This window comes from Nocardioides asiaticus, from assembly GCF_040049175.1.
Lineage (GTDB): Bacteria > Actinomycetota > Actinomycetes > Propionibacteriales > Nocardioidaceae > Nocardioides > Nocardioides cheoyonin.
The window spans coordinates 112,343-167,709 of sequence record NZ_JBDZDM010000004.1 but is presented as its reverse complement, the minus strand read 5'-3'; the positions used below and the strand labels follow the sequence as shown (position 1 = coordinate 167,709).

General features: G+C 72.9%; 56 protein-coding genes and 1 tRNA gene (2 of these 57 running past the window's edge). 34 read left to right on the top strand and 23 right to left on the bottom strand.

Going from position 1 to position 55,367, the window contains the following annotated elements; translation table 11 throughout:
• A protein-coding gene (locus ABLE53_RS15820; protein ID WP_348859978.1) for a hypothetical protein crosses the window boundary here: on the top strand, positions 1-175 show its 3' end. It extends 863 nt beyond the left edge of the window; 175 of the gene's 1,038 nt are visible here — the last part of the coding sequence; its start codon lies beyond the left edge, outside the window; it ends in the stop codon at positions 173-175.
• Here the strand turns inward: ABLE53_RS15820 and ABLE53_RS15815 are convergent.
• Positions 141-1,556 carry an MFS transporter gene (locus ABLE53_RS15815; RefSeq protein WP_348859977.1) on the bottom strand — a complete coding sequence of 472 codons (1,416 nt, stop codon included), beginning with the start codon at positions 1,554-1,556 and terminating at the stop codon, positions 141-143. The genes ABLE53_RS15820 and ABLE53_RS15815 overlap by 35 nt on opposite strands.
• Positions 1,557-1,593: 37 nt before the next feature.
• Between ABLE53_RS15815 and nudC the strand changes: the two genes are divergently transcribed.
• Entirely contained in the window at positions 1,594-2,523 is a 930-nt protein-coding gene (gene nudC, locus ABLE53_RS15810) for an NAD(+) diphosphatase (RefSeq protein WP_348859976.1), read from the top strand.
• A 9-nt stretch (positions 2,524-2,532) separates the two neighbouring features.
• On the opposite strand, the gene ABLE53_RS15805 is transcribed toward nudC, so the two are convergent.
• Together ABLE53_RS15805 and ABLE53_RS15800 are read right to left on the bottom strand one after the other, a co-directional pair.
• A complete protein-coding gene (locus tag ABLE53_RS15805) occupies positions 2,533-3,291 on the bottom strand; it encodes a FadR/GntR family transcriptional regulator (protein ID WP_348859975.1) in 759 nt (252 codons plus the stop codon).
• The gene (locus ABLE53_RS15800) at positions 3,288-4,700 is read right to left on the bottom strand and encodes an amidase (RefSeq protein ID WP_348859974.1); all 1,413 of its coding nucleotides are present in this window, start codon (positions 4,698-4,700) and stop codon (positions 3,288-3,290) included. The genes ABLE53_RS15805 and ABLE53_RS15800 overlap by 4 nt, the downstream gene beginning before the upstream one ends.
• A 155-nt stretch (positions 4,701-4,855) precedes the next feature.
• Between ABLE53_RS15800 and ABLE53_RS15795 the strand changes: the two genes are divergently transcribed.
• The 6 genes from ABLE53_RS15795 to ABLE53_RS15770 are packed head-to-tail and all read left to right on the top strand — an operon-like array spanning position 4,856 to position 10,821.
• The gene (locus ABLE53_RS15795; protein WP_348859973.1) at positions 4,856-6,361 is read left to right on the top strand and encodes an ABC transporter substrate-binding protein; all 1,506 of its coding nucleotides are present in this window, start codon (positions 4,856-4,858) and stop codon (positions 6,359-6,361) included.
• A gap of 1 nt (position 6,362) precedes the next feature.
• Positions 6,363-7,313 carry an ABC transporter permease gene (locus ABLE53_RS15790; protein WP_348859971.1) on the top strand — a complete coding sequence of 317 codons (951 nt, stop codon included), beginning with the start codon at positions 6,363-6,365 and terminating at the stop codon, positions 7,311-7,313.
• A gap of 5 nt (positions 7,314-7,318) precedes the next feature.
• The gene (locus ABLE53_RS15785; RefSeq protein ID WP_348860383.1) at positions 7,319-8,164 is read left to right on the top strand and encodes an ABC transporter permease; all 846 of its coding nucleotides are present in this window, start codon (positions 7,319-7,321) and stop codon (positions 8,162-8,164) included.
• On the top strand, positions 8,161-9,162 hold the full coding sequence (locus ABLE53_RS15780) for an ABC transporter ATP-binding protein (protein ID WP_348859970.1): 1,002 nt from the start codon (positions 8,161-8,163) through the stop codon (positions 9,160-9,162). Before ABLE53_RS15785 ends, ABLE53_RS15780 begins: the two co-directional genes overlap by 4 nt.
• Positions 9,155-10,039 (top strand): ATP-binding cassette domain-containing protein, encoded by an 885-nt coding sequence (locus tag ABLE53_RS15775; protein ID WP_348859969.1) that lies wholly within the window; start codon positions 9,155-9,157, stop codon positions 10,037-10,039. The genes ABLE53_RS15780 and ABLE53_RS15775 overlap by 8 nt, the downstream gene beginning before the upstream one ends.
• On the top strand, positions 10,036-10,821 hold the full coding sequence (locus ABLE53_RS15770; protein WP_348859968.1) for an SDR family NAD(P)-dependent oxidoreductase: 786 nt from the start codon (positions 10,036-10,038) through the stop codon (positions 10,819-10,821). Before ABLE53_RS15775 ends, ABLE53_RS15770 begins: the two co-directional genes overlap by 4 nt.
• A gap of 3 nt (positions 10,822-10,824) precedes the next feature.
• Here the strand turns inward: ABLE53_RS15770 and ABLE53_RS15765 are convergent, their stop codons facing one another.
• The gene (locus ABLE53_RS15765; protein ID WP_348859967.1) at positions 10,825-11,076 is read right to left on the bottom strand and encodes a mycoredoxin; all 252 of its coding nucleotides are present in this window, start codon (positions 11,074-11,076) and stop codon (positions 10,825-10,827) included.
• A gap of 87 nt (positions 11,077-11,163) precedes the next feature.
• Positions 11,164-12,039: a glycoside hydrolase family 43 protein gene (locus ABLE53_RS15760; protein ID WP_348859965.1), complete on the bottom strand. Its 876-nt coding sequence runs from the start codon at positions 12,037-12,039 to the stop codon at positions 11,164-11,166.
• A gap of 87 nt (positions 12,040-12,126) precedes the next feature.
• Between ABLE53_RS15760 and ABLE53_RS15755 the strand changes: the two genes are divergently transcribed.
• The 5 genes from ABLE53_RS15755 to ABLE53_RS15735 all read left to right on the top strand — a co-directional run bounded on the left by ABLE53_RS15755 (position 12,127) and on the right by ABLE53_RS15735 (position 15,556).
• A complete protein-coding gene (locus ABLE53_RS15755) occupies positions 12,127-14,172 on the top strand; it encodes an ATP-dependent DNA helicase UvrD2 (RefSeq protein WP_348859964.1) in 2,046 nt (681 codons plus the stop codon).
• Between the two features lie 170 nt (positions 14,173-14,342).
• A complete protein-coding gene (locus ABLE53_RS15750; protein ID WP_348859963.1) occupies positions 14,343-14,588 on the top strand; it encodes a hypothetical protein in 246 nt (81 codons plus the stop codon).
• Between the two features lie 107 nt (positions 14,589-14,695).
• Complete coding sequence (locus ABLE53_RS15745) at positions 14,696-14,995, top strand: WhiB family transcriptional regulator (RefSeq protein ID WP_348859961.1); 300 nt, start codon at positions 14,696-14,698, stop codon at positions 14,993-14,995.
• Between the two features lie 97 nt (positions 14,996-15,092).
• On the top strand, positions 15,093-15,257 hold the full coding sequence (locus tag ABLE53_RS15740; RefSeq protein ID WP_348859960.1) for a hypothetical protein: 165 nt from the start codon (positions 15,093-15,095) through the stop codon (positions 15,255-15,257).
• 137 nt (positions 15,258-15,394) lie between these two features.
• Complete coding sequence (locus ABLE53_RS15735) at positions 15,395-15,556, top strand: hypothetical protein (protein ID WP_348859959.1); 162 nt, start codon at positions 15,395-15,397, stop codon at positions 15,554-15,556.
• A 25-nt stretch (positions 15,557-15,581) separates the two neighbouring features.
• On the opposite strand, the gene ABLE53_RS15730 is transcribed toward ABLE53_RS15735, so the two are convergent.
• Together ABLE53_RS15730 and ABLE53_RS15725 are read right to left on the bottom strand one after the other, a co-directional pair.
• Positions 15,582-16,343: a hypothetical protein gene (locus ABLE53_RS15730; RefSeq protein WP_348859958.1), complete on the bottom strand. Its 762-nt coding sequence runs from the start codon at positions 16,341-16,343 to the stop codon at positions 15,582-15,584.
• 155 nt (positions 16,344-16,498) lie between these two features.
• Positions 16,499-16,657: a DUF5679 domain-containing protein gene (locus ABLE53_RS15725; protein WP_348859957.1), complete on the bottom strand. Its 159-nt coding sequence runs from the start codon at positions 16,655-16,657 to the stop codon at positions 16,499-16,501.
• A 541-nt stretch (positions 16,658-17,198) separates the two neighbouring features.
• Here ABLE53_RS15725 and ABLE53_RS15720 point away from each other — a divergent pair.
• Together ABLE53_RS15720 and ABLE53_RS15715 are read left to right on the top strand one after the other, a co-directional pair.
• Complete coding sequence (locus ABLE53_RS15720; RefSeq protein WP_348859956.1) at positions 17,199-18,251, top strand: PHP domain-containing protein; 1,053 nt, start codon at positions 17,199-17,201, stop codon at positions 18,249-18,251.
• 9 nt (positions 18,252-18,260) lie between these two features.
• Entirely contained in the window at positions 18,261-18,803 is a 543-nt protein-coding gene (locus ABLE53_RS15715) for a YgjP-like metallopeptidase domain-containing protein (protein WP_348859955.1), read from the top strand.
• Positions 18,804-18,892: 89 nt separating this feature from the next.
• Here the strand turns inward: ABLE53_RS15715 and ABLE53_RS15710 are convergent, their stop codons facing one another.
• Both ABLE53_RS15710 and ABLE53_RS15705 read right to left on the bottom strand, forming a co-directional pair.
• Entirely contained in the window at positions 18,893-19,438 is a 546-nt protein-coding gene (locus tag ABLE53_RS15710; RefSeq protein ID WP_348859953.1) for an NUDIX hydrolase, read from the bottom strand.
• Entirely contained in the window at positions 19,435-20,814 is a 1,380-nt protein-coding gene (locus ABLE53_RS15705; RefSeq protein WP_348859952.1) for a zinc-dependent metalloprotease, read from the bottom strand. The genes ABLE53_RS15710 and ABLE53_RS15705 overlap by 4 nt, the downstream gene beginning before the upstream one ends.
• Before the next feature lie 60 nt (positions 20,815-20,874).
• Here ABLE53_RS15705 and ABLE53_RS15700 point away from each other — a divergent pair, with 60 nt between their 5' ends.
• From ABLE53_RS15700 to ABLE53_RS15675, 6 genes are all read left to right on the top strand, one after another.
• Positions 20,875-21,303, top strand: a complete 429-nt coding sequence (locus ABLE53_RS15700) for a molybdenum cofactor biosynthesis protein MoaE (RefSeq protein WP_348859951.1) — start codon at positions 20,875-20,877, stop codon at positions 21,301-21,303.
• Between the two features lie 109 nt (positions 21,304-21,412).
• A complete protein-coding gene (locus ABLE53_RS15695) occupies positions 21,413-21,697 on the top strand; it encodes a hypothetical protein (RefSeq protein WP_348859950.1) in 285 nt (94 codons plus the stop codon).
• A 52-nt stretch (positions 21,698-21,749) separates the two neighbouring features.
• The gene (locus ABLE53_RS15690; protein WP_348859949.1) at positions 21,750-22,799 is read left to right on the top strand and encodes a YlbL family protein; all 1,050 of its coding nucleotides are present in this window, start codon (positions 21,750-21,752) and stop codon (positions 22,797-22,799) included.
• Positions 22,800-22,842: 43 nt separating this feature from the next.
• The gene (locus tag ABLE53_RS15685; RefSeq protein WP_348859948.1) at positions 22,843-23,448 is read left to right on the top strand and encodes a PPA1309 family protein; all 606 of its coding nucleotides are present in this window, start codon (positions 22,843-22,845) and stop codon (positions 23,446-23,448) included.
• Positions 23,445-26,381, top strand: coding sequence for a UPF0182 family membrane protein (locus tag ABLE53_RS15680; protein ID WP_348859947.1), 2,937 nt, complete (start codon positions 23,445-23,447; stop codon positions 26,379-26,381). The genes ABLE53_RS15685 and ABLE53_RS15680 overlap by 4 nt, the downstream gene beginning before the upstream one ends.
• A gap of 68 nt (positions 26,382-26,449) precedes the next feature.
• Positions 26,450-26,526 (top strand) — tRNA-Met (locus ABLE53_RS15675).
• An 80-nt stretch (positions 26,527-26,606) separates the two neighbouring features.
• Here the strand turns inward: ABLE53_RS15675 and ABLE53_RS15670 are convergent.
• Positions 26,607-27,248, bottom strand: coding sequence for an NAD(P)-dependent oxidoreductase (locus ABLE53_RS15670; protein WP_348859946.1), 642 nt, complete (start codon positions 27,246-27,248; stop codon positions 26,607-26,609).
• Positions 27,249-27,388: 140 nt separating this feature from the next.
• On the opposite strand from ABLE53_RS15670, the gene ABLE53_RS15665 reads away from it, so the two are divergent.
• Complete coding sequence (locus tag ABLE53_RS15665; RefSeq protein WP_348859945.1) at positions 27,389-28,780, top strand: NAD-dependent succinate-semialdehyde dehydrogenase; 1,392 nt, start codon at positions 27,389-27,391, stop codon at positions 28,778-28,780.
• Positions 28,781-28,795: 15 nt separating this feature from the next.
• Here ABLE53_RS15665 and ABLE53_RS15660 read toward each other — a convergent pair whose 3' ends face one another.
• The 4 genes from ABLE53_RS15660 to ABLE53_RS15645 form a co-directional block, all read right to left on the bottom strand.
• Positions 28,796-29,389, bottom strand: coding sequence for a hypothetical protein (locus tag ABLE53_RS15660; protein WP_348859944.1), 594 nt, complete (start codon positions 29,387-29,389; stop codon positions 28,796-28,798).
• A gap of 150 nt (positions 29,390-29,539) precedes the next feature.
• Positions 29,540-29,872 (bottom strand): cupin domain-containing protein, encoded by a 333-nt coding sequence (locus ABLE53_RS15655; protein ID WP_348859943.1) that lies wholly within the window; start codon positions 29,870-29,872, stop codon positions 29,540-29,542.
• A 15-nt stretch (positions 29,873-29,887) separates the two neighbouring features.
• Entirely contained in the window at positions 29,888-30,748 is an 861-nt protein-coding gene (locus ABLE53_RS15650) for a glycosyltransferase family 2 protein (RefSeq protein ID WP_348859942.1), read from the bottom strand.
• Positions 30,745-31,698: a glycosyltransferase gene (locus tag ABLE53_RS15645; protein ID WP_348859941.1), complete on the bottom strand. Its 954-nt coding sequence runs from the start codon at positions 31,696-31,698 to the stop codon at positions 30,745-30,747. The genes ABLE53_RS15650 and ABLE53_RS15645 overlap by 4 nt, the downstream gene beginning before the upstream one ends.
• A 205-nt stretch (positions 31,699-31,903) precedes the next feature.
• On the opposite strand from ABLE53_RS15645, the gene ABLE53_RS15640 reads away from it, so the two are divergent.
• Genes ABLE53_RS15640 through ABLE53_RS15610 form a run of 7 tightly spaced genes read left to right on the top strand, consistent with a single transcriptional unit; the run spans position 31,904 to position 40,249 of the window.
• Positions 31,904-33,568: a carbamoyltransferase family protein gene (locus ABLE53_RS15640; RefSeq protein WP_348859940.1), complete on the top strand. Its 1,665-nt coding sequence runs from the start codon at positions 31,904-31,906 to the stop codon at positions 33,566-33,568.
• Positions 33,565-35,073, top strand: coding sequence for an HAD-IIIA family hydrolase (locus ABLE53_RS15635; RefSeq protein ID WP_348859939.1), 1,509 nt, complete (start codon positions 33,565-33,567; stop codon positions 35,071-35,073). Before ABLE53_RS15640 ends, ABLE53_RS15635 begins: the two co-directional genes overlap by 4 nt.
• The gene (locus ABLE53_RS15630) at positions 35,070-36,113 is read left to right on the top strand and encodes a glycosyltransferase family 9 protein (RefSeq protein WP_348859938.1); all 1,044 of its coding nucleotides are present in this window, start codon (positions 35,070-35,072) and stop codon (positions 36,111-36,113) included. Before ABLE53_RS15635 ends, ABLE53_RS15630 begins: the two co-directional genes overlap by 4 nt.
• Positions 36,110-37,330 carry a glycosyltransferase gene (locus tag ABLE53_RS15625; RefSeq protein ID WP_348859937.1) on the top strand — a complete coding sequence of 407 codons (1,221 nt, stop codon included), beginning with the start codon at positions 36,110-36,112 and terminating at the stop codon, positions 37,328-37,330. The genes ABLE53_RS15630 and ABLE53_RS15625 overlap by 4 nt, the downstream gene beginning before the upstream one ends.
• Positions 37,327-37,962, top strand: a complete 636-nt coding sequence (locus ABLE53_RS15620) for a D-sedoheptulose-7-phosphate isomerase (protein ID WP_348859936.1) — start codon at positions 37,327-37,329, stop codon at positions 37,960-37,962. The genes ABLE53_RS15625 and ABLE53_RS15620 overlap by 4 nt, the downstream gene beginning before the upstream one ends.
• A complete protein-coding gene (rfaE2, locus tag ABLE53_RS15615) occupies positions 37,959-39,338 on the top strand; it encodes a D-glycero-beta-D-manno-heptose 1-phosphate adenylyltransferase (protein WP_348859935.1) in 1,380 nt (459 codons plus the stop codon). Before ABLE53_RS15620 ends, rfaE2 begins: the two co-directional genes overlap by 4 nt.
• The gene (locus ABLE53_RS15610; RefSeq protein WP_348859934.1) at positions 39,335-40,249 is read left to right on the top strand and encodes a glycosyltransferase family 9 protein; all 915 of its coding nucleotides are present in this window, start codon (positions 39,335-39,337) and stop codon (positions 40,247-40,249) included. Before rfaE2 ends, ABLE53_RS15610 begins: the two co-directional genes overlap by 4 nt.
• A gap of 13 nt (positions 40,250-40,262) precedes the next feature.
• Here ABLE53_RS15610 and ABLE53_RS15605 read toward each other — a convergent pair whose 3' ends face one another.
• From ABLE53_RS15605 to ABLE53_RS15595, 3 genes are all read right to left on the bottom strand, one after another.
• Positions 40,263-41,225 (bottom strand): UDP-glucuronic acid decarboxylase family protein, encoded by a 963-nt coding sequence (locus ABLE53_RS15605; RefSeq protein WP_348859933.1) that lies wholly within the window; start codon positions 41,223-41,225, stop codon positions 40,263-40,265.
• A gap of 4 nt (positions 41,226-41,229) precedes the next feature.
• The gene (locus ABLE53_RS15600) at positions 41,230-41,808 is read right to left on the bottom strand and encodes a hemerythrin domain-containing protein (RefSeq protein WP_348859932.1); all 579 of its coding nucleotides are present in this window, start codon (positions 41,806-41,808) and stop codon (positions 41,230-41,232) included.
• Positions 41,809-41,871: 63 nt separating this feature from the next.
• Positions 41,872-43,059 carry an alcohol dehydrogenase catalytic domain-containing protein gene (locus tag ABLE53_RS15595; RefSeq protein ID WP_348859931.1) on the bottom strand — a complete coding sequence of 396 codons (1,188 nt, stop codon included), beginning with the start codon at positions 43,057-43,059 and terminating at the stop codon, positions 41,872-41,874.
• 140 nt (positions 43,060-43,199) lie between these two features.
• On the opposite strand from ABLE53_RS15595, the gene ABLE53_RS15590 reads away from it, so the two are divergent.
• Both ABLE53_RS15590 and ABLE53_RS15585 read left to right on the top strand, forming a co-directional pair.
• Positions 43,200-44,006 carry an SDR family NAD(P)-dependent oxidoreductase gene (locus ABLE53_RS15590; RefSeq protein ID WP_348859930.1) on the top strand — a complete coding sequence of 269 codons (807 nt, stop codon included), beginning with the start codon at positions 43,200-43,202 and terminating at the stop codon, positions 44,004-44,006.
• A gap of 74 nt (positions 44,007-44,080) precedes the next feature.
• Positions 44,081-44,839: an alpha/beta hydrolase family protein gene (locus tag ABLE53_RS15585; RefSeq protein ID WP_348859929.1), complete on the top strand. Its 759-nt coding sequence runs from the start codon at positions 44,081-44,083 to the stop codon at positions 44,837-44,839.
• A gap of 3 nt (positions 44,840-44,842) precedes the next feature.
• Here the strand turns inward: ABLE53_RS15585 and ABLE53_RS15580 are convergent, their stop codons facing one another.
• The 5 genes from ABLE53_RS15580 to ABLE53_RS15560 all read right to left on the bottom strand — a co-directional run bounded on the left by ABLE53_RS15580 (position 44,843) and on the right by ABLE53_RS15560 (position 50,087).
• Positions 44,843-46,480, bottom strand: coding sequence for a hypothetical protein (locus ABLE53_RS15580; protein WP_348859928.1), 1,638 nt, complete (start codon positions 46,478-46,480; stop codon positions 44,843-44,845).
• A gap of 31 nt (positions 46,481-46,511) precedes the next feature.
• Positions 46,512-47,390, bottom strand: coding sequence for a PaaX family transcriptional regulator (locus tag ABLE53_RS15575; protein WP_348859927.1), 879 nt, complete (start codon positions 47,388-47,390; stop codon positions 46,512-46,514).
• Complete coding sequence (locus ABLE53_RS15570) at positions 47,387-48,652, bottom strand: kynureninase (RefSeq protein WP_348859926.1); 1,266 nt, start codon at positions 48,650-48,652, stop codon at positions 47,387-47,389. Before ABLE53_RS15570 ends, ABLE53_RS15575 begins: the two co-directional genes overlap by 4 nt.
• On the bottom strand, positions 48,645-49,493 hold the full coding sequence (locus ABLE53_RS15565) for a tryptophan 2,3-dioxygenase (protein ID WP_348859924.1): 849 nt from the start codon (positions 49,491-49,493) through the stop codon (positions 48,645-48,647). The genes ABLE53_RS15570 and ABLE53_RS15565 overlap by 8 nt, the downstream gene beginning before the upstream one ends.
• Before the next feature lie 99 nt (positions 49,494-49,592).
• Positions 49,593-50,087 (bottom strand): VOC family protein, encoded by a 495-nt coding sequence (locus ABLE53_RS15560; RefSeq protein WP_348859923.1) that lies wholly within the window; start codon positions 50,085-50,087, stop codon positions 49,593-49,595.
• A 125-nt stretch (positions 50,088-50,212) separates the two neighbouring features.
• On the opposite strand from ABLE53_RS15560, the gene ABLE53_RS15555 reads away from it, so the two are divergent.
• Entirely contained in the window at positions 50,213-51,007 is a 795-nt protein-coding gene (locus tag ABLE53_RS15555; protein ID WP_348859922.1) for an Fpg/Nei family DNA glycosylase, read from the top strand.
• Positions 51,008-51,022: 15 nt separating this feature from the next.
• Here the strand turns inward: ABLE53_RS15555 and ABLE53_RS15550 are convergent, their stop codons facing one another.
• Positions 51,023-52,459, bottom strand: a complete 1,437-nt coding sequence (locus ABLE53_RS15550; protein ID WP_348859921.1) for an MFS transporter — start codon at positions 52,457-52,459, stop codon at positions 51,023-51,025.
• Between the two features lie 138 nt (positions 52,460-52,597).
• On the opposite strand from ABLE53_RS15550, the gene ABLE53_RS15545 reads away from it, so the two are divergent.
• Positions 52,598-53,854 (top strand): universal stress protein, encoded by a 1,257-nt coding sequence (locus ABLE53_RS15545; protein WP_348859919.1) that lies wholly within the window; start codon positions 52,598-52,600, stop codon positions 53,852-53,854.
• Positions 53,855-53,947: 93 nt separating this feature from the next.
• Positions 53,948-55,367, top strand: partial view of a bifunctional aminoglycoside phosphotransferase/ATP-binding protein gene (locus ABLE53_RS15540; RefSeq protein ID WP_348859918.1) — the 5' portion only. It continues 59 nt past the right edge of the window; the window shows 1,420 of its 1,479 coding nt (coding positions 1-1,420); it begins with the start codon at positions 53,948-53,950; its stop codon lies beyond the right edge, outside the window.

The following is a 55,367-nucleotide window of genomic DNA, read 5'->3' as shown; positions in this document are numbered from 1 at the left end:
ACCACCCCAGGACCCGGTGACCTACCTCCTGCAGCACGGCTACCGGCAGCTGACGACGTACCAGCCGCACGAGCGGTTCTGGACGTTCCAGTGGATCGAGGGCGGTTGGCTGCTGCTGCTCGCCGTCGTCCTGCTGGGTCTCACGGTGTGGTTCGTACGTCGCCGCGCAGCGTGAGTGCCGAGGCGAGCAGCGCCGTGAGCACGAGGAGTCCGGCGACGACCCACATCCCGCGGTCGAGGCCGCGCGCGAAGCCGGCGGCGTCGGTGGATCCCACGACCACGCCGATGGCGGCGACGCCGAGGGTCGACCCGAGCTGCCGGAAGGTGTTGTAGACCGCTGACGCGGAGCCGCTGTCCGCCGCGGGGACGCTCGAGACGGCGGCGGTGCTCGTGGGCGAGCTGACCAGTCCGGAGCCGACGCCGACCACGGCGAGCCGCCACTCGAGGTCGAGCAGCGGTGCGTGGGCGGGCAGCAACGCCAGCGCGACGCAGCCGAGGGCGGCGACGACCAGGCCGGCGACCATGACCGGCGCCGTGCCGTACGAGCCGCTCAGCCGGCCGGCCACCGGCCCGAGCGCCGCGACGAGCAGTGTGAGCGGGAGGAACGCGAGCCCGGCGACGAGCGGCTCGTAGCCGCGGGTGTCCTGCAGGTCGAGGCTGAAGAAGTAGAGCACCGCGAAGAAGGCGATGAAGTAGACCAGCCCGGTCAGGTTGGCGGCGACGAACCGGGGCGAGCGCCACAGCCGCAGCGGCATCAGCGGGCTCCGGCCGGCGCGTCCCCGGTGCCACTGCGACGCCAGGAACGCGACGAGCGCGACCGCGAAGAGGGCCAGCGCGCCGAGGATGAGCCCCGAGCCCCAGCCCCGCTCGGAGGACTCGATGAGGGCGAAGACCAGCGCCGTCAGCGTCACCACCGAGAGCGCGGCCCCGACGGCGTCGATCGGCGGCGGCTGCGCCGGCCGTCCGTGCCGGGCGTGCGGCACGGCGCTCCAGCCCAGGACGAGCGTGAGGAGCGCGAGCACCATGCTGACCCCGAAGCCCACCCGCCAGGACGTGACGGCGACGAAGATCCCGCCGAGCACCGGCCCCGCGGCGAGGCCGAGGGAGGCGCCGCCGGCCCAGATGCCGACGGCGCGGGCGCGGGCGGCCGGCTGGGCGTACTCGTGCACCAGGATCGTCAGCGTCTGCGGCAGCATCACCGCCGCGCCGACGGCCTGGACGACGCGGCCGGCGAGCAGGAAGGGGTACGCCGGCGCGACCGCGCACAGCAGGCAGCCCGCCGCGAAGAGGGCGATCCCGGAGAGGAAGGCCGTCCGCCGCCCGACCCGGCTGCCGATCGCGCCGCCGGGCAGCAGCAGCGCGGCGTAGCACAGGGTGTAGAGCGACGAGATCCACTGCAGCTGGCTGGACGAGGAGCCGAACGAGGAGCCGACCGCGGGGATCATGACGTTGACGATCGTGGAGTTGAACATCGACAGCGTGAGGCCGAGCGTCGTCGCCGTCAGGACGGCCGCCCGGCCGGTCGCGCTCGTGCCTGCCTCCGGTGCCGTCGTCACCGCGCCAACCTATCGACGGCGGACTAGCCTCGGGGACGTGCCTCCCACCGAGCAGTACGACCCCCATGAGCCCGGTCACGTCCACGAGCAGCTGCTCCGCAGCCCCCACGACCGCAGCGGCCACCGTCGCACCGACCCGGGCTGGCTCGAGGAGCGCTGGGCGGACGACACCAGCCGGGTGCTCGTCGTCGCCGGCAACCTCGTGGCGCCCTCGGACAAGGGCGTCGCGTGGGTGGGTCCGGGCGAGGCGCCGGACGGCGTACGCGTGCTGCTGGGGGAGCGCGACGGCACCGCGCACTTCGCCGTCCTGACCGATCGGGAGTACGCCGGCGGCGACTGGCTCGGGCTGCGGGGACTGTTCCCCGCGCTGGTCGCCGACAGCACCGACGCCTCGCTCCTGCTGCACGCGATCGGGCTGGCCGAGTGGCACGCCGCGACCAGGTTCTGCAGCCGCTGCGGCGAGCCGGTCCACCCGGCCGCGGAGGGCCACGAGCTGGTCTGCGCGAACGGCCACCAGACGTTCCCGCGCACCGACCCCGCGGTCATCATGATCGTCACCGACGGAGAGCCGGGCGCCGAGGACGAGCGCTGCCTGCTCGGCCACCACGCCCGCTGGCCGGCCGGGCGGTTCTCCACCCTGGCCGGCTTCTGCGAGCCGGGAGAGTCGCTCGAGGACGCCGTACGCCGCGAGGTCGCCGAGGAGACCGGCGTCCTCGTCGGCGAGGTCACCTACTTCGGCAACCAGCCGTGGCCGCTGCCGGCCAGCCTGATGCTCGGGTTCACCGGCCGCGCACGAACGACCGACATCGAGTGCGACGAGGACGAGATCGCCGACGCCCGCTGGTTCACCCGGGCGGACCTCAAGGCCGGCGCGGAGAGCGGCGAGATCATGCTCCCCAGCGGCGTCTCGATCAGCCGCTCGCTCGTCGAGGCGTGGTACGGCGGACCGCTCCCCGGCAGCTGGTAGCCCGCAGCGTCAGTCCTCGAGCAGGGCGAGCATCGTCGCCTGCTCGCCCTCGGGGACGTAGCCGGCGTAGTAGTCGTAGAGCTTGCGCCGGCTGATCCGCGCCGCCCCCTCGCCGTCACCGGCGCCGATCGCGGCGAGCACCTCGCGGTGGTGCGCGAGCGACTCCCGCATCAGCGCCTCGCTGTCGAGCGCGTGCGAGACCTTGTCCTCGATCAGCTGCAGCACGACGTCGCGTACGACGGCGTTGCAAATCTGGATCATCCGGTTGCGGCTCGCCTGCGCGATCGCGTCGTGGAAGTCGAGGTCGGCGGCGCTGAACGCGTCGTACCCCACCTCGATCGAGCCCTCCATCGCGACCAGCGTCGCCTGCATCGCGGCGAGCTCCTCGGGACTGCGGAGGTACGCCGCCAGCATGCTCGCCGAGCCGTCGATGATCATCCGGAACGCGATCAGCTCGCCGATCGAGAGCTCCTCGAGCTGCGCCAGCCGGGTCATCTGCTTGGCCAGTCCCGCCGACGAGAACGGCAGCACCTCCGGCCCGTTCGGGTCCCCGGGCCGCGAGCGTACGACGCCGTTCGCCTCGAGCACGCGCAGCGCCTCGCGCACCGTCGGACGCGACGCGCCGAAGAGCCCCACCAGCTCGCGCTCGCTCGGCAGCCGCTCGCCCGGCTTGAGCTCACCGCGGGAGATCGCTCCCTCGATCTGGTCGACGATGTTCTGGTAGAGCCGCACCGGCCGCACTTGCCGGAACGGGCTCGTCCGGCTCACGACGCGCCCACCCGCGGCCAGTGCGGGCAGGCGTCGGCGGGCCGGTTCGCCTCGTACCACGCCGCGGCCCGCAGCACCCCGGGGTCGTCGAACCGCCGCCCGGAGAGCTGGACGCCGATCGGCCTGCCGTCGGCGGTGAAGCCGGCGTTGACGGTCGCAGCCGGCTGTCCCGACATGTTGTAGGGGGCGGTGAAGCCGATGTGCCACATCCCCCGGCCGGGCTCGAGGAACGGCATCGGCTGCTCGGCCGGGAAGGCCGCCACCGGCGAAACCGGCGAGAGGACGACGTCGTACGCCGTGGTCGCGGCGACCGTCCGGCGCTGGATCTCCATGATGCTCTGGTAGCAGCGCAGCACCCGGACTCCGCTCACGTCGGCGCCGTGGTGGCACCAGTCGGCGATGTAGGGGAGCACCCTGCGCCGCTGCTCCGCCGACAGCGCGGCGTAGTCGTTCCACGACCGCACCCGCCAGAACTGGTCGAGGTCCTCGAGCAGCTCGGGTGCCATGAACGGCTCGACGGGCTCGACGGCCGCGCCTGCCGCCTCGAAGACCGCGGCGGCACGGCCGACCGCGCCGGCGACCTCCGGGTCGGGCGGCACGCCGCAGCCGGCATCGAGGTGGAGACCTACGCGCAGACCCGACACGTCGAGGTCCTCCAGGGCCCAGTCGACGTCGGCCGGGGGCAGGCTGGTCCAGTCCCGCTCGTCGGGGTCGGGGCGGCTCAGCACCTCCATGAACAGCGCGGCGTCGGCGACCGTCCGGGCGAGCGGCCCGGCGGCCCGGCCGAGGTAGGGCGCGTCGAGCGCGACCCGGCCGGCGCTCGGCTTGAGCGTCGCGAGCCCGAGGAAGGTGCCGGGCAGCCGGATCGAGCCGCCGATGTCGGTGCCGACGTGGAGCGGTCCGTAGCCGGCCGCCGCGGCCGCACCGGCGCCTGAGCTGGACCCGCCGGTCGTCCAGGCCGGGTCCCACGGGCTGCGGGTGATGCCGTGCAGGCTCGAGACGCCGGAGGTGAGCATCCCCCAGTCGGGCATGACGGTGGCCCCGAGCACGACCCCGCCGGCCTCGAGCACCCGGGCGGTGACGGGCGCGTCCCGGTCGGGGACGACCGGCGTCACCCCGGCGTTGCCCGCGGGCATCGGGACACCGCGGCGGGCGATGTTCTCCTTGAGCGTCACGGGTACGCCGTCGATCGGCCCGAGCGGGGAGCCGGCCGCCCAGCGGGCCTCGCTGGCCTGGGCCGCCTTCCGCGTCTCCTCCGGGTCGTCGCGGACCCAGAGCGCGTTGAGCACCGGCTCGCCGGTGGACACGACGTCCTGCACGGCGTCGTGCACCTCGACGGGGGAGAGGCTGCGGTCGGCGTACCGCTGCACCATCTCGACCGCCGTCAGCCTCGCGACGTCATCCGGCACCTCGGCCTCCTCGCTGGGTCTCGATCTCGGGGTCCGCGCGCCACCCTTGACACCCTCCTACGCGCGTCGACAGAGTAGCCGCGATCGACACGAAGTTCACTGGTCGGACCAGTGCCGAGCGGTCGGCGTACGAGCCGGCGTACGAGGAGGACGACGTGAGGCTCCGCACCAGGCTCGCCGCCGTGATCGCCTCGACCGCGCTCGTGCTCCTCGCTGCCTGCTCCGGCGGCACGGGGGAGGTCGGCTCCGGCTCCTCCGACACGCTGACCATCGGGCTGACCGCCGAGCCCGCCAGCCTGGACTTCACCAAGAACGACGGCGCGGCCATCCCGCAGGCGCTGCTCTACAACGTCAACGAGACGCTGGTGAAGGTCGACCAGAACGGCGACATCGTCCCCGCGCTGGCGAAGTCGTGGGACATCTCCCCGGACCGCAAGACCTACACCTTCCACCTCGTCGACGGCGCGACGTTCACCAACGGCAAGCCGTTCACCGCGGCCGACGCGAAGTTCTCCATCGACCGGGTGAAGACGGCCTGGACGATCTCGCTCAAGTCCGGGATGGACGTCGTCGCCTCCACGCAGGCGAAGGACAATCACACCCTGGTCGTCACCCTGACGCGTCCGAGCAACGACTGGCTCTACCGGATGACCACCCGGATCGGGGCGATGTTCAGCCGCACCGGCGTCTCCCAGCTGGCGACGAAGCCGGTCGGCACCGGGCCGTACGAGTTCACCTCGTGGAACCGCGGCGACTCGATCACGCTGACCCGCAACGACGACTACTGGGGCGACGAGCCGACGTTCAAGACGGTGGTGCTGAAGTACTTCAAGGACCCCACCGCCGAGAACAACGCGCTGCTCAGCGGCACGATCGACGTGATCAGCTCGCTGCAGAGCCCCGACTCGCTGGGCCAGTTCGAGCACAACGACAAGTACCAGATCGTCGAGGGCACCACGAACGGCGAGGTCGTGCTGTCGTTCAACAACACCCAGGGCCCGATGCGGAGCAAGGCGCTGCGCCAGGCGGTGAAGTACGGCATCGACCACAAGGCGCTGCTCGACACCTGCTGGGCCGGCCACGGCACGCTCATCGGCAGCATGGTCCCGCCGACCGACCCGTGGTACGAGGACCTCACCGGGAAGTACCCCTACGACCCGGCCAAGGCCAAGCAGCTGGTGAAGGCCTCCGGCGAGGCGGACCAGACGATCCGGCTGCGGATCCCGACGCTGCCGTACGCCACCTCCTGCGGCCAGGTCGTGAAGAGCGACCTCGAGCAGATCGGTCTCAAGGTCAAGCTCGACCAGCTGGAGTTCCCGGCCGCGTGGCTCTCCACCGTCTTCACCAACGGCGACTACGACATGTCGATCGTGGCCCACACCGAGCCGCGTGACATGGGATCTGTCTTCGGCGACCCGAAGTACTACACGCACTACGGCAAGCCGGCGTTCCGGGCGCTGCTGGAGAAGGCCGACACCGGCACCGCGGCGCAGCAGACTGCGTACATGAAGAAGGCGGCGGAGATGCTCGCCGACGACGCGGCCGCCGACTGGCTCTTCGTGATGCCCAACCTGATCGTCGCCGACAAGGACATCACCGGGCTGCCGAAGAACGCGATCTCCGAGTCGTTCGACCTCACCGACCTGGGCCGCTCCTCCTGACATGCTGGTGCGCCTCGCGCGACGGGTCGGGGTCTTCCTGGCCAGCCTGCTGGTGAGCTCGGTCGTCGTGTTCGCCTTCATGGCGATCCTTCCCGGCGACCCGGCCCGGGTGGCGCTCGGCGTCAGCGCCTCGGACTCGGCGGTGGCGCAGCTGCGCCACGAGTTCGGTCTCGACCGGCCGCTGGTCGCGCAGTACCTCGACTGGATGAAGGGGCTGGTGACCTTCCACCTCGGCGACTCCTACGTGTCGCACGCCGCGATCGGCCCGCAGATCGCGGACCGCATCCAGGTGACGCTCTGGCTGGTCGTCGCGGCGATGATCGTCGCGCTCGTCGTCGCCGTGCCCGTCGGCACGCTGATGGCGGTGCGCCACCGGCGGCTGTCCGGGCTGGTGCTCTCCGCCGCCTCGCAGGTCGGGGTCGCGATCCCGGCGTTCCTCGCCGGCATCCTGCTGATCACCGTCTTCGCCGTACGCCTCGGGTGGCTGCCCGCCAACGGCTGGACGGCGCCGGGGATCGACTTCGGGCAGTTCCTCCGCCAGCTGGTGCTCCCGGCCCTCTCGCTCGGGCTGGTGCAGGCGGCGGTGCTCACGCGCTACGTCCGCAGCGCCGTGCTGGACGTCCTCCGGGAGGACTACCTGCGCACCGCCCGCGCCAAGGGGCTGCGCCCGGGCCGGGCGCTCGTCAGGCACGGCCTGCGCAACGCCGCGATCCCCGTCGTCACGGTGCTCGCGCTGCAGCTCGCGACGCTCTTCATCGGGGCGGTCGTGGTCGAGCGGGTCTTCGTCGTCCCCGGCCTCGGCAGCCTGCTCCTCGACAGCGTCTCCAACCGCGACCTCGTCGTGGTCCAGGACATCGTCATGATCCTGGTGGTCGTCGTCCTGCTGATGAACCTCGTCGTCGACCTGCTCTACGTCGTCATCGACCCGCGCCTGAGGGGAGCCGACTCGTGACGACCCTGGACCTCGGCCCCGGCGCCCGGGCCCGCGGGCGGGTCAACGCCAGCCTGCTCGTGGGCGGCGCGATCGTCGCCGTGATCGTGCTCGTCGCGCTGGTGTCGTTCGTGTGGACGCCGTACGACCCGACCCGGGTGTACGCCGAGGCCCGTCTCCAGGCGCCGTCCGGCCAGCACTGGCTCGGCACCGACAAGCTCGGCCGGGACGTGCTGAGCCAGATCATGGTCGGCTCGCGGACGACGCTGTACGTCGGCATCGTCGCCGTCGGAGTCGCCGCGCTCGTCGGCGTACCCCTCGGCATCCTGGCCGGAATGGGGCCGCGCTGGGTCGGCGAGCTCGTGATGCGGGCCAACGACCTCCTGCTCGCCTTCCCGGCCCTGCTGCTCGCGATCATGTTCGCCGCGGTGTACGGCGGCAGCACGCTCGTCGCGATGATCGCCATCGGGATCGCCAGCATCCCCGGCTTCGCCCGGCTGGTCCGGAGCGGGACGCTGCAGGTGCGGCAGACCGAGTACGTCCTCGCCGCCCGCGCCGCCGGCCGGCGCCCGCTCGGCATCGCGCTGCGCCACGTGCTGCCCAACGTCGCCGGCCTCGTCATCGTCCAGGCCTCGGTCGGCTTCGCCATCGCCGTGCTCGCCGAGGCGGCGCTCTCCTTCCTCGGCTTCGGCACGCCGCCGCCGACGCCGTCGTGGGGGCGGATGCTGCAGGAGAGCCAGGAGCTGCTCTGGGACGCGCCCCGGCTGGCGTTCGTCCCCGGCGTCGCCATCGCGCTCGCCGTCCTCGGCTTCAACCTGCTCGGCGACGGGCTGCGCGACTACCTCGACCCGCGGCTGGAGGACCGGCGATGACTGTGCCCAGTGCGGACGTCCTCACCGTCACCGGCCTCGGCGTCACGACCGGCCGCACGACGCTGCTCGACGACGTCTCCTTCGCCGTGCGCGCGGGCGAGCGGGTGGGGCTCATCGGCGAGTCCGGCTCCGGCAAGTCGCTCACCGCGCTGAGCATCATGGGCCTCCTGCCGGAGGGGCTGCGGGCGAGCGGGTCGATCCGGCTCGCCGGCGTCGGGACCGATGTCGTCGGGGGCAGCGAGCGGGAGCTGTCGCGGGTGCGCGGCAACGACGTCGCGATGGTCTTCCAGGAGCCGATGACCGCGCTCGACCCGACCATGCGGGTGGGCCGGCAGGTGGCCGACGCGCTGCTCGTCCACCGGACCCGGCCGGACCGCCGGTCGGCGTACGCCGCCGCCGTCGAGCTCCTCGACGCCGTCGGCATCCCGGACCCGGCGGACGCCGCGCGCGCCTATCCGCACCACTTCTCCGGCGGCCAGCGGCAGCGGATCGTGCTCGCCATCGCGCTCGCCAACGACCCCCGGGTCCTCGTCTGCGACGAGCCGACCACCGCCCTCGACGTCACCGTCCAGGCGCGCGTGCTCGACCTGATCGTCCGCGGCGTACGCGACCACGACTCCGCCCTCCTCTTCATCACCCACGACCTCGCCGTCGTCGCGACGACGTGCGAGCGGGTGCTGGTGATGTATGGCGGCCGGATCGTCGAGTCCGGCCCGGTGCAGGAGGTCTTCACCCGGCCTCGGCACCGCTACACGCAGGGACTCGTCGGCGCCTCCGACCTCGGCCGCGTGGACGGTCGCGGCCGGCTCACCACCATCCCGGGGACGGTCCCCGCCGCCGGTCGCTTCCCGTCCGGCTGCGTCTTCCGCAGCCGCTGCGCGCACGCGACCGAGGTGTGCGCCGGCGTACCGCCGTGGACCGCCGGTGACGGTCCCGACGCCGGATTCGCCTGCTTCCACCCGGCGGGGTCCGACGGGGAGGTGGCCGCCGGTGCCTGACACCCAGGAGCCGCTCTCGGCGCTCAGCGCCCGTGACGTGACGCGCGAGTTCAAGCGTCCGCGGACCTCGCTGCTGCGCCCCGCCCCGAGGATCCGGGCCCTCGACGGCGTGAGCTTCGACGTGGCGCCGGGGGAGCGGTTCGGCATCGTCGGCGAGTCCGGCTCCGGCAAGTCGACGCTGCTGCGGCTACTCGCCGGTCTCGACCATCCCACCAGCGGCACCGTGGCCGTCGAGGGCACCGACATCACCGGCCTCCCCGAGCGCCGGCTCGGCTTCCTCCGCGAGGCGCTCCAGGTCGTCTTCCAGGACCCGATGAGCTCGCTCGACCCGCGGATGCGGGTGGGCGACATCGTCGCCGAGCCGCTGGTCGCGCGCGGACGGCACGGCGGCCACGACGTGCGCGACGTCGTGGTGCAGGTGCTCGAGTCCGTCGGCCTCGACCGGGACGCGACCAGGCGCTACCCGCACCAGTTCTCCGGCGGCCAGCGGCAGCGGATCTCGATCGCCCGGGCGCTGGCGCCGCGGCCGCGGATCCTGGTCGCCGACGAGCCGGTCAGCGCGCTCGACGTCTCCGTCCGCGCGCAGGTGCTCAACCTGCTCGCCGACCGGGTCGAGGACCTCTCGCTGACCCTGGTCTTCGTCTCGCACGACCTCGCCGTCGTACGCCACGTCTGCGACCGCGTGGCCGTCATGAACGCCGGCCGGATCGTCGAGATCGGCCCGGTCGACCAGATCTACGAGAGCCCGCAGCACCCCTACACGCAGCGGCTCGTCGCGGCCGTACCCACGCTGGAGAAGGCGCTCGCGGGCGCGACTCCGGCCGACCTGCTCAAGGCTGACCTGCTCAACACCGACCGGCTCAAGGAGGAGCGATGACGGTCCCCACCCTCGACACCTACCGAGACCTGTTCCGGCTCGACGGCCGCAGGGCCGTCGTCGTCGGCGCCGGCAGCGGCATCGGACGGGAGAGCGCGCTCGCGCTGGCCGCGCACGGCGCCGAGGTCGTCTGTGCCGACGTGAACCTCGCGACAGCGGAGGAGACCGCGTCGGCGGGGGAGTCGCTGTCGGCGTACGCCCTCGACGTGCTCGACCCCGACGCCGTCGCCCGCGCCGCCGACGAGCTCGGCCCAGTCGACGTCCTCGTCTTCACCGCCGCGGTCAACGTGCGCAAGCGGCTGCTCGACTACGAGCGCGAGGAGTTCGACCGGGTCGTCTCGCTCAACCTGCGCGGCGCGTTCGACCTGTGCCGCGCCTTCGGCCGGGGCATGGCCGAGCGCGGCCGGGGGAGCATCGTCGGACTGAGCTCGGTGCGCTCGCTCACCGTCGAGCCCGGGCAGGGCGTGTACGCCGCGACCAAGGCCGGCATCGTGCAGCTGCTGCGCACCGTCGCCGCCGAGCTCGGGCCCTCGGGCGTGCGGGCGAACGCGGTCGCGCCGGGGGTCGTCGAGACCCGGCTGACGGAGCCGATCCGCGCCGTGCCCGAGTGGTCGGCGGCGTACGCCGAGAAGAGCGCGCTCGGGCGTTGGGCGCGCCCCGACGAGATCGCCGGGGCGGTCGTCTACCTGGCCTCGGACGCGGCGTCGTATGTCACCGGCTCGGTGCTGTTCGTCGACGGAGGCTGGACCGCCGTCGACGGTCGCTACACGCCGCCGGCGTGAGCGTCAGCCGGCGAGCGCGGCCAGCTTCTCCTTGACCTGGGCGACCGACGGGTTCGTCATCGAGGTGCCGTCGGCGTACACCAGCGTCGGCACGGTCTGGTTGCCGTCGTTGACCGACTCGACGATCTGGGCGGCCTCGGGGACCTGCTCGATGTCCACGATGTCGTAGGTGATGCCCTCCCGCTCCAGCTGGCTCATCAGGCGCTTGCAGTAGCCGCACCAGGGCGTGGTGTACATCGTGAAGTTGGCAGACATTGGGTTTCCTTCGAACGAGAACCGATCGGCCCGGGACGCGCGATGTCCCTCGTCGAGGCAACGTTACTGAGCCGTCCGATGATTCCCTCAGCCGCGCACCACCGGCCCGGGCTGCTCCGTCGAGCTCGGGTGGCCGTCGTTGATGACCGGCCAGCCGTCGGCGTACCTGATCCGGTCGAGCATCAGCGCACGCCGGTCACCGTGCCAGGCGTGGTAGACGATCCAGTCCTGACCGGCGTCGTCGGTGACGACGCAGTTGTGGCCCGGGCCCCAGAAGCGGTCGTCACCCCGCAGGATCGTGTCCGCCTCCTGATGGGGCGGGGTGTACGGCCCGGTGACCTGCCGGGAGCGTGAGATCTGCACCTGGTACTCCGGCGGACCGCTCGCCTTGTCCCAGTGGCCGTAGGAGTAGAAGAGGTAGTACCACCCGCCGTGCTTGTGGACCCAGGGTCCCTCGATGGTCGCGTCGACGTTGCGGTGGAGGAGCTGCGGCTCGCGGGAGGTGAGGCCGACCTCGGTGCCGTGAAGCTCCAGGCCCGCGACGTAGATCGCGCCGCCGCCCCAGAAGAGGTACGGCGTGCCGCCGTCGACGAAGATCTTCGAGTCGATCGGGAATCCGAAGCCGGTCAGCTTCCCGCCGAACTCGAACGGGCCGGCGGCGTGCGGGCCGGTCGCGTAGTAGAGCGCCTTCGACCCGTCGTCCTTGCTGCGGTCACCCGTGCCGCCGGACCAGCTGAACACGAAGAGGTCGCCGACGCGGGCGACGTCCGGCGCCCACATGACGCTGGTGGCGGCGGCGGGCGCGCCCTTGACGCCCCACTGGCCGGCGTCCGACCAGTGCACCAGGTCCGCGGACCTCAGCCGCACGTTCCCGGTGGCGTACAGGTAGTAGGTCCCGTCGAGCCCCTTGACGACCGTCGGATCGGCGGCATGGCCCTCGTAGACCGGGTTCGTGTATCTCACGCCATGGCTCATCCGGAACTGTCCCCTCGGGCCTCTAGGGTGGTCTCGCCCGACAACCATCGCATCCCGCGGGAGTGTTCCACCGCAATGACGCCCGAAGACCTGCTCAGCGCCCTCGACCCGGAGCAGCGCCGCGTCGCCGAGGCGCTGCGCGGGCCGGTGCGGGTGCTGGCCGGCGCCGGGACGGGCAAGACGAGGGCGATCACCCACCGGATCGCCTACGGCGTCGCGACCGGGGTCTACGCGCCGACCGAGATGCTCGCGGTGACGTTCACGACCCGGGCCGCCGGCGAGATGCGGCAGCGGCTGCGGGCGATGGGCGCAGGCGCGGTGCAGGCCCGGACGTTCCACAGCGCCGCGCTGCGCCAGCTGCGCTACTTCTGGCCGAAGGCCTACGGCACCGAGCTGCCGACGCTGACCGAGTCGAAGATCCCCCTGCTCGCACAGGCCGCACGCCGGCAGCGCGTCCACGCCGACCAGGCGCTGCTGCGCGACCTCGCCTCCGAGGTGGAGTGGGCGAAGGTCAGCAACGTCCACCCCGACGACTACGCCAAGGTGGCAGCCGCGCGCCGGCGCGAGGTCACCGGGACCGACCCCGCGACGGTGGGCCACGTCTTCGCGGCGTACGAGGAGACGAAGCGGAGCCAGGGCCGGATGGACATGGAGGACGTCCTGCTCCTCACCGCGGGCCTGCTCAGCGAGGACGAGCGCGTCGCCGCGCAGGTCCGCCGTCAGTACAAGTGGTTCACCGTCGACGAGTTCCAGGACGTCTCGCCGCTGCAGTCGGCGCTGCTCGACCTGTGGCTGGGCGGCCGCGACGAGCTCTGCGTGGTCGGAGACCCGGCCCAGACGATCTACTCCTTCGCGGGCGCGGACGCCGACTACCTGCGGGACTTCCCGCGGAAGTTCCCCGGCACCACCTCGGTCGAGCTGGTGCGCAACTACCGCTCCACCCCGCAGGTGGTCTCCGCGGCCAACACCCTCCTGTCCGGCACGCCCAGCCAGGGCGTCGAGCTCCGCGCGCAGCGACCGGTCGGCCCCGAGGTGACCTACACCGAGCGCTCCGACGAGGTCGACGAGGCGGAGGCGGTCGCCTCGGAGATCCTCCGGCTGCACCAGAGCGGGCGGCCCTACTCCGAGATCGCCGTCCTCTTCCGGATCAACGCCCAGTCGGAGACCTTCGAGGAGGCGCTCGCGGCCCGCCGGATCCCGTACGTCGTCCGCGGCGCCGCCCGCTTCTTCGACCGCCCCGAGGTGCGCGAGGCGGTCACCAGGTTCCGCGGCGCCGCTCGGTCCGGCGACGGCGAGGCGACCGGCGAGCAGCTCCTCGAGACCGTCCACGGCACCCTGGCGGGGATGGGCTGGACCTCCAGTCCGCCGGAGGGCCGCGGCCAGACCCGCGACCGCTGGGAGTCGTGGCAGGCGCTCATCGACCAGGCGCAGGAGTTCGCCGCCGGCGGGGGAGACCTGGCCGGCTTCGTCGCCGACCTCGACCGGCGCGCCGCCGACCAGCACGCCCCGGTCGCCGACGGCGTCACCCTCGCCACCTTCCACGCCGCCAAGGGGCTGGAGTGGGACTCGGTCTTCCTCGTCGGTCTCCAGGACGGCACGCTGCCCTACTCCTACTCCCTCGACTCGCCCGCCGCGGTCGAGGAGGAGCGCCGCCTCCTCTACGTCGGGGTCACCCGCGCCCGTGTCGACCTGGCGCTCTCCTGGGCGCTGGCCCGGCAGCCCGGTGGCAGGGCGAGCCGCAAGCCCTCCCGTTTCCTCGACCCGCTCCTGCCCGATCGTCCCGAGCGGCAGGAGCGCCGGGCAGGAACGGGCCGGGCCCGGATGTGCAAGACCTGCGGCCAGCCGCTCGGGTCGCGCGAGGAGAAGATCCGCGGCCGCCACGAGGGCTGCCCGGCGGCCTACGACGAGGAGCTCTACGCGCGGCTGCGTGCCTGGCGGAAGGAGACCGCCGACGCGATCAGCAAGCCGGCGTTCGTGGTCTTCACCGACGCGACGCTGGAGGCGATCGCCGAGCGCAAGCCAGGCTCGCTCGACGACCTGCTGCGCGTCAGCGGGGTGGGGCGGAGCAAGCTCGACGCGTACGGCGAGGACGTCCTCGCGCTGGTGGCCGAGGCGGGCTGAGAGCGGCCTCGTCAGGCCGCCATTTCCGGGCTGTCCGAAAATCTCCGGAAATATGTCGTTTATTCGTTTGCCGGGTGAACGACCCGCAGGTTAGCGTTCTCGAACAAGCCCGACCGCGCACCGTGGACCTGGCAAGTCCGGCGCACGATCCACCGAAGGAGGTGGCCCCCGTGATGAACACCATTCCGATGATCCCGATGGCGACGCAGACGCCGTCGCGCCTCGGCATGTCCGCGTGCGGCCACGCCTTCGTTCCGGCCACTGCGCCCGTCTCCGGCGGCACCGTCCTCGGTGCCGGCTACGGCGCGGCTCGTGTGCGGTTCCAGGGACAGGTGTCTGTCGATGTCCGCACCAACGAGGCCGGCTTCACCGCCAAGGCCATGGGTGCCCGAGCCTGGAGATCTCCGACTACGTGATTCCACACGCAGATCGGCAGCCTCCAGGCCGCGGAACCCGAAACCCGGGATCCGCGGCCTTTTTGTTTCCCATCCACCGCGATCAGGTCAATGGAAGGAGGTGTCACATGACCAGCGTTCTCGAGCCCACCCTCGGCGTCTTGCACGACGAGGCCGGCCGGGTCGACGAGGAGCTGCTGCCGTGTCGGGTCAACAACCCGGAGCTGTGGTTCGCGGAGTCGCCTGCCGACGTGGAGTTCGCCAAGGCCCTGTGCCAGGACTGCCCTGTCCAGACCCTGTGCCTTGACGGCGCGCTGGCCCGACGGGAGCCCTGGGGCGTCTGGGGAGGCCAGCTGTTCCTGCAGGGGGTGGTGATCCCCCGCAAGCGTCCCCGTGGCCGTCCACGCAAGAACGAAGCCGCAGCCTGACAAGAGTCCTCTGCCTGCTCAACGGCGACAGGCCTCAACTGAAACGAATCCGAAAGAACGACCAACCATGAACACTTTCCGAACCGGGAGCATTGAGATGAGCTTGATGAACGAAGACCTGGCGCGCGCGCAGATGGCCGCGCGCCTGGGAGAGGCGCGAGAGATGCAGCGGGCCCGCAACCTGGCCCGTGCCCGTCGGCTCAGCCGGAAGGCTGAGAAGGCGGCCCAGCAGGCGCGTCTGGCCCTTGCCCGCGCCCTGTGATCGGGCCTGAGAACCGGCCCTGTGAAGGCTCCACCCTGATCGCGGGTGTGTGAACGATCGGCCCGTCCGAGTGATCCTCGGACGGGCCGATCTGCATTTCCACGGACGTACGCCGGCAGGCTCCTAGAGTTGTCGAGGTGAGGACCTGCGACTTCTGCGGCCGGACGGAGAGCGACCCGGCGCGGCTGCTGCTCTGGACCAGCGCGGTCGAGAACGGCAAGCCCAAGGACTTCTGCGACGTCTGCTCCCGCGAGCACCTCCGCGCGATGGAGTCGAAGCTCGACTCCGAGTGGTGGTGAGCACCGGCCGGTCGTGAGCGGACCGTCAGCCGACGCCCGGTGACGGCGGCCGGACCGGGATCAGGTCCCAGGCGCAGCCGCAGTGCGGGTGGCGCGGCCAGGACGTCTCCTCGACCGGCCCGGTCCGCCGGAACGTCGTCGTCGCCGACCACGCCGTGGGGCGCTCGCCGGCGGCGTACACGAGCGCCTCGCGGGCCGCCCAGGGGAGCGCGACCGCCCGGAGCAGCCGGTCGTGAGCCTGCACGCGGGAGCGGGCGACCTGGCCGAGGACGAGGCCGCGGCGCGGGTCGGTCTCCCCGCGGGCGGCGTCGACGCACCGGAGGCAGGCGGTGACGCCGGGGACGACGAGCGGGCCGACCGTCCAGGCGTCCGGGGCGCCCTCGACGACGAGGTGGGGCGTGCCGGCGCGGACGAGCGGGTCCGTCCGCTCGCGCGGCAGCGGCCCGGGGGAGAGGAGCACGACGATCCTGGCCGCTGCCGGGTCGGTGGGCCCGATGAGCGAGCGGAACTCCTCGACGAGGTCGGGCGGGCCGTCGTACGACACCGGCGCCGGCGGCGCCGTGGCGGCGGAGGTCACCAGGCCGGCGGCGCGGAGCTCGTCGAGCGCGCGATGGGCGACGGGGTCCTCGGGCGGCGCGGCGCGGCCGGCCGTGAGGTCGGTCAGCAGGCGGCGTACGCCGGCGGTGTCTGGCACGACCGCCCGGTGCGGCGGGTCGATGCCGACCTGCAGGTGCCGGTCGTCGCGGCGTACGGCGACGTAGCCGGGTCGCAGGCGCAGGTGGTCCATGGGCACACTGTCACACCGATGCGCCGACCGTGGCGGCCACCGTCCACAGCCCCCGGCGATCCACAGCCGCACCGGCGCCTCGGTGGCCGGGAACGACTCGGCCCCCGGACCAGGGGTCCGGGGGCCGTACGTCACTCGGCGAGAGAGCGTGTGGCTCAGGCCTTCCCGAGGATCCGGTTGAGGTTGGTGCCACAGACCGGGCAGACGGCCTTGGCCATCTTGGTGCCCTTCTCGTTCACCTTGATCTCGCCCGTCGCCTCGCGCTTCTCCTTGCACTTCACGCAGTAGAACTCGCCGCTCCAGGTCTCCGCCATGACGGCCTCCTTGCCTAGTCTCTCTGGTCGTCGCGACGGGGTGTGTCAGGGAAGCCCGTCGGAAGCCCGCGGCAGCGGGCCGACTCGACCTTATGACACGCGTGGGCGTTCCGCGTAACACGCGTGGCTGAGCGTGGCCCCCGCGTGTCGCGCGTGTGTCGTCGAGGAGCGCGCCACCGTGGTCTCGCGTAGATTGCCGCCGGTCGGCGTACGAGTGCGTCGGCCGGACGACCGAGGGTGGCGAAGAGGAGACCCCCGGTGCCTGGATCGTCCTTCGCCTTCCCCTTGCGAAGGCCGTCCGGCGGCGCCGGGGGTCTCGTCTGACCAGAAACCTAGGGAGCCGGTCACGACGCGGTCAACGCCGCGGCTCCCCAGCCTGTGGACGGGGCTGTGGACAACTGTGGGAAACCTGTTGAGGGACGGTGGATGAGCGCCCGATGGCGTGGGAGAGCACTGTGAATAGGCGGCGGCCGCCGCCGGCGTACGCCTCGCTGACCTGCGCCGATGCTCGTCCACGGGCTGTGGAGGAAAAATAGTCGCGATGGAAGTGCGTGTGGGTGAGCCGTACGACGGCGGGCCGGTGGTAGCGCTGCGGCGGATCGCCTTCCTGCTGGAGCGTGCGCGGGAGGACAGCTACAAGGTCAAGGCGTTCAGGACCGCTGCCGCGGCGGTGCTGCCGTTGCCCGCCGAGGACGTACGCCGCCGCGCCGTCGACGGGACGCTCACCGAGCTCGCCGGCGTCGGCACGTCGACGGCAGCGGTGATCGCCGACGCAGCGGAGGGACGGGTGCCGGCGCGGCTGGCGGAGGCGGAGCGGCTCTACGGCGGGCCGCTGACTGCCGCGGGGGCCGGTGAGTCGCTCCGCGCCCGGCTGCGCGGCGACCTGCACTCCCACTCGGACTGGTCCGACGGCGGGTCGCCGATCGAGGAGATGGCGTTCACGGCGATCGAGCTCGGCCATGAGTACCTCGTCCTCACCGACCACAGCCCCCGGCTCAAGGTCGCCCGGGGCCTCTCCGCGGATCGGCTGCAGAAGCAGCTCGGCGTCGTCGAGGCGATCAACGCCCACCTGGACGGCGCGTTCACGCTGCTCAAGGGAATCGAGGTGGACATCCTCGAGGACGGCAGCCTCGACCAGACCGACGAGATGCTCGGCAGGCTCGAGCTGCGCGTCGCGAGCGTGCACTCGAAGCTGGCGATGGAGCCCGACCAGATGACGAGGCGGATGGTCACCGCGATCTCCGGCTCGACGATGAACGTCCTCGGCCACTGCACCGGCAGGCTCGTCACCGGCAACCGCGGCACCCGGCCGGGCTCGCGCTTCGACGCCCGCGCGGTCTTCGGCGCCTGTGCCGAGCACGGCGTGGCCGTCGAGATCAACTCCCGCCCCGAGCGGCGCGACCCACCGTCGAGGCTGCTGGAGGTCGCCCGCGACGCCGGCTGCCTCTTCTCGATCGACTCCGACGCCCACGCGCCCGGCCAGCTCGACTTCCTCGTCCTCGGCTGCGAGCGGGCCGAGGCCGTCGGGATCGACCCCGACCGGATCGTCAACACCTGGCCGCGGGAGCGTCTCCTGGCCTGGGCCAACGGGTAGTTTCGGGTCATGGGACGCCCGGAGGTGGAGGTACGCCGCAGCAAGCGGCGCCGGCGTACGGTCTCCGCCTACCGCGACGGCGAGCGCATCATCGTCATGATCCCGGCCGCCATGTCCCGCCGCGAGGAGGCGGAGTGGGTGGAACAGATGATCGCCCGGCTGGAGAAGTCGGAGGCCCGCCGCAAGCCCTCCGACGACGAGCTGCTCAAGCGCGCGCTGTCCCTCAGCGACAGGTACTTCGGCGGCCTCGCCATCCCGGAGTCGGTCCGCTGGGTCGACAACCAGCAGAGCCGCTGGGGCTCGTGCACCCCCGGTGACCGCACGATCCGGCTCAGCGCCCGGCTCCAGGGGATGCCGTCGTGGGTCATGGACTACGTGCTCGTCCACGAGCTCGCCCACCTCTTCGAACCCCACCACAACGCCCGCTTCTGGGGCTGGGTCGACCGCTTCCCGCAGGCCGAGCGGGCCAAGGGCTACCTGCTCGGCTGGTCGGCGGCCGCCAAGGTCGACGCGCCGCCGGGCGAGGACAACGCCGAGGACGACGTCGACTGACTCAACCGGCCAGAACTGGCGACTCGACGCGCCAGAACTGGCGACTCGACCGGCCAGAACTGGCGACTCGACCGGCCAGAACTGGCGACTCAGCGGGCGAGGCGGGCGCGGGCCAGGGCGACCAGCTCGACGAGCTCGGGCTCGGGGTCGGGGAGCGCGTCGGCGGGCCACCAGCGGACGTCGAGGGACTCCTCGCTGACGGAGTGCGCGGCGTCGGGGGGAGCGACGGCGAGGAAGCGTACGTCGAGGTGGTGCACGTCGCCGGTCGGCCCGCAGAAGGGTACGGCGTGCTCGCTGAGCTGGACCGGGACGGGCTGGAGCACCAGCCCGGCGACGCCCGACTCCTCGGTCGCCTCGCGGGTCGCGGCGCCCAGCAGCGAGTCGTCGCCGGTCTCGAGGTGCCCGCCGAACTGGAACCAGCGCGCCGCCTTCGCGTGCAGGGTGAGGAGCACCTCTGCGCCGTCGGCGCTCATCACGAGGCAGGACGCGGTGAGGTGGTCGGGCGTGCACGACCGGAAGACGCCGTCGTCGTGGCGCGCGAGATGGGCGACGTAGCGCTCCCGCAGCTGTGCCTGCGCCACGGACGGCGGCGCCCACGCCCGCAGGGTCGCGAGCGCGTCGGCGTGGAGCGTCACTCGGCCTCGGGGGTGTCGCCGGACTCCCCGTCGCTCTCGAGGAGCTTGCGCAGCTCGGCGTCGAAGTCGACCTCGGAGAGGTCGTCGGGGGCCTCCGCGCCCTCACGGAAGCCGAGCGGGTCGTCGAGGTCGGCGGCCGTCGGCAGCAGCGCCGGCGACATCCAGACGCCGTCGCGGGCCTCGATGCCCTGGCGGGTGCGCAGCGACCCCCACAGCGTCGCGGCGTCGCGCAGCCGGCGCGGGCGCAGCTCGAGTCCGACGAGGGTCGCGAACGTCTGCTCCGCCGGGCCCCCGGCGGCACGCCGGCGGCGTACGGCCTCCTGGAGCTTGGCCGCGGCCGGCATCCGCTCCGCGGTGGCCAGGCCGACCACCTCGTCGACCCACCCCTCGACGAGGGCGAGCACGATCTCGAGCCTCTCCAGCGCCGCTTTCTGCTGCGGCGACTCGGGGAGCTCGAACATGCCGTTCTCGAAGAGCTGCTGCATCGCCTCGGGGTTGCTCATGTCCATCCCCTGGAGCTGCTCCTGGACCCTCTGCTGGATCGCGTCGAGGTTGATCTCGACGCCCTGGGCGTAGTCCTTCACCGCCCCGATCACGTGGTCGCGCAGCCACGGGACGCCGGCGAAGAGCCGCTGGTGGGCCGCCTCGCGCAGGGCGAGGAAGAGGAGCACGTCGTCCTCGGAGACCCCGAGCCCGTCGGCGAAGCCGGTGATGTTGACCGGGACGAGGGCGGCGCGGCCCGGCTCGGTCAGGGGTACGCCGATGTCGGAGACCGAGAGCACCTCGCCGGCGAGCGCGCCGAGCCCGGAGCCGGCCTGGTTGGCGTAGAGCGCCCCGACCGCCTTGCCGAGGAAGCCCATCATCGGGCCGGCCATCGCCTTCATCTCCTCGGGCAGCTGGGTGCTCATCGCGTTGACCGACGACTCCGCGACCGGCTCGACGAGCACCTTCCACACCTCGAGCGTATTGACCAGCCACTCCGCCTTGCTCCACGCGGAGGCGGTCTTCACCCCAGACGGGAACGACGTGGTGTCCTCGAGCCAGTGGTCGGCGAGGCGTACCGCGTCGGCGACCGCGCCCTTCTCCTTCTGCGAGGGGGACGGGTCGGGGTTCTGCGCGACGGTCTTGCGCGCGAGGTCGAGGGCGACGTCCCAGTTGAGCGGGCCGTCGTAGGGCTGCATCAGTGCCTGGAGCTGGCCGAAGAGCTGGCTCAGGTCGGGCATGCCGCCGGCGCCGCTGGCCGGGAAGCCGGGGAAGCCTCCACCGGGCAGGCCGCCACCGGCCCCGCCGAACAGGCCCTCGAACGGCGTGCCCTTGAACGGGTTCTGCGGCTCGTCGGGGTCGTCGGGCCCGGGCGTGCCAGGGGTGTCGTTCATGGCTTCCAATCTACGTGGGCGGCCAACGCGCCACCAACGGACTCGACGTAGGGTCGGAGCATGACCCATCCGGCCGTGAAGCTGGTCGACATCCGCGAGACGCCGCTCGACGTGGCGGAGGTCGTCGCGGCGCTCGACGACGACGCGTCGGGCGGCCTGACCGTCTTCGTCGGGCGGGTGCGCGACCACGACCACGGCAAGGGCGTGACCGGGCTGGACTACACCGCCCACCCGTCCGCCCTCGACCGGCTCCGCGAGGTGTGCGACAAGGTCGCCGCCGACCACGGGGTCGCCGGACTCGCGGCGGTCCACCGCGTCGGCAGCCTCGCGATCGGCGACATCGCGGTCGTCGTCGCCACCGCCTCGGGCCACCGCGGCGAGACCTTCGACGCCTCCCGCGACCTGATCGACACACTCAAGGCGACGGTGCCGATCTGGAAGCACCAGCGCTTCGCCGACGGCACCGAGGAGTGGGTCGGCGCGCCGTAGCCGCCGCTGGTCCCGCCCGCCCCGATCGCACCGGCGCCCCGCCGGATCGGCGCGAAACGCCGCTCGCGACGCCGCGTCTTCGGGAGACGTGGCCGATAGCCTGAACCGCGTGGAGATCCTGCTGTGGCTGGTGCCGGCCGCCGTCGTGACGGTGCTGGCGATGCTGTGGGTCGGCTGGCTCGGCCGGGAGGGCCGTGGCGCTGTCGACCGCGACGTCGCCGTACGCCGGCTGGCCGCCGCGCTCTCCAAGGAGAGCCCGAAGCGGCAGCCGCAGCGCTATGCCGCGCCGCAGCCTCCGCGCGACCGCAGCACCGGGATCGCCGTACGCCCCGCCCAGCGGTCGGCCCGGGGCTCGGGCCAGCGCCCGGCTGCCCGTGACCGTCGCGCCTCCTGAGACGCCGTGGGGTCCTCAGTCTCTCCTTGGCGAGGTTTGAGAGGGTTGCGGCATGACCCACCGCACCATCGCCGGCCTCGTGGCATTGCCGCTGGTGCTCGCACTGGTGCTGGTGGCGTGGCTGGTCCCGCTGCCCTACACGATCTACAGCCCGGGGCCGACGGTGAACGTGCTCGGTAGCTACCGCGGATCCCCGATCGTCTCCGTGCAGGGCCACAAGGCCTACCGCGACGGCGGGGAGCTGCGGATGACGACGGTCTCGGAGACGACGCGCGACGCCGACCTCGGCCTGTGGACGCTGCTCGCCGCGTGGGTCGACAAGGACGACGCCATCTATCCGCACTCGGTCGCCTACCCGGAGGCCGACCAGACCGAGAAGCAGGACAAGCAGGAGGGCGCGGTCCAGATGTCCACCGCGCAGCAGGACGCGGTCGCGGCGGCCCTCGAGAAGCTCGGCTACGACGTCGACCGGGTCGCCATCGCGCAGGTCGACAAGGGCGCCCCCGCCTCCGGGAAGGTCAAGGCGGGCGACCTGCTGCTCTCCGTCGACGGCACCCGGGTCACCACCCCTGAGGAGGCCGTCGCCGCGGTCCAGAAGGTGACGCCCGGTGACCCGGTCAGGCTCGGGCTCAAGCGCGGCGGGAAGACCCGCACCGCGACCGTCACGACCGGCACCAAGAAGGGCAAGGCGTACGTCGGGGTCGCGCTCGGCTCGTCGTACGACTTCCCGTTCAAGGTCTCGATCGGCATCAACCCGGCGATCGGTGGCCCCAGCGCCGGCCTGATGATGGCGCTCTCGGTCTACGACACCCTGACCCCCGGCTCGCTCACCGGCGGCGCGCACGTCGCCGGCACCGGCACCATCGACGCGGACGGCGACGTGGGGGCGATCGGCGGGATCCAGCAGAAGATCCCCGGCGCGATGCACGACGGCGCCCGGCTGTTCCTCGTCCCGGCGGCCAACTGCCAGGACGTCGAAGGGGCGGACCACGGCGACATGCGGCTGGTCAAGGTCAGCACCTTCAACGGTGCGCTGAAGGCCGTGGAGACCTGGGCCGAGGACCACGACGCGAGCCTCCCGACCTGCGGGAGCGGCACGTGATGCGGCCCCACGACACCGCGTGCGCCTCCGCGGGAGCACGGCGATGAGCATGAACGACCTCACCGGCGACCTCGACCTCGACCCGGCCCTCGCCTCGGCGGTGCTGGAGATCGAGGCGCACGTGGCCGCTGACGGCTGGGACCAGCCGGCCCGGCTCTACGCGCTCGTCGACACCGCCCAGCTGGTCGCCGCGGAGCCCGCGCTGGCGTCGCTGATGGGGCTCGACGAGTCCTCGGCCCAGGGGTCGCTGACACCGATCGAGCAGGACCAGCTGGTCCCGGGGGAGCGGCTCGAGGAGGTGCTCCAGACGACCGCGTGGCCGGAGGGCGTGACCGGCTGCGCCGCCGTCGTCGAGCGGCTCGTGCTGCCGCCCGGCGCCGACGGTCAGATCCCGGAGGACCCGGTCGCGGCCGAGGAGTTCGCCCGCGAGCACCCCGACCGCCAGGAGGTCAGGATCGTCGCGGGCGCGACCCGGGCCGGGGCGACGTACTGCGCCCTCCGACTGCGCTCCCACGACGACGACCAGGACGTGCTCGGCGGCGCCGACCTGGTCCCGCAGCTGACCCAGCTGCTGGCCGCGACCCTGGCGGACGACGAGCCGGACGACCCGGGCGGTATCGACGGTGCAGGTGAGCCGGAGGAGCCGTGAGCGAGCTCTTCGACGACGATCCGCACGACGCGCCGCCCCGGCGCCCGTCGAGCCGCGCCCGCTGGCTGGTCATCGCCGGAGTCGCGCTCGTCCTCCTCTTCTTCGCGGTCACGACGTTCGCGTCCCTCTACACCGACGCGCTGTGGTACCGCTCGGTCAAGTTCGAGAGCGTCTTCGGGACGATGTTCTGGACCCGGGCCGGCCTGTTCGTGGTCTTCGGCCTCCTCATGGTCGCGGCGTTCACCGTGCCGATCGTGCTCGCCTACCGCGCCCGGCCCTTCTTCCACCCCGCCGACGACCAAGGCGGCCTCGAGCGCTACCGCGAGGCGATCACGCCGATCAAGACGTGGCTGTTGGTCGGTGTCGCGGGGATCGCTGGCATCTTCGCCGGGGTCTCCGGCTCCGGTGAGTGGCGGGCCTACCTGCTGTGGCGCAACGGCGGCTCCTTCGGGAAGGACGACCCGTACTTCCACAAGGACATCGGCTTCTACGTCTTCGACCTGCCCTGGTGGCACTACCTGCTCAACTTCGCGCTCACCGCGCTGATCCTCGGCGCGCTGGCCTCGATCGTCGTCCACTACCTGTACGGCGGCATCCGGCTCGGCAACGCCCGCGACCGGTTCTCGGGGCCGGCGGTCGTGCAGATCTCCGTGCTCGTCGGCCTGGTGCTGGTGGTCAAGGCCGTCGACTACTGGCTCGACCGCTACGACCTGGTCCACAACGCCGGGCCGCTGCTCGACGGGATGGGCTACACCGACGACCACGCGGTCCTGCCGGCGAAGAACATCCTGATGGGGATAGCGATCATCTGCGCGCTGCTCTTCCTCGCCAACGTGTGGCGCCGCCGCTGGCAGCTGCCGGCGGTCGGGCTGGCACTGTTCGTCGTCTCCGCGATCCTGCTCGGCCTGATCTGGCCGGCGATCGTGCAGACCTTCCAGGTGAAGCCTTCGCAGTCGGACAAGGAGCGCGGCTACCTCGCGAGCAACATCGCCGCGACGCGGGCGGCGTACGGCATCGACGACGCGAACGTCGAGACCGAGACCTACGCGTCGACGGCGAGCGCGAGCGTGACGCCGAAGGAGCTCGACGCCGAGGCCTCGTCAGTGCCCGTGGCCGACCCCAACTGGGTCTACTCCGAGTTCGAGCAGGTGCAGCAGGGCAAGTCCTACTACACCGTCGCGCAGCCGCTCGACGTCGACCGCTACAAGGTGGACGGCCACGACCGCGCCATCGTCCTCGGCGTACGCGAGCTCAAGCAGGCCGGGATCAGCCCCAGCGACCGCACCTGGACCAACCTGCACACCGTCTACACGCACTCCAACGGCGTGGTCGCGGCCTACGCCAACCAGCGCGACGCCGACAACGCCAGCGAGCACCCCGAGATGCAGTGGGCGGAGGGGCTCAACAACACCGACCTGACCGGGGTGACGAAGAAGTTCCAGGACCAGGTCTACTTCGGCGAGGACAGCCCCGACTACTCCATCGTCGGGCGGCCGAAGGGCGCGAAGGCGGTCGAGCTGGACGGGTCCGGCGCGGGCCAGTCGACGACGACGTACGCCGGCGACGGCGGCGTCCCGATCGGCTCGTCCTTCCGCCGGCTGATGTATGCCATCCAGTTCGGCTCGGCCAACTTCCTGCTCTCGGAGCGGGTGAACTCCGACTCGCAGATCCTCTACAACCGCACGCCGCAGGACCGGGTCGAGAAGATCGCGCCGTGGCTCACGCTCGACGACGACGCCTACCCGGTCGTCGTGGACGGCCGGATCCTCTGGGTCGTCGACGGCTACACGACGACCGACCGCTACCCGCAGTCGGCTCGTGACTCGTTCGCGGCGATGACCGACGACGCGATGCAGTCCGACACCGGCTCCCAGACGGTGCCGACCGACGAGATCAACTACATGCGCAACGCGGTGAAGGCCACCGTCGACGCGTACGACGGCACCGTCCACCTCTACGCCTGGGACGACAGCGACCCGATCCTCAAGGCCTGGGAGAAGGCCTTCCCGGGCACCGTCGAGCCGAAGAGCGACATCCCCTCGGCGCTGTACTCCCATCTGCGCTACCCCGAGGACCTCTACAAGGTGCAGCGCTACCAGCTGGCGAAGTACCACGTCACCGACGCCGTCGCCTTTCTGAACGCCAACGACCAGTGGACCGTGCCGGAGGACCCCAACATCGCCAACCACCTGCAGGCGCCGGCGCGGATGTACCTCCCCGCGGCCGACGGCAAGACCCGTTGGTCGATGACCTCGACGTTCACCCCCGCCTCCCGGCAGAACCTCGCCGCGATCATGACCGTCGACTCCGATCCGGGGACGGACCCGGACCATCCGAATCCCGACTACGGCAAGCTCCGGATCCTGACCGGCTTCGGCCAGTCCACGCAGGGGCCGGGAATGGTCAGCAACCAGTTCCGCACCGACAGCCAGATCGCCGACGCGATCGCGCGGTTCAGCCGCAGCTCCAGTCAGGCCGCGTGGGGACAGGTGCTCACGATCCCGACCGCCTCGCACGGCCTGCTCTACATCGAGCCCGTCTACGCGAGCCCGCTCAGCGGCTCGGCGAGCACCTATCAGCGGCTGGCGTACGTCCTGGTGTCGTACGACGACCGCGTCGGCTACGGCCGCACCCTCAGCGCCGCGCTGCGCAGCGCACTGAGCGGCACGCCGCCGTCGGGGTCCTCCGGCTCCAGCGGCGGCTCGGGCGGCTCGGGAGGTTCCAACGGATCGGGCGGCAACGGTGCCAACGGCGGCAACGGCTCCGGCGACCAGAAGGCGGAGTCCCAGGCCCGCGCCCTGCTGTCCGAGGCCCAGAAGCTCTTCGCCCAGGCCGAGACAGCCGGCAAGGACGGTCGGTTCGAGGACCGCGAGAACCTCATCAAGCAGGCCGAGTCGAAGGTCAGCCAGGCCCTCGAGCTGCTCCGGAAATAGCCGCGACGCCCGCGGGTCACTCCCGATTTGGAGAGGTTCGGGGCATGCCGTAACGTTGGGTTCACCGACGCGGGGTGGAGCAGTTCGGTAGCTCGCTGGGCTCATAACCCAGAGGTCGCAGGTTCAAATCCTGCCCCCGCTACCAACCCGAGGTGGCCCTCACAGTGATTGTGAGGGCCACTTTTGATTTCGCAAACCTTGCACGGCGCCCCGGGGTGCCGCGGCTCAGTACGCGATGCCGATGTTCGTACGCCGGTGGGCCGGCCGGTCGATCTCGTCCACGATCGCAAGCGCGAAGTCGTCGGGGGCGAGCGAGGACTCGCCGTCCTCGTCGAAGAGGGCGACCTCGCCGCCGACCCGGTAGGTGCCGCGCGGCTCGACCGGCGGCTGCTCGTGGGCGCCGTACCTGCCGGCCGGGCTGATGTAGACCCAGTCCAGCCCCTCCGGCGCGGACTCGAGGTCCTCGAGCACCTGGCCCATCGTGCGGATCTCGACGTCGTACGGCGGCGGCGCGTCGGCCGTGGTGTAGATCCGCGGCTCGCCAGGCGCCGGCCGGAGCGCACTGAAGCCGCCGATGACGACGAGGCGGGCACCGTTCGCGGCGGCGGCCTCGGCGAGCTGCGCGTAGATCCCGCGCAGCTTGTCGGCGAGGTCGCCGCGCGGGGAGAGTGCGGCGACGACGACGTCGGCGCCCTCGACGAGCGCGGGCGACTCGGAGGCGTCCCCGGCGACGTACTCGACCCCGTCGACGGGCTCGTCCGGCACGCTCCGGCTGAACGCGGTGACCCGGTGGCCGCGGGAGGCGGCCTCCTTGACGATCGCGGTTCCGGTGAAGCCGGTGCCGCCGACGACGGTGATGCGTGCCATGCGTCCTCCTCGAATCGAATGCTCGGGTCGGTGCTCGGGTCGGTGTCAGGCACGATCATGCACCGTGGTCTGATTGGCGCCGACGGTGCACAGTGGGGGGAAGACCGCATCAGCGACCCGACATCACCGAGCGAGGAGCCATGACCGCACAGACCATCACGCCGCCGTACCAGGTGACCGACCCGGCCACCGGGGAGGTGCTCGAGACCTTCCCGTTCGCCAGCGACGCGGAGATCGAGCAGGCGCTCGCGTCGTCGCAGGAGGCCTTCCGCACGTGGCGCGAGCGGCCGATCGAGGAGCGGGTCGCGATCGTGAAGAAGGTTGCCGCGCTCTTCACCGAGCGTGCCCAGGAGCTCGGCGAGATCATCGTGACCGAGATGGGGAAGCGGCTCTCGGGCGGCGTCGGCGAGGCGGAGTTCTGCACCGACATCTTCAACTACTACGCCGACAACGGGCCGGCGCTGCTCGCCGACTCCGAGCTGCCGGGCTACGACGGCAAGGCCCGCGTCGAGCGGCTGCCGATCGGGACCGTGCTCGGCGTGATGCCGTGGAACTACCCCTACTACCAGGTGGCCCGCTTCGTCGCGCCCAACCTGGTCGCCGGCAACACGATCGTGCTCAAGCACGCCGAGAACTGCCCTCGCTCGGCGCTCGCCATCGCGAAGATCATGGCCGACGCCGGGGTGCCCGAGGGCGTCTACATCAACCTCTTCGCCACCCACGACCAGGTCGCCTCGATGATCGCCGACCCGCGGGTCAAGGCCGTCTCGCTGACCGGCTCGGAGCGGGCCGGCACGGCCGTGGCCGAGGCCGCCGGCCGCAACCTCAAGAAGGTCGTCCTCGAGCTCGGCGGCTCCGACCCCTACATCGTGCTCGACGCGGCCGACGTCGACGAGGCCGCCGGGACCGCGTGGGAGACGCGGATGGAGAACACCGGCCAGGCGTGCAACTCCAACAAGCGGATGATCGTCATGGACGACGTCTACGACGACTTCGTCGATTCACTCGTACGCCGGGCCTCGGAGATGATCCCCCGCAAGAACCCCGACGACGGCGACTCGGCCTACAGCCCGCTGGTCTCGCGCAAGGCCGCCGAGAACCTCCGCGCCCAGATCCAGGACGCGGTCGACAAGGGCGCCACCCTGCACGTCGGCGGCGAGATCCTCGACGAGAAGGGCGCCTACTTCAGCCCCGCCGTCCTCACCGGCGTCACCCCGGAGATGCGGGCCTACAAGGAGGAGCTCTTCGGCCCGGTCGCGGTCGTCTACAAGGTGAGCGGCGACGACGAGGCCGTCGAGATCGCCAACGCCGTCGACTACGGCCTCGGCGGCGCGGTGTTCAGCAGCGACGAGGAGCGCGCCGTGGCGGTCGCCCGGCGCCTCGAGGTCGGCATGGCCAACGTCAACACCCCCGCCGGTGAGGGCGCCGACCTGCCGTTCGGCGGCACCAAGCGCTCCGGCTTCGGCCGCGAGCTCGGGCCGCTCGGGATCGACGAGTTCCTCAACAAGCGGCTCTTCTACGTCGAGCGGTGAGCCAGCTCGCCCTGCTCACGTCCGCGGCATCACGCCGACGGCCGTGAGCAGGGCGGGTACGCCGACGAGCAGCGTCCCGAGGACCAGCGGCGCCGCGACCAGCCCGAGTGCGGCGCGGGACCGGCGCTGCGCGTGCCGCCGCGACCACGACACCCCGAGCACGCCGAAGCCGGCCGCACCGGCGATGAAGAACAGCACGTAGCCGACCGAGAGCGCGTCGATCCGGTCCGCACCGCCGATGAGGCCGAGGAGCATCGCGACCGCCTCGAGCACGGCGCCGGCGGCGTACACCCCGAGCGTCGCGAACGCCCCCCACACCATCACCGTCACCGCGCCGACGGACGGGAACTGTCGCGGAGCCGAGACCGCCAGCAGCGCGACCGCGGCACCGAGGACCTTGAGCGCCACGGCCAGCCAGTTCTCGACCTCCAGCCCGCCGGCGTACCCCGCCAGGTCGCCGCGGGACAGGTGCCCCGTCAGCGCGAGGGCCACGTTGACGCCCGCGAAGCCGAGGCACCACAGCGTCATCGCGATCGCGGTAGCGCGCACGGCGGGGCTGGGCAGCGCCGCGCTGGTGCAGGGCTGCTGGAGGCAGATGCCGGAGGTCACCAGCACGACGGTAGGCCGTCCGCGCCCGGCCGACATCGGGGAAGACCCGACACTCGACCCCGGCCACCGCCCCGGGGACGGTCAGGGTCGCGGTGGGCCGGAAGTCCGCCTGTCGACGGCCTCAGGACCTACCGACGGCGCGGATCGCCGCTACGGCGCGACGTACACCTTCCGCAGCGTCTCGGTGACGGTCCAGGTGGTCCGCTCGCCCGCATGCAGGCGTACGACGACGCCCGGCTCTAGCGCGACCTCCTCACCGCCGTCGAAAGCGACCGTGCCGCGGCCGGCGACGACCACGAAGACCTCGTCGGCCTCGGTGTCGGTGACCGCACCCTCCGAGAGCGACCAGACCCCGACCTCGACCCCGGTCAGCGTGTCGAAGGGCCGGATCCCTGCGCTGGGCGAGCCGGCGAGGACCCTGCCGTCCTCAAGCGGCAGGTCGTCGAGGCGGACGACACGGGCGTCGACGTAGCGGTCCGACATGGCTCTCTCTTCCGGTCACAGAGCGGGCACGCCGACCGTAGCCGACGGCTCGTCGAGCAGCGACCGGGCCGCCTCCACCGACGCCGGCAGCCGACGCCGCTGCGCCAGCGCTCGCGGCGCCCGGGGAAGCGCCGCAGCGAGTCCCAGAGCACCGACGGACCCGTGGCGCAGGGCGCCCAGGGCGGTGTCGGCGACCGTCCGCCAGGGCCGGCGCAGCAGCGCGGTGAGGAGGGCGCTGCGCTCGTCGAGGACACGACGGGTGTAGGCCGGCGGTCGGCTCGTCGAGGGCTCGTGGTGGGCGACGACGTCCTCGGCGTACGACAGCGCCCACCCGGAGGCAGCGAGGTCGAGGGCGAGCAGCTGCTCCTCGCCCGGATAGGCGACGAGCTCGTGGAAGCCGCCGACCGCGAGGAACGCCTCCCGACGTACGACGGCGCCGCACGCGAGGAAGCCGAGCACCGCCGGTGCGGGCTGGCCGGGCGCGTGGTCGAGGGGCGAGGCGGCCATGGCCTCGCAGGTCGGGTCGGTCCGCCCGCCGACCAGCACCCGGGCGGCGACGACGCCGAGCCGGGGGTGCCGGTCGAGCAGCGCGGCGGCGCGCTCGAGCGCGCCGGGCTCCCACCAGGAGTCGTCGTCGGCGAAGGCGACGTACGGGGTCCGCGCGGCGCGCACGCCGACGTTGCGTCCGACCGCCGCGAGGTTGCGCGGGAGCGCGACCACGCCGACGTCGGGGAACGCGTCGCGCACGCGGGCCGGCGTGCCGTCGCGGGACGCGTTGTCAACGACGATCACCGGCGGTTCGTGGTGCGGCAGGGTGCGCGCGAGGTCGTGCCAGCGGTCCCGCGTCGCGACGACGGTCGTGACGCCTGCGGTCACGACCGCGCCACCGCGGCGAGGAGGTCGTCCCAGTCGTCCAGGAACCGCTTGAGCCCGTACCGCTCGAGCACGTGCCGGCGGCCCGCCTCGCCGACCGCGCGCGCAGACGCGGGGTCGTCGACGAAGCGGCGCACGCCGGCCAGCAGCTCCTCCCGCCGGGTCACCACCATCCCGGCTCCGGGCGGCACTGCCATCGGTGCCTCCGTCGTGGCGAGCGCGACGACCGGCAGGCCGAGGTGCATCGCCTCGAGCAGCGAGAGGCCGAGCGACGTCCACCGGCTGGTGTGCACATAGACGCGGCGGCGGGCGAGCTCGTCGTGCATCCGGTCCTGCGGCAGGTCCTCGTACGTCGACATCCCGGGCGTCCGCGGCAGCTGGTCGACCCGCATCCCGAAGACGTCCAGGCCCGCCACGGCGGCGAGATCGGGCAGCAGGTCGGCGCCGACGGACCGTCCGCGGCCTACCGGGTCGTTGACGACGGCCGCCGCCCGGGCGAGCTCGCCGGTGAAGCGGTGGCCGGGGTCGAGGATCCCGTGGTCGATCACCGCGGTGGCGGCGCCGGCGGCGTCCCACATCAGGTCGTTGAAGCCGGTGACGTGGACGATCGGCACGGCCCGCTGTCCCGCCATCGGGTGCCGGGTGTCCGGCACGTCGCCGGGCGGGGTGTTGTGCTCGAGGTAGACCGCGGGAACGTCCTCGCCCGGGGTCCGGCCGAGCCACCGCTCGACGAGCTCCGCCTCGTGCGGCCGCTGCAGGACGACGACGTCGACCGGAGTCGTGGCCAGCTCCTCGGGCGGGACCTCGCGGACGCTCTCGGGCCAGTCCCAGGTGCGCGCCCGACCCAGGCCGTCCGGGCCGCGGTCGGGGAGGACCGGCACGACGTACTCGTGCGGTCCCTGGACGAACGCCGTCGTCCAGGACCCGTGCACGTGCCAGAGCATCACCCGCATGCCCCGCCCGGTTCCCGATGGGGGCCCGAAGATGCCAGAACCCGCCCGGAGCGGCCCGAGCGTGCCCCGTCGGCCCGGGTGTTCGCCGTCCGGTGAATGTCTGCGGTCCGGTTCGGCCACTGCAGGGTGTGGGCAGTCGATGGCGCGGCCTCCAGTCCCACTCCTACACCTACCGATCACGTATCCATCCGGAGGAGACCGCCCTGTGAAGGTCCTCGGCATCAACGCTCTGTTCCACGACCCGTCCGCGGCCCTCGTCGTGGACGGGACCGTGGTCGCGGCCACCGAGGAGGAGCGGCTCTCGCGACGCAAGCACGGCCACCGTCCGGTGCCCTTCGCCGCCTGGGAGCTGCCCGAGCGAGCCGCGCGCTGGTGCCTGGCGGCCGCGGGCCTCGAGCCCGGCGACCTCGACGCCGTGGCTTACTCGTACGACGTCGCCCTGGCCCGACCCGCCGACGAGCTGGGCCTCCACGACCCGTGGGACCACCTGCGGCAGACCTACGCCCGGGAGGCACCGGGCTTCCTCGCCGAGGCACTCCCCGGGCTCGATGCCGCGAAGGTCCGGTTCGTGCCCCACCACGTCGCCCATGCGGCCTCGGCCGCCCTCGCCGCGCCGTGCGCGGCCACCGACCCCGCGACCGACGCTGCGACCGACGTGCTCGTCCTCGACGGCCGCGGCGAGTGCGCCAGCCACCTGGCCGGCACCTACCGCGGCGGCCGGCTCGAGGTCCATGGCACGCAGGGGCTGCCGCACTCGCTGGGGCTGCTCTACGAGGAGCTCACCGAGCACCTCGGGTTCCTCCGCTCCAGCGACGAATACAAGGTGATGGCGCTCGCGTCGTACGGCGAGCCCCGCTTCCTCCCCCAGCTGCGCGAGCGGGTCCGGACCACCGGCGACGGAGGGTTCGTCACCGAGCCGGTCGACTGGGCCACGCTCGCCAAGCCGCTGCGGCCGGGGGAGGAGTGGACCGGGGACCATGCCGACCTCGCCGCGAGCGTGCAGCGGCGCCTCGAGGAGGTGCTGCTCGAGCTGGCCCGGCACCTGCGTGCCCGCACCGGCGGACGCCGGCTGACGCTCGCCGGCGGCGTCGCGCTCAACTGCGTGGCGAACACGGTCCTCGTCGAGCAGAGCGGGTACGACGAGGTCTGGGTGCAGCCCGCCGCGGGTGACGCCGGCACGTCGCTCGGCGGTGCGCTGCAGCTCGCGGCGGACGCCGGCGACCCGGTCGCGCCGATGCCCGGCACCGCGCTCGGCCGCGGCTGGTCCGACGACGAGATCGAGGCACGGCTGCAGACCGCCCGGCTGCCGTACGAGCGCCCGGCCGACCTCGCGGACGAGGTGGCCCGGTGCCTCGCCGAGAACGGCGTCGTCGCGTGGTTCCAGGGGCGCAGCGAGTTCGGCCCAAGGGCGCTGGGACACCGGTCGCTGCTCGCGCACCCCGGCAGGAGGGAGAACCTCGAGCGCCTCAACGACGTCAAGGGCCGCGAGCAGTTCCGGCCGGTCGCGCCGATGGTCCGGCTCGAGCGTGCCGGCGAGATCTTCTCCCGCGGGCCGCTGCCGTCGCCGTACATGCTCTTCGTCCATGACGTCGACCCCGCCTGGCGCGACCGGATCCCGGCGGTGGTGCACGCCGACGGCACGGCCCGGGTGCAGACCGTGGCGGCGGAGGACGAGCCGCTGGTGGCGCGGATGCTAGCGGCCTTCGAGGCCCGCACCGGGCTCCCCGTGGTCGTCAACACCAGCCTCAACACCGCCGGACGGCCCATGGTCGACGACCCCCGGGACGCGTTGGAGTGCTTCGGGTCCGCGCCGGTCGACCTGCTGGCGATCGGGCCGTTCGTCGTACGCCGTCGGGGGCTCGACCGATGAGCGCCACGCAGACCAGACCGGCGACGCTCGTGGTGCCGACCATGGGCCGGCCGAGCCTGGGCGTCCTCCTGGGCGCGCTCGCGCGGCAGACGGTGCCCGTCGACGCGCCGATGGTCCTCGTCGACGACCGGCCCGACGGCGCGCCGCTGGAGGTCGAGACCCCTCTCGACGTGACGGTGGTGCGCAGCGGCGGTGGCGGCCCCGCCCGAGCGCGCAACATCGGCTGGCGCCACGCCCGCACGCCGTGGGTGTCGTTCCTCGACGACGACGTGCTGCCCGCGGAGGACTGGTACGAGCGGCTCCTCGCCGACCTCGGCCGCCTCGACGCCGACCCGACCCGCGAGGTCGCGGGCTCCGCGGGGATCGTGACCGTCCCGCTGCCGGAGGACCGCCGCCCGACCGACTGGGAGCGCGGCACGAAGGGACTCGAGACCTCGCTCTGGATCACCGCCGACCTGACCTACCGCCGCGCCGACCTCGCCGCCGTCGGTGGCTTCGACGAGCGCTTCCCGCGCGCCTTCCGCGAGGACGCCGACCTCGCCCTACGCCTGGGTGCCGACCGCGGCCGGGTGGTGACCGGCACGAGGAGGGCGCGCCACCCCGTCAGGCCCGCCGACGACCTCGCCAGCCTGCGGCAGCAGGCCGGCAACGCCGACGACTTCCTCATGCGCGCCCTGCACGGCCGCGGCTGGCAGCGACGCGCGGCCGCGCCGACCGGCCGGCGCCCGGCGCACCTCGCCATCACGGCGTCGGCGGTCACGGCGGTCGCCGCGGCGCTGGCCCGGCGGCGTCGGCTCGCGGCCGCCGGGGCGCTCGGGTGGATGGTGGGGACCGCCGAGTTCGCGTGGCGGCGGATCGCGCCGGGACCGCGCGACCCGGCGGAGGTACGCCGGATGCTCGTCACCAGCGCGCTGATCCCGGTGGCGGCGACCTGGCACTCGGCGCGCGGGGCCTGGCGGCACCGCCGCGCCCGGCCGTGGCACGGCCTGCCCGAGCTGGTCCTGCTCGACCGCGACGGGACGCTCGTCGAGGACGTGCCCTACAACGGCGACCCCGCCCTGGTGCGGCCGCTGCCCGGCGTACGCGACGCGCTGGACCGGCTGCGCGCGGAAGGCGTCCGGCTCGCCGTCGTCAGCAACCAGTCGGGAGTGGGCCGCGGGATGCTCACCAGCGACCAGGTCGATGCGGTCAACGAGCGGGTGGCCGACCTGCTCGGCCCGTTCGAGGGCTTCTACGTCTGCCCGCACGCTCCCGACGAGGGGTGTACGTGCCGCAAGCCGGCCCCCGGCCTGCTCGAGCAGGCGCTCTGCGACACCGGTGTCACGTCCGAGCGGGCGGCGTTCGTCGGCGACATCGGCGCTGACGTCGAGGCGGCGATCGCCGCCGGCGTACGACCCGTGCTGGTGCCGACCGACGCCACCAGGCCCGAGGAGGTGGCCGCCGCGCCGACGGCCTTCCCGAGCTTCACCGACGCCGTCCACCACCTGCTCCAGGGTGTCCGATGAGGACCCTGGCGATCCGCCTCGACAGCGTCGGCGACGTGCTCGTCACCGGCCCCGCGATCCGGGCCCTGGCCGCGGCGAGCGACCACCTCACGCTGCTCTGCGGCCCGATCGGCCGGCCCGCCGCCGAGCTGCTGCCGGGCGTCGACGCGGTGCTCTGCTGGCCGGCGCCATGGATCCTCGCCGACCCGCCGCCGGTCGAGCCCGACAGCATCGAGGAGCTGCGCGCGATGGTGGCGGCCGGGGGCTATGACCGCGCGGTCGTCTTCACCAGCTTCCACCAGTCGCCGCTCCCGACCGCGCTGGTGCTCCGCCTGGCCGGCGTGCCGTGGACCGGAGCGATCAGCGTCGACTACCCCGGGTCGCTGCTCGACCTCCGGCACCGGGTCGACGAGGACATCCCCGAGCCCGAGCGCGCGCTGTCCCTCGCCTGCGCGGCCGGCGGCACGCTGCCGCCGGGCGACGACGGCCGCCTCGCCCTCCGCGACGGCGTCGCCGTTCCGCCCGGGGACCTGCCGCGTCCCTACGTCGTGCTCCACCCCGGCACCTCGGCACCGGCCCGTGCCTGGCCGCCGGAGCGGTACCGCTCCGCCTGCGACCGGCTGGCCGCGCTCGGCTACGCGGTGGTCGTCACCGGTGGCCCGGCGGAGCGGGACCTGACGGCGTACGTCGCCGGGGCGGCGGGTCGCGACCTGGGCGGCCTCCTCGACCTCGAGGAGGTCGCGGGGGTGCTGGCGGGTGCCGGCGCGGTGGTCGTCGGCAACACCGGTCCCGCGCACCTCGCCGCGGCGGTCGGTACGCCGGTGGTGTCGCTCTACGCGCCCACCGTGCCCGCCGTCCGCTGGGCGCCGTACGGCGTCCGGCGGGTGCTCCTCGGCGACCAGCAGGCCCCGTGCCGCGGGACCCGCGCCGTGGAGTGTCCGGTGCCGGGCCACCCATGCCTGGGCTCGGTGACTCCCGACGACGTCGTCACCGCCGTCGTCGACCTGTGCGGCCTCCCCGACGCCGGGGATGGGCCTCTGACCGGAAGGAACGCCTCATGAGGATCTCGCTCGTCTCCGAGCACGCCAACCCGCTCGCCGCGCTCGGCTCGGCGGACGCAGGCGGCCAGAACGTCCACGTCGCCGCACTGGCGGCGGGGCTGGCGGCCCGCGGTCACGAGGTCACCGTCCACACCCGCCGGGACTCGCTGTCGGCGGAGACCCGGGTGGCGACCGAGGACGGGTACGTCGTCGAGCACGTCCCCGCGGGGCCGCCCACCGACATCCCGAAGGACGAGCTGCTGCCTCACATGACCGAGTTCGGTGAGCGGCTGCGGGACGCGTGGCGGTGCGAGCCTCCCGACCTGGTCCACGCGCACTTCTGGATGAGCGGGCTCGCTGCCCTCGGCGCCGCGCAGGACCTGCCGCTGCCGGTCGTGCAGACGTTCCACGCGCTCGGCTCGGTCAAGCGCCGCGAGCAGGGCGCGGCCGACACCAGCCCGCCGGCGCGGGTCGAGCTCGAGCGCAGGCTGTGCCGGTCGGTCGACCGGGTCCTCGCCACCTGCGCGGACGAGGTCGACGAGCTGATCGACCTCGGGATGCCGCCGGAGCGGGCCAGCGTCGTGCCGTGCGGCGTCGACACCCGGATGTTCTGCCCGGGCGACGCCCCGCCGCCGGGACGCCACCGGCTCCTCGTCCTGGGCCGGCTGGTGCCCCGCAAGGGCGTGAGCGACGTCGTCGAGGCGCTCGCCCGGCTCGTCTCGCGCGGCACCGACGTCGAGCTCCTCATCGCCGGCGGCCCGCCGGGCGAGACGATCGCCGCCGACCCCGAAGTGCACCGGCTGCGCGCGCTCGCCACGAGGATCGGCGTCGCCGACCGGGTCCGCTTCCTCGGCAGCCTCGGCCACGACGACGTGCCCGCTGTCGTCCGCAGCTGCCACGTCGTCGTCTCCGTGCCGTGGTACGAGCCGTTCGGGATCGTCCCGCTCGAGGCGATGGCCTGCGGGCGGCCGGTCGTCGGCTCCGCCGTCGGCGGGCTGCTCGACACGATCGTGCCCGGCGTCACCGGCGAGCTGGTGCCCGACCGTGACCCCGAGGCCCTCGCCGAGGCGCTGGAGAGCCTGCTCGCCGACCCCGAGCGGCAGCAGCGGTACGGCGCCGCCGGACGCCGCCGCGCCGTCCGGCTCTTCGACTGGGAGACCGTCGTCGACCGCACCGAGGCGGTGTACGACGACGTCGTCCGCGCCACTGTCACCACCACGAGGGAGGCTGCCCGATGACCACCGCGACACCGCCGACGCCGTGCGACCACGAGCACCTGGCGGAGCTGACCCGCGCCCTGACCAGGTTCTCCGCCTGCGTGGACATCGTCGACGACTGGGGCACCCGCCTCGCGCGGGTCCTGGAGGGCGGCGGCCGGCTGCTCGCCGCGGGCAACGGCGGCAGCGCCGCGCAGGCCCAGCACCTCACCGCCGAGCTCGTGGGGCGCTACCGCGAGGACCGCTCGCCGTACTCCGCCATCTGCCTGTCCGCGGAGACTTCGAGCCTCACCGCGATCTGCAACGACTACCCGGCCGCCGAGCTCTTCGCCCGCCAGGCCGAGGCCCACGGCCGCCCCGGCGACGTGCTCGTCCTGATGTCGACCAGCGGGCGCAGCGAGAACCTCGTCGCCGCGGCCCGCCGGGCGCGCGGTCGCGGTCTCGAGGTCTGGGCGATGACCGGGCCGCTGCCCAACCCGCTCGCCGAGCACGCCACGGAGTACTGCGCGGTCGACGCGCCCTACACCGCGACCGTGCAGGAGCTCCACCTCGTCGCGCTCCACATGATGTGCGCCGCCCTCGACCGCACCCTCGGGGTCGGCGTCTCCCGCACGCGGCGTTCGGTCGAGGACCTCGAGGTGGGGGCGTCATGACGCTGCGCGGCCCCGTCGTCGTGCTCGGCGACGCCCTGCTCGACATCGACCTCGTCGGCCGGGCCGGGCGCCTCATGCCCGACGCGCCGGTGCCCGTGCTCGACGGCCTTGAGGAGCGCGCGCGTCCCGGCGGCGCCGCGCTCGCCGCCGCCCTCGCGGCCTCGGACCACCCCGACGTCGTCCTCGTCGCCGGCCGGGCGCCCGACCCGGCGGGGGACCGGCTGGCGAACCTGGTCGCCGAGGTCGGCGTACGCCTCATCGACGTCCCGTACGACGGGACCACGCCCGTGAAGCGGCGCATCCGCGCCGGTGGCCAGTCGCTCGTCCGCCTCGACGAGGGCGGGACCGGTCGCGTCGGGTCCGACCGGGTCAGCGACGACGTCCTGGACGCGATCGGGTCCGCTGCGGCCGTGCTCGTCGCCGACTACGGCCGCGGCCTCACCTCGTTGCCCGACGTCCGCGCCGCACTGACCCGGCTGCCCGCCGGCGTCCCCGTGGTGTGGGACCCGCATCCGCGTGGCACGGTGCCGGTGGCCGGCGTACACCTGGCGACGCCGAACCGCGACGAGGCAGCCCGGCTCGCGCCCGACGCCGGCGACGAGGGCCCGACGGGTCTCATCGGGCTGGCGCGGCTCAGCGCCCAGGCCGCGGCGCTGGTCTCCGGGTGGGGCGCCCGGGCGGTCTGCGTCACCCTCGGTGCGGACGGCGCGCTCCTCAGCCGCGGCGAGTGCTCGCCGTCGGTCGTGCCCGCCCCGCACGTGCCGGTCTCCGACACCTGTGGAGCGGGGGACCGGTTCTCGTCGGCGGCGACGACCGCCCTGGCCTCGGGGGCCGTCACGCTCGAGGCGGTGCAGCACGCGGTGGAGTCCGCGGCGGCGTTCGTGGCCGCCGGTGGCGCCGCGTCCTACGGCACGAAACGGCCCACGCCGCGCGGGCCGGACATCGTCGCGCGGGTGCGCGGCAGCGGCGGCACCGTCGTAGCCACCGGCGGCTGCTTCGACCTGCTCCACGCCGGCCACGTCGCCACCCTCGAGGCCGCCCGGGCGCTCGGGGACTGCCTGGTCGTCTGCCTCAACTCCGACGACTCGGTACGCCGCCTCAAGGGGCCGGGCCGCCCGCTCGTCCCGCAGGCCGACCGGGCCCGCGTCCTCGCGGCGCTGGAGTGCGTCGACGAGGTCGTCGTCTTCGGCGAGGACACGCCGGCCGACGTGCTGCGCCGGATCCGTCCCGACGTGTGGGCCAAGGGCGGCGACTACGCCGGCAGCGAGCTGCCCGAGGCGGCGCTGCTGCACGAGTGGGGTGGCCAGGCGGTCGTCCTGCCCTACCTGCAGGGCAGGTCGACGACCTCGCTGGTCACCGCCGCCGCCAGCGGATGAGGACGCTGGTCTACCGCGCCATCGGGCTCGGCGACCTGCTCACCGGCGTCCCCGCCCTCCGGGCGCTCCGCCGGGCCCTGCCTCGCCACGAGCTGACGCTCGCCGCACCCGGTGCCCAGCGGCCGCTCGTCGACCTCGTCGGCGCCGTCGACCGGCTGCTGCCCACCGAGGAGCTCGCGCCCCCGGCGTGGTCCGGTCCGCCGCCCGACGTCGCCGTAGACCTGCACGGCAACGGCGAGGCGTCGCGGTCGCTGCTGACCGCGCTCGCCCCACAGCGCCTGGTCGCCTACGGGGTGCCCGGTGGCCCGCCCTGGGACCCGGCTGAGCACGAGCGGGCGCGGTGGTGCCGGCTCGTGGCCGACGCCTTCGGCGTCGCCGGCGAGCCCGACGACGTCGCGCTCGCGCCGCCGGCGACTCCGTCCCGGGCCCCCGGCGCCGTCGTCGTCCACCCCGGGGCGGCCTCGGGCAGCCGGCGCTGGCCGGCCGAGCGGTTCGCGGCGGTGGCGGCACGGCTCGGGGCCGCCGGGCACCGGGTCGTCGTGACCGGGTCGCCCGCCGAGGCGCGGCTCGCCGACGACGTACGCCGGCTGGCCGGCCTGCCAGCCGACGCCCTGCTGGCCGGACGCACCGACCTCGCGGACCTGGCGGCCCTCGTCGCCGGGGCGCGCCTGGTGGTCTCGGGCGACACCGGGATCGCCCATCTCGCCTCGGCGTACCGGACGCCGTCGGTGCTGCTGTTCGGCCCGACGCCGCCGGCGCGCTGGGGACCGCCGCCGGGCCCGCACCGGGTCGTTTGGCACGGCACCGGTGCGGGCGACCCGCACGCCGACACCACCGACCCCGCGCTGATGTCGGTCACCGTCGACGAGGTCCTCGCCGCGGCCTGTGGGGTGCTCGCTCAGGGGCGGTGAGGGCGTTGCGGACTCACCCCTTCCCGGCGGCGAGCAGCTCCTCCATCCACCGCACCGTCCGCTTGAGGCCCTCCTCGGCCGGGGTGGCCGGGGCCCAGCCGAGCGTGCGCCGGGCGCGAGAGATGTCCGGCCGGCGTACGCGCGGGTCGTCCTCGGGAGCGGGAACGTGCTCGATCGTCGAGCGCGACCCGGTCAGCTCGATGACGTGACGGGCGAGCTCGAGGATGGTCGTCTCGGCATCGTTGCCGAGGTTGACCGGTCCCGTCTCGTCGGAGGTGGCGAGCCGCACCAGCCCGTCGACCGTGTCCTCGACCCAGCACAGCGACCGGGTCTGCGAGCCGTCGCCCGCGACGGTGAGCGGCCGGCCGAGGAGCGCCTGGTGCACGAAGGTGGGGACCACGCGGCCGTCGTCGAGGCTCATCCGCGGGCCGTAGGTGTTGAAGATCCGGGCGATCGCCGTGTCCGCGCCGCGCTCGCGACGGTAGGCGGCGGTGGTCGCCTCGGCGAAGCGCTTGCCCTCGTCGTACACGCTGCGGGGACCGATCGGGTTGACGTTGCCCCAGTACTCCTCCCGCTGAGGGTGCTCGAGCGGGTCGCCGTACACCTCCGACGTCGAGGCCAGCACGAACCGTGCGTCGTGGCGCAGGGCCAGCTCGAGCGCGTTCACCGTGCCGGCGCTGGCGACGCGCAGGGTCTCGAGCGGCAGCCGGAGGTAGTGGACGGGGGAGGCCGGACAGGCCAGGTGCATGACGATGTCCACGTCGCCGGGATCGGGAAGCCCGTCGCTCACATCCGCCTCGACCAGCCGGAAGCCGGGCCGGTCGACGAGATGCGCGACCTTGTCGGGGGATCCGGTGGCGTACGAGTCGACGCACCAGACGTCGGCTCCCTCGGCGAGCAGGGACTCGCAGAGCCATGAGCCGACGAAGCCCGCGCCCCCGGTCACCAGGACGCGGGCCTCGGAGAGGTGCCGCACGTCGTCAGCCGGCCTTGCCGATGGCGTCCTTGACCCGGTCGATGATGCCGGCGAAGGGGCCGACCGCCTTCTGGGTCGTCGAGGACGGCTCGACCGACGGGTGCGGGTGGGTCGGACCGACGGCCTCGGCCGCCTTGATCTTCGTGCCCAGCTGGCGCCGCTCGTCCACCTCGCAGCCCTCGAGGATGAGGCCGAACTCCTCGTGCTCCTCGGCCTCGGCGTGCTCGTCGACCGAGGTCTCGAACGCCGCGATCCTCGTGTCGAAGTCGGCGCTCCCGACGTCGAGCTTCTCGAGCTCGGCGAGCACCTCGTTGGCCTCCGCCTCCTCCGCGTTGCGGGCCTCGGCGACGCCCTCACCGCCGAGCCGCGACGTGACGGGACGCAGCACCAGCTCCTCAGCGGTCTCGTGGACGGCCAGCAGCGTGCGCAGGTCGTCGAACGCGGTCTTCTTCTCCTCGCCGCTCGCGGCCTTGACCGTGGCGAACAGGTCGCGGATCTGTGCATGCTGCTCGAGCAGCATCCGGATCACGTCACCCTCCGGGAGCACTGCGGCCTTGGCGCGGTCTTCGTTGGACGTACCCATGGTCTTCCCCTTGCTGTCGGTCCTGCTTGGTCCTGCTCGATCGGCTCCGCGGTACCCCGCGCCTCACGGGTTGAAGACGACCTTGACCATCCCGTCCTTCTTGTCGCGGAAGTCGGCGTACGCCGACGGGGCTGCGTCGAGCGGGAGGTGATGCGTCGCGAAGGACTCGACGCCGAGGACGTCCTCGTCCTGCTGCAGAAGCGCGAGGATGTCGTCGGTCCAGCGGCGCACGTTCGCCTGCCCCATCCGCAGCTGCACCTGCTTGTCGAACAGCTGCATCATCGGGATCGGGTCGACCGCGCCGCCGTACACCCCGGAGATCGAGACCGTCCCGCCGCGGCGGACGGAGTCGAAGGCGCTCGTGAGAGCGGCCAGCCGGTCGGCGCCGGCCTTCTTCATCAGCGGGGCGGCGATCGAGCCCGGCAGCATGCCGACGGCGCGCTGCGCCATCTCGACGAACGGCGAGCCGTGTGCCTCCATCCCGACCGCGTCGATGACGGCGTCGGCGCCGCGGCCGTCGGTGCGTGCGCGGATCTCGTCCGCGAGCCCCTTGCCGACCGCGTCGACGTCGATCACATCGGCACCGCGGGAGGAGACCCGGGTGAGGCGCTCGGGGACGCGGTCGGCGACGATCACGCGTACGCCGCGATGGAGGGCGACCCGGGCGGACATGTCGCCGATCGGGCCGGCGCCGAGGACCAGCAGCGTCTCCTCGGGCGTCGACACGCCGGCGTACTCCACGGCCTGCCAGGCGGTCGGCAGCACGTCGGAGAGGAAGACGAACCGGTCGTCCGGCGGGCCCTCGGGGACCCTGACCGCGCCGTAGCCGGCGTACGGCACGCGGAGGTACTCCGCCTGTCCGCCGGGGACCTGGCCGTACAGCTTGCTGTAGCCGAGGAGGCTCGCGCCGGTCCCGTGCTCGGTGTTCTGCGTGGTCTCGCACTGGCTCTGCAGGCCGTGCGAGCACATCCAGCAGGAGCCGCAGCTGACGTTGAACGGGATGACGACCCGGTCGCCGGGGCTGAGGCCGGTGACGTCGGCGCCGACCTCCTCGACGATCCCCATCGGCTCGTGGCCGACGATGTCGCCAGGGGTCATGAACGGGCTCAGCGGCTCGTAGAGGTGCAGGTCGGAGCCGCACAGGCCGCTCGTGGTCACCTTGATAATCGCGTCGGTCGGCTCCTTGATGATCGGGTCGGGAACCTCCTCGACGCTGATCTGCTTGGGGCCCTGCCAGGTCACTGCTCGCATGGGGAAGTCCTCTCGTCGTCGATGGCACGTCGTTCGTCGGCGCTCGACGTCCGGGTACCCGACGGCGGTGGCCGGTACGAGCGGACCGGCGGCGGATCGACAGGCGAATCGGCGACCGTGGCGCCGGATACCGAGCCGGGATGACAGAGAACATCCACACAGACACCGAGACCCGCCCCCTGGTGGTCGTGACGGGCGGCTCGACCGGCATCGGCCGGGCGCTCGCCGCCGAGTTCATCGAGCACGGCTTCGACGCCGTCATCGCCGCCGAGGAGTCCGAGATCCAGGGCGCCGCCGTCGAGCTCGAGGAGCGCGGCGGCGCCGTCGTACCCGTCCAGGCCGACCTCTCCACGGCCGACGGCGTCGAGAAGCTCTACAGCCGCGTGGCGGAGACCGGGCGTACGCCGGCGGCGCTGGTCCTCAACGCCGGGATCGGCGTCAACGGGCGGTTCGACCAGACCACGCTCGAGGACGACCTGCGCCTCGTCGACCTGAACGTCCGCTCGACCGTCCACCTCGCCAAGCTCGTGATCCGCGACATGGTCGCCGTCGGCTCCGGCAGGGTGCTCGTGACGTCGTCGATCGCGGCGGTCGCGCCGGGCCCGTACCACTCGACGTACGCCGCCTCGAAAGCATTCGTCCACTCCTTCGCCGAGGGCATCCGCGAGGAGCTCAAGGACACCGGCGTCACCGTGACGTCGCTGATGCCGGGCCCGACCGAGACCGAGTTCTTCGCCCGCGCCGACATGGAGGACACCGGCGTCGGACAGGCCGACAAGGACGACGCCCGCGACGTCGCGAAGGACGGCTTCGAGGCCCTGATGGCCGGGGAGCCGAGCGTCGTCGCCGGCTCGTTCAAGAACAAGGTCCAGGCCGAGCTCGGCACGCATCTGCCCGACGCGCTCGCCGCGCCGATCTTCGCCCGGATGACCAAGCCGTCCGACTAGCGCCGGATCCTCATTCCCGCCGTGCGGTGGACGACGGGCCGCACCGGCGGGCCCGGTGGGGCATGATGCCCGGCATGGCGGAGCGGGTGACCTTCCCGAGCACGACGGGCCCGATGCTCGCGGGCCTCATCGACCTGCCCGAGGGTGAGGTGCGCGGCTGGGGCGTGTTCGCGCACGGATTCACCCTCGGCAAGGACTCGCCCGCCGCGTCGAGGATCTGCAAGCAGCTGGCCAGCGAGGGCATCGGGATGCTCCGCTTCGACAACATCGGCCTCGGCCACTCCGAGGGCGACTGGGGCGACGGCTCGTTCACGCACAAGGTCGCCGACACCGCCGCGGCGACCCGCTTCATGGCCGGCCGCGGCACGCCGGCCGACCTGCTGGTGGGCCACTCCTTCGGCGGTGCGGCGGTGCTCGCCGCGGCGCACTCCTCGGTCGGCGTCCGCGCCGTCGTGACCATCGGCGCCCCGGTCGAGCCGGCGCACGTCGAGCACAACTACGACGCCCTGATCGGCCGGGTGATGGCGGAGGGCCACGCGGAGTGGATGGTCGGCGGCCGGGCGCTGACCCTGCGCCGGCACTTCGTCGAGGACGTCCGCGCCGCCGACCTGCGCGAGAAGATCAAGCACCTCAAGCGGCCGCTGCTCATCATGCACTCGCCGACCGACAACACCGTCGGCATCCAGAACGCCAGCGACATCTTCCGTACGGCGCGCCACCCGCGCAGCTTCGTCTCGCTCGAGGGCTCCGACCACCTGCTCACCGCCCCCGGCCAGGCCAAGCGGGCGGCCCGGATCATCAGCGCCTGGGCGGACCAGTACCTCGAGAAGTGACCCTCACGGGTTCGCCTCGGTGCGCCCGTCGTCGAGGAAGTCCTGGTAGGGCACGTCGATGCTGATCGGCGGTGTCACCGTGACCGACGCGTCCGGGCGAACGGTGAAGACGCTGTAGCGGGTCTCGCCGGTCTTCGTGTCGTACAGGAACGCCTCGAAGGTCGCCGCGCTGCTGATGGTGCCGGGGTTCGGCGCGGTGGTGGTGTGGCCGCCGGCGCTGCCGCTGGTGAACTCGACCGCCGTCTCGCCGCGCACCGTCGTCACCGTGCGCGGCCCGACCAGCTCGTACGACCTCCCGTCGACGACCGCCGCGGAGGTGCAGCCCTGCTCGGCGATCCGCTTGCCGAGCAGGTGGTCGTGCAGCAGGACGAAGTCGGGCTCGGTCGCGCACGCCTCCTCGCCCACGTCGGAGACGAACTCGTCCTCGTCGACGTCCGGGTCCCGCAGACGTACGCCGGCGCCGAAGTCGCCCACGTCGGAGATCCGCGGGTCGGCGGCGGTGAGCACGTCGATGCCGGCGATCTCGTGGGTCTTCCCGTCGGCCACCCGCCAGCCGCGCGCCTTCGCCGCCTGCACGATCGTGTCGGTGTCGTGCAGGCCGGGGGCGAACTCGACGGGCACGCCACCGGAGTAGTAGTCGATCGTGTCGATGAGGTAGCTCTCGATCGCCTTCCCGCCGAAGGTCAGGTCGCCGGTGTAGGCGAGGAAGTCGGCGTCGGTGAGATCAGCGGCGCGGCCCAGGATCCGGGCCATCCCGTTGACGTCCTCGAGGTCCTCGCCGGCGATGAAGAGCACCTCGTCCTTGCCCGCCTCGAGCGGAGTCTTCTCGAGTGCGTCGTCGAGGTTGTCGGAGACCCGGTCGTAGAACTCGTTGCGCGGCTCGATCATCGACAGGAACGGCACGATCTCGCCGATCAGCCCGTCGACCTCGGTCCCTGCCAGGCTGGTCCCGGCGAAGACCGGGCTGCCGACCACCGTGCGCTGGTCGTCGTGCGCGTAGCTGTGGACCGCGACCACGTCGAGGGCGGCGACGGCGGCGAGCGCGACGACAGCAGACACCACCCTCAGCCGCCGGTTGTGGCCGGCGACGAGCGCCGCCTCGTCCTCGACGTACGACGCCAGCTTGAGGCGCCGCTGGCGCAGCCCGGCCCAGGTGCCGAGCTCGAGGAGGAGCACCGCGCCGAAGCCGACGACGGTCCAGCGCACGAGGTACTGCTCCGCGGCCGACCTGATCCGCGCCATCTCCGGCGCCGGGTCGTCCCAAAGCTGGGTGAGGTAGGCCCTGGTCCGCTTGTCCTGCGGGATCAGCTGGTTCCAGTCCGCCTCGACGTCGAGCCCGATGTCCTTGCCCAGCACCGGGATCGTCGCGTGCTCCGGCCGGATTATCGCGCCGCTCTGGAGCTGGGTGGTGTCCTGCCCGAGGACCGGCTTCACCGTCACGTCCTGGCCGACCACCTCGAGATGCGCCGGCGGGGCGTACGTGATGGCCGTCAGCGCCCCGGCGAACGGCGCGAGGACGAGGAGCACGCCGACGGCGTACCGCACCACGAGCCGCGCGCGGGCACGGGCGGACCGGCGTGGTCGCGCCGCCTGCTGGTCCGTCTGGTCGGGGATGTCGTGCGGGGGAGTGCGTGGATCCATGGGCGTCTCCACAGTAGGCGGATGAGCCGCGTCACATCGGCGTATCCCCCGCGCCGAGGACGCGGTCGACGTACTCGCCCGCCGCCGTGGCGACGCTGTCGCGCACCTCGAGGAAGAGCGGGATGCTCCGCCGGGCCGGCCAGTCGGCCGGGAGGAACGCCAGCGGCAGCCCCGGGTCGAGGTAGGGGATGGGGCGCCAGGCGTCGAGGACCCGGATCCAGGTCCGGAAGGCGGTGGCGGGGGTCGGGTCGCGGCGGTACGCGTCGACCGCGCCGGCGCCGGCCACGAGGAACTCGTCGTGACGTGCGCGCAGCGCGTCGAGGTCCCACCACTGGGCGACCGCGGCGGAGAGGTCGGTGACGCCGTGGATCCGGTCGACGACGAAGAGCGTCACCCGGCCGTCCAGACCGAGGTCGGCGACGATCTGCTGCACCTCCTCGGCCAGGTAGGCGGGGCAGATCCACAGTCCCGCCGCGACCGTGCCGCAGCCGATCCAGGAGAGCCGGCGGCGCAGCTGGTGGCGTACGTCGCGGTTGGTCTCCGGCACCGAGAACGACACCAGGCACCAGTGGTCGTGCTCGCCCATGAAGCGGGGATGGTGGATCCGCCGGTCGCCGCGGGCGAGCATCCGCAACGCCCCCTCGGAGAGCGCGTAGCCGGCCCGCCCGTCGCGGGCCTCGGGCACGAGCAGCCCGCGCGCCTTGAGCCGGGTCAGCGTCGTCCGCGTCCGGCCGGCAGGCACCTCGACCGTCTCCATCAGCGCGACGAAGGCCGCGGCGGACATCCAGCCGCCGTGGGCGCGCACCGTGCTGCCGACGACCGTCCGCAGCAGCGAGGTCGTGCTGCCCGGCCGGGAGTCGAGGTCGTCGAGGACGGTGGCCTGGGTGACGGTGGCGGGAGCGGTGGTCACGGCAGGGCCGATCGCCGGTCCGGCCCTTCTGCGAGGAGCTGGGCGACGTGGCCGAGCCCGGCGGCCAGCTCGGTGAAGGAGGTGCTGAGGGGCGAGAGCCCGATCCGCAGTCCCCGTGGCGGCCGGAAGTCGGGGATGACGCCGCGGCGCCACAGCTCGGCGGTCACCCGTTCGAAGTCGGGGTGCTCGAGGAGTACGTGGCCGCCGCGGAGCGCTGGGTCGCGCGGCGAGGCGACGGTGACGCCGTACGCCGCCAGCGCCTCGTCGGCGATCTCCACCGCGAGCCCGGTGAGTGCGATCGACTTGGCCCGGATCGCGGGCGTACCGGCCCGCTCGACGAGTGTCAGCATGTCGCGCATCGGCAGCATCCCGACGATCGGCGGCGTCCCGCTGATGAACCGCCTGATCCCGGACGCCGGCTCGTAGCCGGGCCCCATCGCGAACGGCTCGGCATGGCCCATCCAGCCCTGGATCGGCTGGCGCAGCTCGTCCTGGAGCCGGCGTGCGACGTACCCGAACGCGGGCGAGCCGGGCCCGCCGTTGAGGTACTTGTAGGTGCAGCCCGCCGCCAGGTCCACACCGGCCTCGTCGAGGGCGAGCTCGAGGGCGCCGGCGGAGTGGCACAGGTCCCAGATCGCGAGCGCACCGGCCGCGTGCGCCGCCGCGGTGATGGCCGGGAGGTCGGCGACGTACGCCGACTTGTAGGCGACATGGCTGAGCAGCACCGCCGCGGTGCGAGGTCCGAGCTCGGCGCGGACCTGCTCGACGGTGACCCCGGCGGCGGGATCGGGGGAGATCCACCGGATGCGCAGGCCGCACTCCGCCGCGACGCCCTCGAGGACGTAGCGGTCGGTGGGGAAGTTCTGCGTGTCGGCGATGATCTCCTCGCGGCCCGGGCGGGCGGCGACGGCGGCGCGGACCAGCTTGTAGAGCATCACCGTCGTCGAGTCGGCGACGACGGTCTGGCCCGGAGCGGCGCCGAGCACCACCCGGCCGATCAGGTCGCCGAGCTCGGTCGGGGCGTCCATCCAGGACTCGTCCCACGCGCGGATCAGCCGGCTGCCCCACGGCCCGTCGACGAAGGACGCGAGGCGCTCGCGGGTGGTCTTCAGCGGCCGGCCGAGCGAGTTGCCGTCGAGGTAGGCGACCAGACCGTCGACCTCCACGAACTCGTCGCGGTAGGCGGCGAGCGGGTCCGCGGCGTCCAGCGCGCGGGCCTTCCCGACCAGCGCCTCGGGGAGCAGGGTGAGCGGGTCAGCCACCGACGGAGTTCCTCACCGTGTAGAGCTCGGGGAAGAAGGTCAGCTCCAGGGCCCGCTGGAGGAACGCGACGCCGGACGAGCCGCCGGTGCCGGTCTTGAAGCCGATCGTCCGCTGCACGGTCCGCAGGTGGCGGAAGCGCCACAGCTGGAAGGCGTCCTCGAGGTCGACGAGGTCCTCGCAGGTGGCGTACGCCTCCCAGTGCGCGGTGGTGTCGGCGTAGATCTCCGCCAGGACGGGCACCAGCTCGGCGCTCTCCACCCAGGCGCGGGTGACGTCGCGGTCCAGTATCCCGGTCGGCACCGGGTGGCCCTGCCGGGCGAGGTGGCGCAGGAAGGCGTCGTAGACGGTCGGGCTCTCCAGGATCCGCGCCAGCGTCGCGCGCGCCTCCGGATGGGCGTCGAAGACGTTGAGCATGGCGGCGTTCTTGTTGCCGAGGACGAACTCGACGGCGCGGTACTGGTGGCTCTGGAATCCCGACGCGGAGCCGAGGTCGCCACGGAACTCGGCGTACTCGCTCGGTGTCAGCGTCGCGAGCACCGACCACTGCTCGGTGAGTGTCCGGAAGATGTGCTTGACCCGGGCGAGGCCCTTGCGGGCGCGGCGTACGTCGTCGGCGTCGAAGCAGGCGCGGACGCCCTCGAGCTCGTGGAGGACGAGCTTGAACCACAGCTCCGTCGTCTGGTGCTGGACGATGAAGAGCAGCTCGTCGGGATGGTCGGTCAGCGGGTGCTGGGCCGCGAGCAGGGAGTCGAGGGAGAGGTAGCTCCCGTAGTCCATCGCTGCGCTGAAGTCGGTCCGCACGCCCTGCTCGAGCGGCCGGACCCCGTCCTCGAGGGCCATGCGGGTGAAAGTATCACGTTCCTGACGACCGTCAGGACGATGAAATGAGCCGGAGCTCGCTCGGGCCGGCCCCCGCGCCGGCCCGAGCGAGCCCGGGGGTCAGAGGACCTTGGTGCCGTACATCGAGCCGAGCGGGTCGGCGAGGAGCTCGATGCGCTCGCCGTCGGGGCCCTTGAGGTAGATCGAGGTCTTCGACTCGACGAGGTAGTCGATGCCGGCGTCGTCCAGCTTGGCCCGGAGGTAGTCCCACTTCTCGTTGGTCACCGAGATGGCGAGGTGGTGCAGGCCGCCGAGGACCTCGGCGTACTCGCCCAGGTCGAGGCCGGGGAGCGTGAAGAAGGCGAGCAGGTTGTTGGCGCCGACGTCGAAGAAGAAGTGGTCCGAGCCGGCGTAGTCGCGGTTCTCGAAGATCTCGGTGAGCGGGAACTCGAGCAGGCCCTGGTAGAAGTCGATCGTGCGGCGCACGTCGGAGGAGAGCAGGGCGGTGTGGTGGATCCCGCGGGCGCTGCCCTCGGGGCGGGAGTCCTCGGGCAGGAGGTACTCCTTCTTGATGCGCTCCCGGTCCTTGGTGATGAAGTCGAGATCGATCGTCATTGCTCGCTCCTCGTGGGGCTGAGGTGCGGGGAGGGCCTCGCACGGCTTGTAGTTGAAAACTAAACTACATCGGGAAGGGCGATCGGTCAAGGGGTCCGCCCAGCGCGATCGGGTACCGGACGGGCATGCCCGAGCTGCCCGATGTGGAGGTCTTCCGGCGCCGGCTCGCGCACAGCGCGCTGAAGCGGAGGATCGAGGACGTCGACGTACGCGACACGCAGGTGCTCGACGGGATCAGCGCCCGCCGCCTGCGGGACGCGCTGATGGGCCGGCGGCTGCTCTCGACCCGCCGCCACGGCAAGCACCTGCTCGCGGAGATCGAGAACGGGATCGAGGGCGGCGGGTGGCTGACGCTGCACTTCGGCATGACGGCGTACGTCGAGCGGCTCGACGCCGACGCGGAGCAGCCCGGTCACACCCGGGTCGTCCTCGACCTCGGCGACCGCCTCGTGTGCTTCGTCGACCAGCGCCGGCTGGGCAGGATCGGGCTCGCCGACGACCCGGACGAGTTCGCGGCGGCCCACGACCTCGGCCCGGACGCGCTCGACCTCGATCCGGCCGAGTGGGGCGAGTTGCTCCACGCGAGCCGCGGATCGCTCGTCTCGACCGTGATGGACCAGGCCCGCGTCTCAGGTGTCGGCAACATCTACTCCGACGAGATCCCGTTCCACGCCCGGCTCGACCCGCGCCGGCCGGCCGAGGAGATCGACGACGCCGGCGTACGCCGCCTCCACCGGCAGACCCAGCGAGTGCTGCGCCGGGCGGTCGAGGCCGGCGCCGACCCGGCCGATATGCCGCGGGGCTGGCTCATCCACGCGCGCGAGGAGGGCCGGTCCTGCCCTCGGTGCGGCGGTCGGGTGGAGCGGCTCGCCGTCGGCGGGCGGCACTCGTACTGGTGCCCCTCCTGCCAGGCCGGCTGAGCGGTCACGCGGGTCTCAGGCGGCCTGCTCGCCGGCGTGCTCGCGAACCAGGTCCCTGGCCTCCTCCTCGGACGCGGCGGCGGGTGCCGAGCCCCACATCCGGCGGCCGTTGGGCTCCTGGACGAAAAGCAGCGAGATCGCGCCGACCACGCCGGCGGCGATGAGGTAGTACGCCGGCCAGTTGAGGTCGCCGGTCGCGCTCACGAGTGCGCCCACGACCACCGACGTGGTGCCGCAGAAGAGCGAGATGGCGACGTTGAAGGAGACCGAGAGGCCCGCGCCGCGGACGGCCGTCGGGAAGAGCGAGGGCAGCGTCGACGGCGAGGTGGCGCTGAAGCAGATCAGGGCCAGCCCCATGAGGAGCAGCCCGAGGAACACAGCCCACGGGCTCTCCGCGCGGATCAGCAGGATCATCGGCACGGCCAGCACGATCAGCGCTACCGTCCCCGTCCACATGATCGGCTTGCGGCCCACCTTGTCCGAGAGCCACCCGAGCACCGGGATCGTGAGGAGCGCGACGGCCATCACGACGATCTGGAGCCACTGCGACGTGCTGGTGGAGACGCCGGCCGAGGTGGCGTCGGGGACCGTCTCGGTGACGTACGTCGGCATGTACGACGTCAGCATGTAGTTGGTGACGTTCCAGACGATGACGATCCCCATGCAGACGAGCAGGAACGGCCACAGCCGGGCCAGGATCCGGGCCTCGTCGCCGGTCCGCTGTGACTTCTCCCGCTCCTCGGACTCCTTCTCGAGCTGCTGGAAGGCGGGGGTGTCCGCGAGCCGGGTCCGCAGGTAGACGCCGATGATGCCGAGCGGGAGCGCGACGAAGAACGGCAGCCGCCAGCCCCAGGAGTGGAGCTGGTCGTCGGTCAGCCCGGTGTCGACGACGGTGACGATGATGGCGCCCATCAGGTAGCCGGTGAAGGTGCCGAACTCCAGCCAGCTACCGAAGAAGCCGCGCCGCCGGTCGGGGGCGTACTCCGCGATGAAGGTCATCGCGTTGCCGTACTCCCCACCGGTCGAGAAGCCCTGCACCAGGCGGGCCACGAGCAGCAGGCCCGGCGCCCACAGGCCGATCGCGTTCTTGTCGGGGATGCAGCCGATCGCGAATGTGCCGAGCGCCATCAGGATCATCGTCGTGGCGAGCACGATGTTGCGGCCGATGCGATCCGCCAGCGGGCCGAAGAAGAGGCCCCCGAACGGCCTGACCAGGAAGGCGACGGCGAAGAGGCCGAAGGTCGCGATCGTGCCGGCGGTGTCGCTGAGCCCGTCGAAGAAGACGTCCTTGATGGTCGGCTCGAAGTAGGCGTAGACGCCGAAGTCGTACCACTCGGTGATGTTGCCGATCGCCGCTGCGCCGATGGCGCGGCGGATGACGGGCGGCTCGGTGACGACGACGTCGTCCAGGGACCAGTTCTTCTTCCGCTCCTTCGGGCTCAGCACAGTCATCGGACGCCTGTACCCATAGGTAACCGATCGCATGAGCGCGGTCGGCGGGAACTTCGGACGACCGGCCGTGGGACGTTCGGCACTCCTGCCCGCCGGGGGCGGTCACGAGGCTGGGAGGAGATCGACGGAGGAGGAGAGATGACGACCGACACGACGAAGACGGGTACGAGCGACCGCGTCGCGACCGACAGCGGTACGACCGACCTCGAGCGGATGGCGACGAAGACCTGGGCGGTCGACGTGTTCATCGGCGAGCACGGTGGTGAGACCCACGCGGAGGCCAGGCTGAGCACAGGGGCGGGTACGACGCTGCGCGGCAGCGGCGCGGCGCGGCTCAACCCGAAGGACCGCGACGTGCCTGAGATCGGCGACGAGCTGGCCGTGAGCCGTGCGCTCGAGCGGCTCTCGCTGACGCTGCTCGAGGCGGTCAACGAGGACCTCGAGGGCATCGGCCGGCGGACCAGCGAGATCGCGTCGTTGCAGCGCGAGTCGGTCGTGCGCCCGCGGGCGGGGGCGGGAGAGGGGCGGCGCCGGCTTGGCGGCCGGACGATGGTCGGGATGGAGGCGCCCCTGCGGCCCACGCCCGCGCTGGCCTGGGCGGCGCAGCACGCCGCGCGGCGGCGCGAGGCACTGGAGCTGAGCCACGTCGTCGACGACGTCAGCCTCGCCTGGGGCGAGCCGCTCGCCGACACCGTGCGCGAGGCCCAGTCCGACCTGGACCGGCTGTGCGACGACGTACGCCGCAAGCACCCGGGCATGGACGTGAGCGCCACGGTGCTCGTCGGCTCGGACGCGGCCCTGCTGTCCCGCGCGATCGGCTCCGACCTCGTGGTCGTGGGACGCCAGGGCGCCGATGTCGAGGACGACGTCTTCGTCGGCACCACCGCCATCACGGTCGCCCAGCACGCGCAGGTCCCCGTGGTCGCCGTACCCAGCGCCTGGGAGCCGGGCGACGACGCCGCGCCGGTGGTCGTCGCGATCGACGGTTTCGACCCGCACCCGGCGGCGATCCGGTTCGGGTTCGAGGAGGCCCGGACCGCGGGCGTGCCCCTGGAGATCGTCGGGGCATGGGAGCCGCCGGCGTACTTCTACCGGCCCACCGCCTCCGGCCACACCGCCGACGAGTGGGCCGAGCGGGTCGCCGAGGGGCTCGACCATGCGGTGGCGCCGTTCCGCCACGGCTACCCGGACGTCGTGGTCACCGTCCGCTCGCCCAAGGGCTCGCCGGTCACGATAGTGCTCGACGCGGCCGACGACGCCGGACTGCTCGTGGTCGGCCGCCCCGACCGCAGCCGGCGCCGCCGGCTTCCGCTGGGATCGGTCAGCAGGCGGCTCCTGCACCGCTCGCCCGTGCCCGTGGCGATCGTCCCGAGCGACTGGCGCCAGCCGCGTTGACCAGGCGCGCTGAGCAGCCGCGCTGACCAGCCGCGACACCGGCCTCCGCGAGGGGCCGGTGTCGCACGCCCCGCTTCCGTAGAGTGGGGGACGATGAGCGAGCCGACGCCGTACGCCGACGTGCACGAGACTCATTCGGGCGTCGTGCTTCTCATCGGCTCCACGGCCTACAAGCTGAAGAAGGCCGTCGACCTCGGCTTCCTGGACTTCCGTGACGTCGAGACGCGCCGGCGGGTGTGTCGGCGCGAGCTCGAGCTGAACCGCCGGATCGCGCCGGACGTGTACGTCGACGTCGCCGAGCTCCCCAGTGCCGAGCCCGGCGTCGACGGTGGCACCGAGCCGGCGGTGGTGATGCGCCGGATGCCGGAGCAGCGTCGGCTGACGGCCCTCGTCGCCCGTGGGGAGGCGTCGCGGGACGACCTGCACCGGATCGCACGGGTGGTGGCGGCGTTCCATAAGCGCGCCGAGCGGGGCGACCACATCGCCGTCGAGGGGCGGCGGGACCAGCTCCGGGAGCGGTGGGAGAACAACCTGCGCGAGACCGAGCGCTTCCGTGGCGGGGACCTGGATGCGGGCCGGCTGGACACGCGTGCGTACGACGAGGTGGCGCGGCTCGCGCGGCGCTACCTCGCCGGCCGGGAGGCGCTGTTCGACGCCCGCGCCGACGGCGGCCGCGTCGTGGACGGGCACGGCGACCTGCTGGCCGGCGACATCTTCCTGCTCGACGACGGCCCGCGGATCCTGGACTGCCTCGAGTTCGACGACCGGCTGCGCTACCTCGACGTGCTCGATGACATCGCCTGCCTGGCCATGGACCTCGAGCGGCTGGGTGCGCGGGAGGAGTCGGCCGAGCTCGTCGCCGCCTATCTCGGCGAGAGCGGCGAGGTCCCGCCGGGCTCGCTGGTGCACCACTACATCGCCTATCGCGCCTTCATGCGGGCGAAGGTCGCCGCCGTACGCCGTGAGCAGGCGCCCGGCGACCGTGCCGACGGCGAGCCGGACGCGCTCTGCCGGCTCGCACTGGAGCACCTGCGCCGGGCCGCGGTACGTCTCGTGGTGGTCGGTGGCGCGCCCGGCACCGGCAAGTCCACGGTCGCCGGCGGCCTGGCCGACCGGCTGGGGATGGTCGTGCTGAGCAGCGACCGCGTACGCAAGGAGCTGGCGGGGGTCGACCCCGACGACCACACCAGCGCCGCCGCCTTCGGCGAGGGCATCTACGCCCCGGAGTGGACCCGGCGGACGTACGCCGAGCTGCTCGACCGCGCGGCGGCGCTGCTCGCCCGCGGGGAGTCGGTCGTGCTCGACGCCTCCTGGAGCGACCCCGAGGACCGGCGGCACGCCGCGGCGCTGGCCGAGACGGCGTACACCGACCTCACCGCTCTGCGCTGCGTGCTCGACCCGGGCCTCGCCGCCGACCGGATCCGCCGCCGCCAGGCGGTCTCCGACGCCGACGAGCAGATCGCGTCGCTGATGCGCGACCGGGAGCAGCCCTGGCCGGGCGCCGTCGAGCTCG

Excerpts from the sequence above, each read along its gene's own strand:
- ABLE53_RS15790 (WP_348859971.1), top strand. The coding sequence starts at position 6,363 with ATGCTGGTGCGCCTCGCGCGACGGGTCGGGGTCTTCCTGGCCAGCCTG.
- ABLE53_RS15780 (WP_348859970.1), top strand. The coding sequence starts at position 8,161 with ATGACTGTGCCCAGTGCGGACGTCCTCACCGTCACCGGCCTCGGCGTC.
- ABLE53_RS15770 (WP_348859968.1), top strand. The coding sequence starts at position 10,036 with ATGACGGTCCCCACCCTCGACACCTACCGAGACCTGTTCCGGCTCGAC.
- ABLE53_RS15765 (WP_348859967.1), bottom strand. The coding sequence starts at position 11,076 with ATGTCTGCCAACTTCACGATGTACACCACGCCCTGGTGCGGCTACTGC.
- ABLE53_RS15755 (WP_348859964.1), top strand. The coding sequence starts at position 12,127 with ATGACGCCCGAAGACCTGCTCAGCGCCCTCGACCCGGAGCAGCGCCGC.
- ABLE53_RS15745 (WP_348859961.1), top strand. The coding sequence starts at position 14,696 with ATGACCAGCGTTCTCGAGCCCACCCTCGGCGTCTTGCACGACGAGGCC.
- ABLE53_RS15740 (WP_348859960.1), top strand. The coding sequence starts at position 15,093 with ATGAGCTTGATGAACGAAGACCTGGCGCGCGCGCAGATGGCCGCGCGC.
- ABLE53_RS15730 (WP_348859958.1), bottom strand. The coding sequence starts at position 16,343 with ATGGACCACCTGCGCCTGCGACCCGGCTACGTCGCCGTACGCCGCGAC.
- ABLE53_RS15725 (WP_348859957.1), bottom strand. The coding sequence starts at position 16,657 with ATGGCGGAGACCTGGAGCGGCGAGTTCTACTGCGTGAAGTGCAAGGAG.
- ABLE53_RS15720 (WP_348859956.1), top strand. The coding sequence starts at position 17,199 with ATGGAAGTGCGTGTGGGTGAGCCGTACGACGGCGGGCCGGTGGTAGCG.
- ABLE53_RS15715 (WP_348859955.1), top strand. The coding sequence starts at position 18,261 with ATGGGACGCCCGGAGGTGGAGGTACGCCGCAGCAAGCGGCGCCGGCGT.
- ABLE53_RS15705 (WP_348859952.1), bottom strand. The coding sequence starts at position 20,814 with ATGAACGACACCCCTGGCACGCCCGGGCCCGACGACCCCGACGAGCCG.
- ABLE53_RS15700 (WP_348859951.1), top strand. The coding sequence starts at position 20,875 with ATGACCCATCCGGCCGTGAAGCTGGTCGACATCCGCGAGACGCCGCTC.
- ABLE53_RS15690 (WP_348859949.1), top strand. The coding sequence starts at position 21,750 with ATGACCCACCGCACCATCGCCGGCCTCGTGGCATTGCCGCTGGTGCTC.
- ABLE53_RS15685 (WP_348859948.1), top strand. The coding sequence starts at position 22,843 with ATGAGCATGAACGACCTCACCGGCGACCTCGACCTCGACCCGGCCCTC.
- ABLE53_RS15670 (WP_348859946.1), bottom strand. The coding sequence starts at position 27,248 with ATGGCACGCATCACCGTCGTCGGCGGCACCGGCTTCACCGGAACCGCG.
- ABLE53_RS15665 (WP_348859945.1), top strand. The coding sequence starts at position 27,389 with ATGACCGCACAGACCATCACGCCGCCGTACCAGGTGACCGACCCGGCC.
- ABLE53_RS15655 (WP_348859943.1), bottom strand. The coding sequence starts at position 29,872 with ATGTCGGACCGCTACGTCGACGCCCGTGTCGTCCGCCTCGACGACCTG.
- ABLE53_RS15645 (WP_348859941.1), bottom strand. The coding sequence starts at position 31,698 with ATGCGGGTGATGCTCTGGCACGTGCACGGGTCCTGGACGACGGCGTTC.
- ABLE53_RS15635 (WP_348859939.1), top strand. The coding sequence starts at position 33,565 with ATGAGCGCCACGCAGACCAGACCGGCGACGCTCGTGGTGCCGACCATG.
- ABLE53_RS15630 (WP_348859938.1), top strand. The coding sequence starts at position 35,070 with ATGAGGACCCTGGCGATCCGCCTCGACAGCGTCGGCGACGTGCTCGTC.
- ABLE53_RS15625 (WP_348859937.1), top strand. The coding sequence starts at position 36,110 with ATGAGGATCTCGCTCGTCTCCGAGCACGCCAACCCGCTCGCCGCGCTC.
- ABLE53_RS15620 (WP_348859936.1), top strand. The coding sequence starts at position 37,327 with ATGACCACCGCGACACCGCCGACGCCGTGCGACCACGAGCACCTGGCG.
- rfaE2 (WP_348859935.1), top strand. The coding sequence starts at position 37,959 with ATGACGCTGCGCGGCCCCGTCGTCGTGCTCGGCGACGCCCTGCTCGAC.
- ABLE53_RS15610 (WP_348859934.1), top strand. The coding sequence starts at position 39,335 with ATGAGGACGCTGGTCTACCGCGCCATCGGGCTCGGCGACCTGCTCACC.
- ABLE53_RS15600 (WP_348859932.1), bottom strand. The coding sequence starts at position 41,808 with ATGGGTACGTCCAACGAAGACCGCGCCAAGGCCGCAGTGCTCCCGGAG.
- ABLE53_RS15595 (WP_348859931.1), bottom strand. The coding sequence starts at position 43,059 with ATGCGAGCAGTGACCTGGCAGGGCCCCAAGCAGATCAGCGTCGAGGAG.
- ABLE53_RS15590 (WP_348859930.1), top strand. The coding sequence starts at position 43,200 with ATGACAGAGAACATCCACACAGACACCGAGACCCGCCCCCTGGTGGTC.
- ABLE53_RS15585 (WP_348859929.1), top strand. The coding sequence starts at position 44,081 with ATGGCGGAGCGGGTGACCTTCCCGAGCACGACGGGCCCGATGCTCGCG.
- ABLE53_RS15580 (WP_348859928.1), bottom strand. The coding sequence starts at position 46,480 with ATGGATCCACGCACTCCCCCGCACGACATCCCCGACCAGACGGACCAG.
- ABLE53_RS15565 (WP_348859924.1), bottom strand. The coding sequence starts at position 49,493 with ATGGCCCTCGAGGACGGGGTCCGGCCGCTCGAGCAGGGCGTGCGGACC.
- ABLE53_RS15560 (WP_348859923.1), bottom strand. The coding sequence starts at position 50,087 with ATGACGATCGATCTCGACTTCATCACCAAGGACCGGGAGCGCATCAAG.
- ABLE53_RS15555 (WP_348859922.1), top strand. The coding sequence starts at position 50,213 with ATGCCCGAGCTGCCCGATGTGGAGGTCTTCCGGCGCCGGCTCGCGCAC.
- ABLE53_RS15550 (WP_348859921.1), bottom strand. The coding sequence starts at position 52,459 with ATGACTGTGCTGAGCCCGAAGGAGCGGAAGAAGAACTGGTCCCTGGAC.
- ABLE53_RS15545 (WP_348859919.1), top strand. The coding sequence starts at position 52,598 with ATGACGACCGACACGACGAAGACGGGTACGAGCGACCGCGTCGCGACC.